Annotated in this window: 54 protein-coding genes, 1 pseudogene and 1 riboswitch; of the genes and pseudogenes, 34 read left to right on the top strand and 21 right to left on the bottom strand. The window is 73.3% G+C overall.

Annotated elements, in window-relative coordinates; translation table 11 throughout:
* Positions 1–50 precede the first annotated feature (50 nt).
* Together NOCJ54_RS0105030 and NOCJ54_RS0105025 are read right to left on the bottom strand one after the other, a co-directional pair.
* The gene (locus tag NOCJ54_RS0105030) at positions 51–1,223 is read right to left on the bottom strand and encodes an ATP-binding protein (protein ID WP_028654624.1); all 1,173 of its coding nucleotides are present in this window, start codon (positions 1,221–1,223) and stop codon (positions 51–53) included.
* Between the two features lie 184 nt (positions 1,224–1,407).
* Positions 1,408–2,043 carry a maleylpyruvate isomerase family mycothiol-dependent enzyme gene (locus tag NOCJ54_RS0105025; protein WP_028654623.1) on the bottom strand — a complete coding sequence of 212 codons (636 nt, stop codon included), beginning with the start codon at positions 2,041–2,043 and terminating at the stop codon, positions 1,408–1,410.
* An 89-nt stretch (positions 2,044–2,132) separates the two neighbouring features.
* On the opposite strand from NOCJ54_RS0105025, the gene NOCJ54_RS0105020 reads away from it, so the two are divergent.
* The 6 genes from NOCJ54_RS0105020 to NOCJ54_RS0104995 all read left to right on the top strand — a co-directional run bounded on the left by NOCJ54_RS0105020 (position 2,133) and on the right by NOCJ54_RS0104995 (position 6,730).
* Positions 2,133–2,564 carry a MarR family winged helix-turn-helix transcriptional regulator gene (locus tag NOCJ54_RS0105020; RefSeq protein WP_028654622.1) on the top strand — a complete coding sequence of 144 codons (432 nt, stop codon included), beginning with the start codon at positions 2,133–2,135 and terminating at the stop codon, positions 2,562–2,564.
* Positions 2,565–2,786: 222 nt separating this feature from the next.
* Positions 2,787–3,416, top strand: coding sequence for a 50S ribosomal protein L25/general stress protein Ctc (locus NOCJ54_RS0105015; RefSeq protein WP_028654621.1), 630 nt, complete (start codon positions 2,787–2,789; stop codon positions 3,414–3,416).
* Positions 3,417–3,517: 101 nt separating this feature from the next.
* Complete coding sequence (gene pth / locus NOCJ54_RS0105010) at positions 3,518–4,111, top strand: aminoacyl-tRNA hydrolase (RefSeq protein WP_028654620.1); 594 nt, start codon at positions 3,518–3,520, stop codon at positions 4,109–4,111.
* A gap of 587 nt (positions 4,112–4,698) precedes the next feature.
* The gene (locus NOCJ54_RS0105005; RefSeq protein WP_051485485.1) at positions 4,699–5,490 is read left to right on the top strand and encodes a 3'(2'),5'-bisphosphate nucleotidase CysQ; all 792 of its coding nucleotides are present in this window, start codon (positions 4,699–4,701) and stop codon (positions 5,488–5,490) included.
* 10 nt (positions 5,491–5,500) lie between these two features.
* Complete coding sequence (locus NOCJ54_RS29320; RefSeq protein WP_028654618.1) at positions 5,501–6,286, top strand: hypothetical protein; 786 nt, start codon at positions 5,501–5,503, stop codon at positions 6,284–6,286.
* A gap of 42 nt (positions 6,287–6,328) precedes the next feature.
* Positions 6,329–6,730, top strand: coding sequence for a VOC family protein (locus tag NOCJ54_RS0104995; protein ID WP_028654617.1), 402 nt, complete (start codon positions 6,329–6,331; stop codon positions 6,728–6,730).
* 26 nt (positions 6,731–6,756) lie between these two features.
* Here the strand turns inward: NOCJ54_RS0104995 and NOCJ54_RS0104990 are convergent, their stop codons facing one another.
* Entirely contained in the window at positions 6,757–7,380 is a 624-nt protein-coding gene (locus tag NOCJ54_RS0104990) for an alpha-ketoglutarate-dependent dioxygenase AlkB (RefSeq protein WP_028654616.1), read from the bottom strand.
* 140 nt (positions 7,381–7,520) lie between these two features.
* Between NOCJ54_RS0104990 and NOCJ54_RS0104985 the strand changes: the two genes are divergently transcribed.
* On the top strand, positions 7,521–8,231 hold the full coding sequence (locus NOCJ54_RS0104985) for a GntR family transcriptional regulator (RefSeq protein WP_028654615.1): 711 nt from the start codon (positions 7,521–7,523) through the stop codon (positions 8,229–8,231).
* 38 nt (positions 8,232–8,269) lie between these two features.
* On the opposite strand, the gene NOCJ54_RS0104980 is transcribed toward NOCJ54_RS0104985, so the two are convergent.
* The 5 genes from NOCJ54_RS0104980 to NOCJ54_RS0104960 all read right to left on the bottom strand — a co-directional run bounded on the left by NOCJ54_RS0104980 (position 8,270) and on the right by NOCJ54_RS0104960 (position 12,521).
* Positions 8,270–8,647 carry a hypothetical protein gene (locus NOCJ54_RS0104980; RefSeq protein ID WP_036516918.1) on the bottom strand — a complete coding sequence of 126 codons (378 nt, stop codon included), beginning with the start codon at positions 8,645–8,647 and terminating at the stop codon, positions 8,270–8,272.
* A gap of 64 nt (positions 8,648–8,711) precedes the next feature.
* Entirely contained in the window at positions 8,712–9,332 is a 621-nt protein-coding gene (locus NOCJ54_RS23900; RefSeq protein WP_036516916.1) for an HD domain-containing protein, read from the bottom strand.
* A 56-nt stretch (positions 9,333–9,388) separates the two neighbouring features.
* Positions 9,389–10,570, bottom strand: a complete 1,182-nt coding sequence (locus NOCJ54_RS0104970) for an RtcB family protein (protein ID WP_028654613.1) — start codon at positions 10,568–10,570, stop codon at positions 9,389–9,391.
* A gap of 108 nt (positions 10,571–10,678) precedes the next feature.
* Positions 10,679–11,161 (bottom strand): GNAT family N-acetyltransferase, encoded by a 483-nt coding sequence (locus NOCJ54_RS23895; RefSeq protein WP_051485484.1) that lies wholly within the window; start codon positions 11,159–11,161, stop codon positions 10,679–10,681.
* 7 nt (positions 11,162–11,168) lie between these two features.
* Complete coding sequence (locus tag NOCJ54_RS0104960) at positions 11,169–12,521, bottom strand: TrpB-like pyridoxal phosphate-dependent enzyme (RefSeq protein ID WP_028654612.1); 1,353 nt, start codon at positions 12,519–12,521, stop codon at positions 11,169–11,171.
* A 57-nt stretch (positions 12,522–12,578) separates the two neighbouring features.
* Here NOCJ54_RS0104960 and NOCJ54_RS0104955 point away from each other — a divergent pair, with 57 nt between their 5' ends.
* Positions 12,579–12,893, top strand: coding sequence for a chorismate mutase (locus NOCJ54_RS0104955; protein WP_036516914.1), 315 nt, complete (start codon positions 12,579–12,581; stop codon positions 12,891–12,893).
* Positions 12,894–12,899: 6 nt separating this feature from the next.
* Here NOCJ54_RS0104955 and NOCJ54_RS0104950 read toward each other — a convergent pair whose 3' ends face one another.
* From NOCJ54_RS0104950 to NOCJ54_RS0104940, 3 genes are all read right to left on the bottom strand, one after another.
* A complete protein-coding gene (locus tag NOCJ54_RS0104950; protein WP_028654610.1) occupies positions 12,900–15,179 on the bottom strand; it encodes a SpoIIE family protein phosphatase in 2,280 nt (759 codons plus the stop codon).
* 130 nt (positions 15,180–15,309) lie between these two features.
* Positions 15,310–16,965 carry a DNA repair helicase XPB gene (locus NOCJ54_RS0104945; RefSeq protein ID WP_028654609.1) on the bottom strand — a complete coding sequence of 552 codons (1,656 nt, stop codon included), beginning with the start codon at positions 16,963–16,965 and terminating at the stop codon, positions 15,310–15,312.
* A gap of 24 nt (positions 16,966–16,989) precedes the next feature.
* The gene (locus NOCJ54_RS0104940; protein ID WP_028654608.1) at positions 16,990–19,281 is read right to left on the bottom strand and encodes a helicase-associated domain-containing protein; all 2,292 of its coding nucleotides are present in this window, start codon (positions 19,279–19,281) and stop codon (positions 16,990–16,992) included.
* Positions 19,282–19,329: 48 nt separating this feature from the next.
* On the opposite strand from NOCJ54_RS0104940, the gene NOCJ54_RS0104935 reads away from it, so the two are divergent.
* The 3 genes from NOCJ54_RS0104935 to NOCJ54_RS0104925 are packed head-to-tail and all read left to right on the top strand — an operon-like array spanning position 19,330 to position 23,019.
* Complete coding sequence (locus tag NOCJ54_RS0104935; RefSeq protein WP_036516912.1) at positions 19,330–20,193, top strand: PP2C family protein-serine/threonine phosphatase; 864 nt, start codon at positions 19,330–19,332, stop codon at positions 20,191–20,193.
* Positions 20,190–21,761, top strand: a complete 1,572-nt coding sequence (locus NOCJ54_RS0104930) for a hypothetical protein (protein WP_028654606.1) — start codon at positions 20,190–20,192, stop codon at positions 21,759–21,761. The genes NOCJ54_RS0104935 and NOCJ54_RS0104930 overlap by 4 nt, the downstream gene beginning before the upstream one ends.
* A gap of 31 nt (positions 21,762–21,792) precedes the next feature.
* Positions 21,793–23,019, top strand: a complete 1,227-nt coding sequence (locus tag NOCJ54_RS0104925; RefSeq protein ID WP_084254923.1) for an RDD family protein — start codon at positions 21,793–21,795, stop codon at positions 23,017–23,019.
* 24 nt (positions 23,020–23,043) lie between these two features.
* Here the strand turns inward: NOCJ54_RS0104925 and NOCJ54_RS0104920 are convergent, their stop codons facing one another.
* Positions 23,044–23,637: a GNAT family N-acetyltransferase gene (locus NOCJ54_RS0104920; RefSeq protein ID WP_028654604.1), complete on the bottom strand. Its 594-nt coding sequence runs from the start codon at positions 23,635–23,637 to the stop codon at positions 23,044–23,046.
* A gap of 133 nt (positions 23,638–23,770) precedes the next feature.
* Here NOCJ54_RS0104920 and NOCJ54_RS0104915 point away from each other — a divergent pair, with 133 nt between their 5' ends.
* Positions 23,771–24,166, top strand: a complete 396-nt coding sequence (locus NOCJ54_RS0104915; RefSeq protein WP_028654603.1) for a cold-shock protein — start codon at positions 23,771–23,773, stop codon at positions 24,164–24,166.
* Between the two features lie 6 nt (positions 24,167–24,172).
* Here the strand turns inward: NOCJ54_RS0104915 and NOCJ54_RS23890 are convergent, their stop codons facing one another.
* Positions 24,173–25,690: an MFS transporter gene (locus tag NOCJ54_RS23890; protein ID WP_232221678.1), complete on the bottom strand. Its 1,518-nt coding sequence runs from the start codon at positions 25,688–25,690 to the stop codon at positions 24,173–24,175.
* A gap of 45 nt (positions 25,691–25,735) precedes the next feature.
* Between NOCJ54_RS23890 and NOCJ54_RS0104905 the strand changes: the two genes are divergently transcribed.
* On the top strand, positions 25,736–26,530 hold the full coding sequence (locus NOCJ54_RS0104905) for a DUF3027 domain-containing protein (RefSeq protein ID WP_051485509.1): 795 nt from the start codon (positions 25,736–25,738) through the stop codon (positions 26,528–26,530).
* A 192-nt stretch (positions 26,531–26,722) separates the two neighbouring features.
* Here NOCJ54_RS0104905 and NOCJ54_RS0104900 read toward each other — a convergent pair whose 3' ends face one another.
* Both NOCJ54_RS0104900 and NOCJ54_RS23885 read right to left on the bottom strand, forming a co-directional pair.
* A complete protein-coding gene (locus NOCJ54_RS0104900; RefSeq protein ID WP_028654601.1) occupies positions 26,723–27,349 on the bottom strand; it encodes a class I SAM-dependent methyltransferase in 627 nt (208 codons plus the stop codon).
* Positions 27,346–27,633: a DUF2530 domain-containing protein gene (locus NOCJ54_RS23885; RefSeq protein WP_232221677.1), complete on the bottom strand. Its 288-nt coding sequence runs from the start codon at positions 27,631–27,633 to the stop codon at positions 27,346–27,348. Before NOCJ54_RS23885 ends, NOCJ54_RS0104900 begins: the two co-directional genes overlap by 4 nt.
* An 82-nt stretch (positions 27,634–27,715) precedes the next feature.
* Here NOCJ54_RS23885 and NOCJ54_RS0104890 point away from each other — a divergent pair, with 82 nt between their 5' ends.
* From NOCJ54_RS0104890 to NOCJ54_RS0104850, 9 genes and pseudogenes are all read left to right on the top strand, one after another.
* Positions 27,716–28,180, top strand: a complete 465-nt coding sequence (locus tag NOCJ54_RS0104890; protein ID WP_036516910.1) for a MarR family transcriptional regulator — start codon at positions 27,716–27,718, stop codon at positions 28,178–28,180.
* A gap of 81 nt (positions 28,181–28,261) precedes the next feature.
* Positions 28,262–29,494 (top strand): annotated as a pseudogene (locus NOCJ54_RS23880) (MFS transporter); the annotation flags it as partial.
* A complete protein-coding gene (locus NOCJ54_RS0104880; protein ID WP_028654598.1) occupies positions 29,491–30,948 on the top strand; it encodes an NCS2 family permease in 1,458 nt (485 codons plus the stop codon). The pseudogene NOCJ54_RS23880 and the gene NOCJ54_RS0104880, both read left to right, overlap by 4 nt.
* A gap of 274 nt (positions 30,949–31,222) precedes the next feature.
* Positions 31,223–31,597, top strand: coding sequence for a 30S ribosomal protein S12 (gene rpsL / locus NOCJ54_RS0104875; protein WP_028654597.1), 375 nt, complete (start codon positions 31,223–31,225; stop codon positions 31,595–31,597).
* A gap of 1 nt (position 31,598) precedes the next feature.
* Positions 31,599–32,069, top strand: a complete 471-nt coding sequence (gene rpsG / locus NOCJ54_RS0104870) for a 30S ribosomal protein S7 (protein WP_028654596.1) — start codon at positions 31,599–31,601, stop codon at positions 32,067–32,069.
* 82 nt (positions 32,070–32,151) lie between these two features.
* Entirely contained in the window at positions 32,152–34,275 is a 2,124-nt protein-coding gene (gene fusA, locus NOCJ54_RS0104865; RefSeq protein WP_028654595.1) for an elongation factor G, read from the top strand.
* A 104-nt stretch (positions 34,276–34,379) separates the two neighbouring features.
* Complete coding sequence (tuf, locus tag NOCJ54_RS0104860) at positions 34,380–35,573, top strand: elongation factor Tu (RefSeq protein WP_028654594.1); 1,194 nt, start codon at positions 34,380–34,382, stop codon at positions 35,571–35,573.
* Between the two features lie 93 nt (positions 35,574–35,666).
* The gene (gene trmB, locus NOCJ54_RS0104855) at positions 35,667–36,410 is read left to right on the top strand and encodes a tRNA (guanosine(46)-N7)-methyltransferase TrmB (protein WP_028654593.1); all 744 of its coding nucleotides are present in this window, start codon (positions 35,667–35,669) and stop codon (positions 36,408–36,410) included.
* Between the two features lie 191 nt (positions 36,411–36,601).
* Positions 36,602–37,927 (top strand): PhoH family protein, encoded by a 1,326-nt coding sequence (locus tag NOCJ54_RS0104850; protein WP_028654592.1) that lies wholly within the window; start codon positions 36,602–36,604, stop codon positions 37,925–37,927.
* Positions 37,928–37,956: 29 nt separating this feature from the next.
* Here NOCJ54_RS0104850 and NOCJ54_RS0104845 read toward each other — a convergent pair whose 3' ends face one another.
* Positions 37,957–38,307, bottom strand: coding sequence for a DUF2200 domain-containing protein (locus tag NOCJ54_RS0104845; RefSeq protein WP_028654591.1), 351 nt, complete (start codon positions 38,305–38,307; stop codon positions 37,957–37,959).
* A gap of 330 nt (positions 38,308–38,637) precedes the next feature.
* Here NOCJ54_RS0104845 and NOCJ54_RS0104840 point away from each other — a divergent pair, with 330 nt between their 5' ends.
* Positions 38,638–39,198, top strand: coding sequence for a lytic transglycosylase domain-containing protein (locus NOCJ54_RS0104840; protein ID WP_232221676.1), 561 nt, complete (start codon positions 38,638–38,640; stop codon positions 39,196–39,198).
* 736 nt (positions 39,199–39,934) lie between these two features.
* Here the strand turns inward: NOCJ54_RS0104840 and NOCJ54_RS0104835 are convergent.
* On the bottom strand, positions 39,935–41,350 hold the full coding sequence (locus NOCJ54_RS0104835) for an acyl-CoA synthetase (RefSeq protein ID WP_232221675.1): 1,416 nt from the start codon (positions 41,348–41,350) through the stop codon (positions 39,935–39,937).
* A gap of 109 nt (positions 41,351–41,459) precedes the next feature.
* On the opposite strand from NOCJ54_RS0104835, the gene NOCJ54_RS0104830 reads away from it, so the two are divergent.
* Positions 41,460–41,777, top strand: coding sequence for a hypothetical protein (locus NOCJ54_RS0104830; RefSeq protein ID WP_028654588.1), 318 nt, complete (start codon positions 41,460–41,462; stop codon positions 41,775–41,777).
* Between the two features lie 12 nt (positions 41,778–41,789).
* Here the strand turns inward: NOCJ54_RS0104830 and NOCJ54_RS0104825 are convergent, their stop codons facing one another.
* Complete coding sequence (locus NOCJ54_RS0104825; protein WP_028654587.1) at positions 41,790–43,172, bottom strand: class II fumarate hydratase; 1,383 nt, start codon at positions 43,170–43,172, stop codon at positions 41,790–41,792.
* Positions 43,173–43,234: 62 nt separating this feature from the next.
* On the opposite strand from NOCJ54_RS0104825, the gene NOCJ54_RS0104820 reads away from it, so the two are divergent.
* Positions 43,235–43,597 carry a GntR family transcriptional regulator gene (locus tag NOCJ54_RS0104820; protein WP_028654586.1) on the top strand — a complete coding sequence of 121 codons (363 nt, stop codon included), beginning with the start codon at positions 43,235–43,237 and terminating at the stop codon, positions 43,595–43,597.
* On the top strand, positions 43,594–44,526 hold the full coding sequence (locus tag NOCJ54_RS23875; RefSeq protein WP_036516908.1) for a DUF1648 domain-containing protein: 933 nt from the start codon (positions 43,594–43,596) through the stop codon (positions 44,524–44,526). The genes NOCJ54_RS0104820 and NOCJ54_RS23875 overlap by 4 nt, the downstream gene beginning before the upstream one ends.
* A gap of 3 nt (positions 44,527–44,529) precedes the next feature.
* Here the strand turns inward: NOCJ54_RS23875 and NOCJ54_RS23870 are convergent, their stop codons facing one another.
* The 3 genes from NOCJ54_RS23870 to NOCJ54_RS0104800 all read right to left on the bottom strand — a co-directional run bounded on the left by NOCJ54_RS23870 (position 44,530) and on the right by NOCJ54_RS0104800 (position 48,595).
* Entirely contained in the window at positions 44,530–45,492 is a 963-nt protein-coding gene (locus tag NOCJ54_RS23870; RefSeq protein WP_084254921.1) for a serine hydrolase domain-containing protein, read from the bottom strand.
* Between the two features lie 43 nt (positions 45,493–45,535).
* Entirely contained in the window at positions 45,536–47,224 is a 1,689-nt protein-coding gene (locus tag NOCJ54_RS0104805; RefSeq protein ID WP_028654585.1) for a fumarate hydratase, read from the bottom strand.
* Between the two features lie 93 nt (positions 47,225–47,317).
* Positions 47,318–48,595: a choice-of-anchor P family protein gene (locus tag NOCJ54_RS0104800; protein WP_028654584.1), complete on the bottom strand. Its 1,278-nt coding sequence runs from the start codon at positions 48,593–48,595 to the stop codon at positions 47,318–47,320.
* A gap of 255 nt (positions 48,596–48,850) precedes the next feature.
* Here NOCJ54_RS0104800 and NOCJ54_RS0104795 point away from each other — a divergent pair, with 255 nt between their 5' ends.
* The 8 genes from NOCJ54_RS0104795 (at position 48,851) to thiC (ending at position 55,525) form a co-directional block, all read left to right on the top strand.
* Entirely contained in the window at positions 48,851–49,933 is a 1,083-nt protein-coding gene (locus tag NOCJ54_RS0104795) for an NAD(P)-binding domain-containing protein (RefSeq protein ID WP_442937293.1), read from the top strand.
* 3 nt (positions 49,934–49,936) lie between these two features.
* Positions 49,937–50,047, top strand: a riboswitch (TPP riboswitch).
* Complete coding sequence (thiE, locus tag NOCJ54_RS0104790) at positions 50,039–50,644, top strand: thiamine phosphate synthase (RefSeq protein ID WP_028654582.1); 606 nt, start codon at positions 50,039–50,041, stop codon at positions 50,642–50,644. Its footprint overlaps the riboswitch before it by 9 nt.
* Positions 50,644–51,633 carry an FAD-dependent oxidoreductase gene (locus NOCJ54_RS0104785; RefSeq protein WP_028654581.1) on the top strand — a complete coding sequence of 330 codons (990 nt, stop codon included), beginning with the start codon at positions 50,644–50,646 and terminating at the stop codon, positions 51,631–51,633. The genes thiE and NOCJ54_RS0104785 overlap by 1 nt, the downstream gene beginning before the upstream one ends.
* Positions 51,630–51,827 carry a sulfur carrier protein ThiS gene (thiS, locus tag NOCJ54_RS0104780; RefSeq protein ID WP_028654580.1) on the top strand — a complete coding sequence of 66 codons (198 nt, stop codon included), beginning with the start codon at positions 51,630–51,632 and terminating at the stop codon, positions 51,825–51,827. The genes NOCJ54_RS0104785 and thiS overlap by 4 nt, the downstream gene beginning before the upstream one ends.
* Positions 51,824–52,600, top strand: a complete 777-nt coding sequence (locus NOCJ54_RS0104775) for a thiazole synthase (RefSeq protein WP_028654579.1) — start codon at positions 51,824–51,826, stop codon at positions 52,598–52,600. Before thiS ends, NOCJ54_RS0104775 begins: the two co-directional genes overlap by 4 nt.
* Complete coding sequence (locus NOCJ54_RS0104770) at positions 52,600–53,166, top strand: thiamine phosphate synthase (protein ID WP_036516903.1); 567 nt, start codon at positions 52,600–52,602, stop codon at positions 53,164–53,166. The genes NOCJ54_RS0104775 and NOCJ54_RS0104770 overlap by 1 nt, the downstream gene beginning before the upstream one ends.
* The gene (gene thiD / locus NOCJ54_RS0104765; protein WP_028654577.1) at positions 53,163–53,858 is read left to right on the top strand and encodes a bifunctional hydroxymethylpyrimidine kinase/phosphomethylpyrimidine kinase; all 696 of its coding nucleotides are present in this window, start codon (positions 53,163–53,165) and stop codon (positions 53,856–53,858) included. Before NOCJ54_RS0104770 ends, thiD begins: the two co-directional genes overlap by 4 nt.
* Positions 53,855–55,525, top strand: a complete 1,671-nt coding sequence (thiC, locus tag NOCJ54_RS0104760; protein ID WP_028654576.1) for a phosphomethylpyrimidine synthase ThiC — start codon at positions 53,855–53,857, stop codon at positions 55,523–55,525. Before thiD ends, thiC begins: the two co-directional genes overlap by 4 nt.
* The last annotated feature ends 360 nt before the right edge of the window (positions 55,526–55,885 follow it).

Genomic DNA, 55,885 nt, shown 5'->3' with positions numbered 1-55,885 from the left:
GGCCCCGCGGGCTGCAGTTCCTGCCCAATCGACGCGGCTCGGACCAGCCGTCACGCCTGGTCGAGCGAGCGTACGAACGCCCCGAACCCGGGCAGGGTGAAGCGCACCAGGCCGTGACCGACCGGCTCGATCACGCCCTTCTCGATGAGCCGTTCCCGCGGCACGCTGATTGCCCGTGAGTCGACGCCCATCCCGGCGGCGATCGCGGCGCGGGTGACGTTGCCGTCGCCGGCCGCGGCCATCGCGGCGAGGAAGCGCTGCTCGAGCCGGGTCGCAGCACCCCAGCGGGCGCGGTGCATCGCGGCGAGCTGGTCGCGCGCGACCGGGAGTCCGCGCCGGACGTCGTTGAGGGTGAGCCGGTCGCCGCGGTCGGGCTCCGCGGCGTCCCAGGTGGTGCTGCCGAGCAGCTGGATGAGGTACGGGTAGCCGTGCGACTCGGCCACGATCGCGGCGAGCGCGGCGTCGGTCCAGCCCACGCCCTCGACCTCGGCCGGCTGCACCAGCGCCGCCCGGGCGTCGTCCTCGGAGAGGACGTCGAGGGAGATGAACGTGCTCCGCTCACCGAAGGTGGCGGCCCGGGTCAGGGCCTCGGGCGTCACGGGCAGGCCGGCGGACACCGCCGCGAGCGGGTTGTCGGCGCGCTCGCCGTCGAGGTTCTGCAGCGTGTTGAGCAGCACCGACATGTCGTCGGCCGACGCGGTGTGCAGCTCGTCGAGCAGGAGCAGCAGGCCGGCCCCGCCGTGCTGGCGGACCGCGGTGGCAGCGTCGTGCAGCAGCGACTCGAGGATCCCGATCACCGCCTGCGGGGGAGCGGTCGCCTCCTTGCGCGCGAGCTCGGCCTGCACCTTCGCCCCGGGCAGGCCGACCTCGACGGTGAGCCGCTCCAGCTGACCACGCCAGCGGTTGCCGGCCGCGCCGGACGGTACGGCGTCCGCGCGCTCCAGCGCCCGGCCGATGCTGTGCGCGACCTCCGGCAGCACCGGCCGCTGCCGAGAGCACGCGACCCACGCGGTGACGAACCCGGACTCGGTCGCGCGGCGCTGGCCCGCGCGCAGCAGGGAGGTCTTGCCGATGCCGCGCGGCGCGTGGAACACCAGCAGCGGACCACCCAGCTCGCCGTACGTCGCGACGCGCGCCAGCAGCCCCTCGATCCGCCGCATCTCGACCGCGCGCCCGGCGAGGATCCGGGGCACCTGGCCGGGGGTGTAGGGGTTGCTGGGCATGCCGCCTCCGCGTGATACGTCTTTATACTTCGGCCGAGTATAAATCGGTATCCCGACACAACCCCGGCGTCCGGGACGAACCTGACCGTCAAAGCTCACGCTTGACCGACGAAGCTTCGTCGGTCAAGCGTGAGTTTCGCCGGTCGACCGGCGAATTTCTCCCCCGCCGCCGCGCCGACCAGCGTCAGGACAGCGCCGGCACGAGCGCCACGCCCTCGCCCGAGACCAGGGCGGGGTCGGGGCGGCGGCCGGAGGCGATCATCAGCAGCTCCTGCATCGGGCCGGTGATGGTCGGGCCGGAGCCACGGGCCCAGTCGACGTCGGTGGCGACGAGGCGCACGCTGCGCAGCAGGCGGCGGGTGCCCATGAGGAAGGCGAGGCGGCGCACCCGGTCGGCGGCGACCGCCGCCGCCTCCGGTGGCATCTCGCGGGTCCGGCCGAGCGGGCGGACGACGTCCTGGTGGTGGATCAGCGAGTCGATGAGCGGCTCGACGCTGGTGGTCGTCGGCACGTGGTGCGTGCTGGTGGCGAACCGGTCGAAGTCGGCGAGGATGCTCTCCCTCGTCTCTCGGGCGCCGAGTCGCTTCACCTCGCGGAAGATCATCGTGTTGTGGCCACGCCCGAGGTTGCGTGCCACCAGCCCGCCCATCTGCGGCCAGCCGATCTGCGGGGTCGAGATCACGTGCGCCGCGACGTCGTGCACGCTCCACCCCGGGCACAGCGACTCGTGCGCCCACTCCTCGGGGGAGAGGTCGGCGAGGGTGGTGGCCAGAGCCGTGCGCTCGGCGTGGACCCAGGCCCACAGGGTGCTCTTGTCCATCGCCGCCCTCGTGATCTCGACTGGTCAGTTTCCCTGACTGATATGGTCAGTCGCGCTGACCAGTTCGTCAAGGTCTCGAGGAGGAAGAGTTGTCCGGTCCGCATCCCGGCCTGCTGATGTTCATCGGCGCGCGGTACGTCGAGCAGCGGATCAACGACGCGGTCGTGGCCGCTGGCTTCGAGGACCTGACGCCCGCGATGGCGCGGGCCGCCGCCCGACTCCGCGAGGACGGCATCCGGGTCACCGACATCGCCGAGCAGGCGCGGATCACCAAGCAGAGCGCCAGTGCGCTCGTCGACCAGCTCGAGCGGTGCGGGTACGTCGAGCGGGTGCCTGACCCCGCGGACGCCCGGGCGCGCCTCGTCGTGCTCGCCCCCCGCGGCCGCGCCGCGCAGGCGGTCGCCCGGCGCGAGGAGCGGGCCGTGGAGCGGGAGTGGCGCCGCCACCTCGGCGCCGAGCGGATGGCCGCACTGCAGGACGCGCTGGTCGCGCTCCGCGAGGTCACGGACCCGTACCTCTAGCGGTCCGGTCGGGGCCCTGACGTGGATTTCGCGGCGACGGCCGTCCCTCGGTAGTCTCTTCCGGTTGCCTCGGCGAGGGAGCACCCGCTTCTGTGACTCCGTGATCGACTGGGCCGGTTCGTCTTCTGACGCCGCGCGCCCTGCCGGTCATCGGGCCAGGGAAGCGTGGCGTTCCTCTTTCCCGGGCAACGCCACCCGACAAGGACGAGCCAGGAGTTCCCCATGAGCACCGAGAAGATCAAGGCCGAGCTGCGCACCGAGTTCGGCAAGGGCGCCGCCCGCCGCATCCGCCGCGAGGACAAGATCCCCGCCGTCGTCTACGGCCACGGCAACGACCCGATCCACCTGACCCTCCCGGGCCACGAGACCATGATGGCGATCCGCCACGGCGGCGCGAACGCCCTGCTCGAGCTCGACATCGACGGCGACGTCCAGCTCGCCCTGACCAAGCAGGTCCAGGTCGACCCGGTCCGCCGCCTCCTCGAGCACGTCGACTTCGTCGCCGTGAAGCGTGGCGAGAAGGTCACCGTCGACGTCCCCGTCCACCTGGTCGGCGACGCCGCCCCGGGCACCCTCGTCGTCACCGAGAACGCGACCCTCCAGGTCGAGGCCGAGGCGACCCACATCCCCGAGCAGTTCGAGATCAGCATCGAGGGCGCCGAGGCCGGCACCCAGATCCACGCCAGCGACGTCGAGCTGCCCAACGGCACCACGCTGCTGACCGACGCCGAGACCCTCGTCGTCAACGTCACCGAGGCCCCCGTGGCCGAGGAGCCCGCCGACGAGGCCGCTGAGGGCGACACCGAGGCCGCCGAGGAGGCTGCGCCCGCCGAGGGCGGCGACAGCGAGTGACCTTCGCACGGCTCAGGTGGTTCCTGGGCCGGTTGATCTCCCCGGCGCGGTCCTCCGCGCCGGGGAGCTCTGCTTCCACCCCTGACCCGAGGAGCGATGACGTGACCGGCACCGACGTGTGGCTCGTCGTCGGCCTCGGCAACCCCGGGCCGTCGTACGCCGGGCACCGGCACAACATCGGCTACATGGTGGTCGACGAGCTCGCCCGCCGGATGGGCAGCGGCTTCCGCGCTCACAAGTCCGGCCGTGCCGACGTCGTCGAGGGCCGGCTCGGCGCCCCCGGCGCCGACGCGCCGCGAGTCGTGCTCGCGAAGGCCCGCTCCTACATGAACGAGTCCGGCGGCCCGGTCAAGGCGCTCGCCACGTTCTACAAGGTCCCCGCCGAGCGCATCGTCGCCATCCACGACGAGCTCGACATCGACTTCGGGACCCTCCGTGTCAAGAAGGGCGGCGGCGACAACGGCCACAACGGCCTCAAGTCCATGCGGTCCTCCCTCGGCACCGGCGACTTCTTCCGGGTCCGCGCCGGCATCGGCCGCCCGCCCGGCCGCCAGGACGTCGCCGACTTCGTGCTGTCGAACTACTCGACCACGCAGCGCAAGGAGCTCCCCTTCCAGGTCGACTCCGCCGCCGACGCCGTCGAGTGCCTGATCACCGAGGGCCTCGAGAAGACCCAGCAGCGGTACAACTCCTGATGGCGCGAGCGTGTCGCCTGTCGAGGGCTGCGCGCAGGCCTGATCGATGGCGCGAGCGTGTCGCCTGTCGAGGGCTCCGGGATGTGGCACAGTCCGTCTGGCGGCCAGACGGGCGTAGGTGGACCGAGCGTTCCGCCCGGTGGTTGAGGTGCGACGAGCGCCAGCGAGGAGCCTCGAAACCTCCGGGCCTTGATGGCGGGCTGGGGCGATCATGGCTCGGTGCACCGGGGCCACTGGTTTCGAGGCTCGGCGCTAGCGCGCCTCGCACCTCAACCAGCGGCGGGAGGTCGGCGCTGGGGCGCCTCGCACTTCAACCAGCGGCGGAAGGTCGGCGCTGGGGCGCCTCGCACNGAGCGCCTCGCACTTCAACCAGCGGCGGAAGGTCGGCGCTGGGGCGCCTCGCACCTCAACCAGCGGCGGAAGGTCGGCGCTGGAGCGCCTCGCACCTCAACCAGCGGCGGGAGGCACGTCGCTGGCGCTCCTCGCACCTCGACCAGCGGCGGCGGGCGGGCCGGGCTCCCGGGGCCGGAGCCGGTGACCCCCGGTCGGCCTCGGGGGTGTGGTTGCGACCTCGCTACGCTGGGCGGGTGACTTTCGAGCCCGGTACCCCTGCTCCCGAGGTCGTTGCTGACGACCACCTCTTCGCCGCCTGGCTGGCCGAGGCCGCCGGCCGGCGCCTGCTCGAGGTGCGGGGTGAGGGACTGGAGGGCAAGGAGCTCAAGGACGCCGGCGACCGTGCCGCGCACGAGCTGCTGATGGAGCTGCTCGCGGCGCACCGCCCCGACGACGCGGTGCTGTCGGAGGAGGCGCTGGAGAGCGCCGAGGACAAGGACGCGCGGCTGACTGCGTCGAAGGTGTGGATCGTCGACCCGCTCGACGGCACCCGCGAGTTCTCCGAGCCGCCGCGCGACGACTGGGCCGTGCACGTCGCCCTCTGGCAGGACGGCCAGCTGGTCGCCGGCGCCGTCGCGCAGCCCGCGCTCGGCGAGACCTTCAACACCGGGCAGCCGCCCGTCGTGCCGCCGCGCACCTCCACGCGGCCGCGCATCGCCGTGTCGCGCACCCGGCCGCCGGCCTTCGTCGAGGCGCTCGCTGCCGAGCTGGACGCCGAGCTGGTGCCCATGGGCTCGGCCGGCGTGAAGATGATGTCCGTCGTGCGCGACGTCGCCGACGCCTACGTCCACGCGGGCGGGCAGTACGAGTGGGACTCCGCCGCCCCGGTCGCGGTCGCCCGGGCCGCCGGCCTGTTCACCTCGCGGGTCGACGGCAGCGAGCTGGTCTACAACCAGGCCGACGTCTACCTGCCCGACGTGATCGTGTGCCGTCCGGAGCTGTCGGAGAAGATCCTCGCCTTCATCGAGGCCAACGGCACCGACTGACGGAGCGGACGTGGCCGAGGAGAGGGAGGAACGGCGTACGCCCGTCGTCGACTGGCAGGCCACCGCGGCCGGTGCCGGCGCGGCGGTCACCGTCGCCGTGCTGCTCTCCACCCTGGGCGCGGCCGGCACGCTGATCGGAGCTGCGCTCGGCAGCGTCATCGCCACCGTCAGCAGCGCGGTCTACAAGCAGGGCATCGAGCGCAGCCGCCGCCGCGTCGCCGAGCTGCAGGCTGCCGCCCTCGCCCGGGACGCCGCGCGAGCGCGCCGGCACGCCGAGAGCGACGAGGTCGACGGGCACCACGACACGAGGCATCTCGACGAGGCCGCGGAGGAGTCGGTGATGGACGACGCGGGTGGGGAGCACTCGCGCTGGTCCGGGCTGCCGTGGCGCCGCATCGCCGTGGCAGCGGTCGTCGTCTTCCTGGTCGCGGTGGTCGTCATCAGCGTCGTCGAGCTGATCGCGGGGCGGAGCGTCTCCAGCATCACCGGGGGCACCGACGGCACGGACCGCACCTCGATCACCGGCGTCGTCGACCGCGAGAAGCGGAAGGACGACAAGCCGAGCAAGCCGCGGCCCGACCGGCCCGCTGACGACGGGACGACCCCGGCACCCGGCGACACCCCGACCCCGACCGGCGCGCCGACGGACTCGACGTCGGGCCCCACGCCGGGCCCCTCGGGCTCGACGGGCACGCCGTCGCCGACCGCGACCGTCACCGAGACCGTCACGCAGACGGTCGACCCGGGTCCCGCCCCGAGCACGCCGCCGCCGGCGACCCCGCCGCCGACACCCTGATAACCGGTTGTGGCCCGCGGGCCCGCTCGGGAGGGTGGGTCCGTGACGTCCTACATCTCGCACACCGCGATCGACTGCGCGAACGCCTACGAGCTCTCCGAGTGGTGGAAGCCGGTGCTCGGGTACGTCGACATCGACGGGGACCCCAACCTCCCCGGCCACGAGGAGTGCATGGTCCGCGACCCGCAGACCGGCCACCAGCTGCTCTTCATCGAGGTCCCCGACGCGAAGTCGGTCAAGAACCGCGTGCACCTCGACCTCCGCCCGCGCGAGCGCACCCGCGACGAGGAGGTCGAGTGGCTGCTCGGGTACGGCGCCACGCAGGTCGCCGACCATCGCGGCATCCACGGGCCCGGCTCCGGCTGGGTGGTCCTGGCCGATCCGGAGGGCAACGAGTTCTGCATCCTGCGCTCCGACGCGGAGGTCGCGGCGGCCGACCACTGAACCCCGGTCTCCGGCCCGGGTGGCGGTCAGAAGACGTTGAGCGGGCGGAACTGCACCGAGATCCGCGGGCCGGCCGAGGCGACCTTCGGCACGGCGTGCTCCCAGGTCCGCTGGCAGGAGCCGCCCATGACGACGAGGTCGCCGTGGCCCATCTCGACGGCGAAGGACTCCTCGCGGCGCTCGGGGTCACGCGGGCGCAGGTGCAGCCGGCGCGGGTCGCCGAGGGAGACGATCGCGACCATCGTGTCGTGGGTCGAGCCGCGACCGATGGTGTCGCCGTGCCAGGCCACACTGTCGCGGCCGTCGCGGTAGTAGCAGCAGCCGGCGGTGCGGAAGGGCTCGCCGAGCTCGCCGGCGTAGTGGGCGCTGAGGTCCTCCCGGGCGGCGGTGAGCCGTGGGTGGGGCAGCTCCTCGCCGATCATGTAGGTGTAGACGAGCCGCGGCACGTCGACGACGCGGTCGTACATCGCCCGTCGCTCCGCCCGCCAGGGCACGTCGCGCACCAGCGTGGCGAAGACGTCGTCGGCGTCCGGCAGCCAGTTGCGGGCCACGTCGACCCAGGCGCCGCCACTCAGGACGCGCCGCTCCGGGACGGCCGGCGGGTGGCTGGCCGGGCTGTCGAAGAGGGTGCTCTGGAAGTCCACCGACATGCCACCCAGCGTACGCCGTCGTTCGAACAGGTGTTCGCACGACGCGCGGTGCGCGTCCTCCCTCGGAAATGAGGTAGCGAACCGGGCAAAGGATTCCGGGTTCGGCGGACGGTACGGGTGCGCCTACCTAGCCTGATGAGGTGGCTCCCGAGGGACGTACGGCACGGCGGTCGCTCAAGCACGTGGCGATCCGCGAGTACGTGCGCGGCCTCGTCGCCGACCGCCCGCCGGGCACGCCGGCGCCCTCCGAGCGCGAGCTCGTCGACCAGTTCGGCGTCGCCCGGATGACCGTGCGGCAGGCACTCGACGCGCTGGTGGGGGAGGGCGTGCTCGAGCGCCACCCGGGTCGCGGGACGTTCGTCGCCGTGCCGCGCCGCACCCCCACGGGGGTGCGCGGGCTGACCGAGGACCTCGCCCGGCGCGGCACGGTGCTCGAGACCCGGACCCTGGCCGCCGGCGCAGAGCCGGCCGAGCCCGAGATGGCCGCGGCGTTCCGGGTGCAGCCCGGCGACGCGATGGTGCACTGGGTGCGCCTGCGGGTCGCCGAGGGCCGCCCGTTCGGGTGGTCGGAGACGTGGCTGCCGGCTGTGGTCGCCGGCGACCTGCTGGACCACCTCCCCACCAGCCTGTACGACGCCCTGGAGGCTCGCGGTTCCCGCCCGACCTGGTGCGACGACTCGGTCGCGGCCGGCGTCGCCACGGGTCGTGAGGCCGCGCTGCTCGAGGTCCCACCGGGCAGCGCGGTGCTCCGCTTCACCCGCCGGGCGATGCGCGAGGAGACGGTGGTCGAGATGACCCGCTCGGTGCTGCGCGGGGACGCCTACACGCTGCACCTGCAGCTGCGAGCCTGACCGGGATCCAGCCGCCCGGGTGCCACTCGGAGGCGGGCTCAGGTGCCGGCGAGCCCGCCCAGCGGCGCGACCGCCTCGCCGGTCTCCTCGCACACCCAGCGCGGGTCCGGCCCGCCGAGGTCGGGGTCGACGTGCAGCGCGTGCACCGGCCCCTCGGCGCAGCGCGAGCACACCGGCCACAGCCCGTCGCGCTGGTCGCGGCCGAACTCGTCGGCGAGCGCGTCCTGCAGGTCCTGGGCGATCAGCCCGGCGATGTAGGGCGCACCCTCGGCCCACTGCTCGAGCCACCAGCGCCGCTCCGAGCAGGCCTCGTCGAGCAGGCTCACGGACGCCGGTGTGTCGAGCCCCCGGGCGGCCAGGTCGGCCAGCACCTGGGCCCGCGCCACGAAGATCACGCTGTCGTCCACACGCCCCATTGTGCGCACCCGGCCAACCCCGCCGGTGCCCGGTCGGAGCATGCCGCGACGGTCGTCGTCCGGGTCAGTCCGCCTCCGCGGGCGGCAGCTTCTCCAGCTCCCGCGCGAGGTTCGCCCGGGCGGGCTCCTCCCAGGTGGCCAGGCCGTGCGCGGTGTGGAAGAGCCGTGGCTTGGCGGCGAGCTGGCGCAGGACGTCGCCGCGGCCGGCGGCGAACACCTCGTCGGGCAGGTGCGCGTACTCCTTGCGGACCGCTGCGACGTACTGGTCGTAGCGCTGCGCGCCCGAGGCCAGGATCGCGAGGTCGGCGTCGGACAGTGCGCACCCGTTCCCGTCCTCCGGCTCGGGCCGGTGGTGCTCGGTGAGCCGCACCAGCCGGGTCACCTCGGCGACGGTCGCCTCGTCCACGAGCGGCGCGAGCGCGTGCTCGGCCCACACGGCCGAGCGCTCCTCGGCGTCCCGCTCGCCGTCGTAGACGGCGTCGTGGAACCACGCAGCCAGCTGCACCGGCACCCGGTCGTAGCGGGCCCCGGCCTCCTCCAGCTCGTCGAGGCGACGCAGCACCTCGCGCAGGTGGTCGACGCCGTGGTGCCCGCGGGCAGGGTCGGCGTAGGCCGCGAGGACCTCGTCGCGCAGGGAGTCCGCGCCGGTCAGCGGCCAGGGCAGGTCGGGATGGTCGTCCTCCATCCGGACATTCAAACCGACCGCCCCAGCCGCTGTCACCGAGGGGTCCCGACCACCGATCAGTCGCCCTTGACGTTCACGATCTGGCGCAGCGTGTGCCGGACCTCGACCAGGTCGGCGGCGTCGGCCATGACCTGGTCGATGTCCTTGTACGCCGCCGGGATCTCGTCGATGAACGCGTCGGTGTCGCGGTACTCGATGCCGGTCATCGCCTCCCGCAGCTGCTCCCGGGTGAAGGTGCGCCGTGCCCTCGACCGGGAGTACTCCCGCCCGGCGCCGTGCGGTGCCGAGTTGAGCGCCACCGGGTTGCCCAGCCCGCTGACGACGTACGACGCCGTCCCCATCGAGCCCGGGATGAGTCCCATCCGGCCGCGCTCGGCGTTGATCGCGCCCTTGCGGGAGAGCCACACGTCCTTGCCGAAGTGGTGCTCCTGCTCGGTGTAGTTGTGGTGGCAGTTGACCTCCTCGGTCCGCTCCACCTCGTCGGCCGAGCCGAGGCCGACCCACTCCGCGAACTGGCGGACCACCCGGTCCATCATCTCCTCGCGGTTGAGCAGGGCGTAGCGCTGCGCCCACCGCATCTCGCGGATGTAGGCCCAGAACTCGTCGGTGCCCTCCGAGAGGTAGGCGAGGTCCTTGTCGGGCAGGTCGATCCACCACTTCTCGCACAGGTCGCGGGCGACCTTGATGTGCTTCTGCGCGATCTTGTTGCCCACGCCCCGCGAGCCGGAGTGCAGGAACAGCCACACCCGCTGCTCCTCGTCGACGGTGACCTCGATGAAGTGGTTGCCCGACCCGAGCGTCCCCAGCTGCAGCTCCCACGTCTTCGCGTAGCGGCCGGGCTCGAAGCCGGCCTGCTCCGCGGCCGCCGTGAGCTCCTCGAGCCGGTGCTCGGTGTGCTCGCGGGAGACCTTCCGGTTCGCGGCGCCGGCGGAGAGCGGGACGGCCCGCTCGATGGCCTCGCGCAGCGGCCGCCGGTCGGCCGGCAGCTCGGGCAGGGTGAGCTGGGTGCGCACCGCGATCATGCCGCAGCCGATGTCGACGCCGACCGCGGCCGGGATGATCGCGCCGAGGGTCGGGATGACCGACCCCACCGTCGCGCCCAGGCCCAGGTGGGCGTCGGGCATCAGCGCGAGGTGCGGGTGGATGAACGGCATGCTGGCCGTCGTCACCGCCTGGTCGCGGGTGCCCTGCTCGAGGATCGAAGCCCAGCTGAGGAGCTTCGGGGTGATCTTCTCCATCGATGGTTCCTGTGTCGTTGCCCTTCTGGTGCCGAGGACCCGCCGGGTGCGGGCCGACGGACGAGGCTAGGGACCGGGAAATGCGTTGCACACGCCATTTCCCGGGCGCTACCCACGCAACGCCAGGCGCATCCACACGTCGTCCGGACCGCCCCGCTCGTCGGGGCTGCGGTGGGTCTCGACGAACCCGTGGCCCCCGTAGAACCGCCGGGCCTGCTCGTGCCCGGCCATGTAGGCCAGGCGCACCTCGCGGGCCCGTGCGCCGGGGCCCGCGAGGACGGCGGCGAGCAGCGCGGACCCGGTGCCGCGCCGCTGCCGGGTGGGTACGACGTACAGCTTCCAGATCGTGAGCACGCCGTCGGCGACGGAGCACATCACCATGCCGGTGACCTCGCCGCCCGACTCCGCGACCAGCACCATCCCGGCCTCGACGGCGCGGGCGACGTCGTCGGGTGCCCACAGCTCCGCCAGCCCGCGCTCGACGTACTCCTCCCCGGCGAGGGCGGTGTAGGCGGCCGGCCACGTCGCGTGGCCGACCGCCACGACCGCGTCCACGTCGGCGACGGAGGCCGGGCGGACGACGACGGTCATCGGGTCCTCACACCACCGGGACGTTGGCCAGAGCCTCGGCGAGGGCCGCGTCGGAGAGCGGGTCGTCCTCGAGGTTCCCGGACAGGTAGGTCGCGTAGGCGCCCAGCTCGAGCAGCCCGTGCCCGGAGAGGCCGACGACGATGACCGGCTCGGCGCCGGTCTCCGCGGCGGCGAGCGCCTCGCGACGCACCTGTGCGAGTGCGTGCGACGACTCCGGCGCCGGGACGACGCCCTGGGTGCGGGCGAACTCGACGGCGGCGTCGAAGCACTCGTTCTGGTGCAGCGCGACGGCGTCGATGTAGCCCTGCTCGACTGCGTGCGAGACCAGCGGCGCCATGCCGTGGTAGCGCAGGCCGCCGGCGTGGATCGGCGACGGGACGAAGTCGTGGCCCAGCGTGTGCATCTTCATCAGGGGTGTCAGGCCGGCGGTGTCGCCGAAGTCGTAGCGGTACTCGCCGCGCGTCAGCGTCGGGCACGAGCTCGGCTCCACCGCGAGGATCCGCGGGTCCTGGTTGCCCGCCAGCTTCTCGCGCAGGAACGGGAACGACAGGCCCGCGAAGTTGGAGCCGCCGCCCGCGCAGCCGACCACGAGGTCGGCGCCGGGCTCGCCGGCCTTGGCCAGCTGGCGCAGTGCCTCCTCGCCGATCACGGTCTGGTGCAGCAGCACGTGGTTGAGCACCGAGCCGAGCGCGTACTTCGCGCCCGGGTCCTGCGCGGCGACCTCGACGGCCTCGGAGATCGCGATGCCGAGCGAGCCGGGGTGGTCCTCGGCGAACGCCTTGCCGGCCTCGGTGAGCCGGCTGGGGGAGCGGTGCACCGTGCCCCCGAAGACCTCGATCAGCGTGCGCCGCTGCGGCTTGGTGTCGTACGACGCCCCGACCTGCCACACCTCGCACTCGACGCCGAACAGCGCGGCGGCGTACGACAGGGCGGTGCCCCACTGGCCGGCGCCGGTCTCGGTCGTGAGCCGGGTGATGCCGTTGAGCTGGTTGTAGTAGACCTGCGGGACCGCGGTGTTGACCTTGTGCGAGCCGGCGGGGGAGACGCCCTCGTACTTGTAGTAGATCCGCGCGGACGTGCCGAGGTGCTGCTCCCAGCGCCGGGCGCGGTAGAGCGGGCTCGGGCGGTACTGCCGGTAGACGTCGAGGACCGGCTCGGGGATCTCGACGTAGCGCTCGGCGCTCACCTCCTGGGCGATGAGCTCCGGCGGGAAGAGCGGCGCGAGGTCGTCGGGGCCGACCGGCGCGCGGGTGCCGGGGTGCAGCGGCGGGGGCGGGGGGACGGGCAGGTCCGCGACGACGTTGTACCAGTGCGTCGGCTGCTCGTCCGGCTCGAGGGTGTACATCACCTGGTCGCTCATGGGGCGCCCTCTCGGTCTTCGGTTGGCGGCGGGGGGTGGTCCGGATCGTAGGGCAGGATGGAGCCCGTGAGTGCTGACGACGCCCGGGCCGAGCTCCACCGACTCCGGTCGAGCATCGACAACCTCGACGCCGCCCTCGTGCACCTGCTGGCCGAGCGGTTCAAGTGCACCGAGCAGGTCGGCCGGCTGAAGGCCCGCGCCGGCATGCCGCCCGCCGACCCGGCCCGCGAGGCGGTCCAGATCGCGCGGCTGCGGTCGATGGCGGAGAGCTCCGGCCTCGACCCGCACTTCGCGGAGAAGATCCTCAACGTGATCATCGCCGAGGTCATCCGCAACCACGAGCAGTTCGCCGAGGACGAGTCCGGGGCCTGAGCGCCTTCAGCCGGAGGTACGGCGGATCGCGACGACGGTCGTGTCGTCGTCGCGGTTGCCCGGCACGGAGTCGACCAGGGCGGACGACCAGGGGGCGGTGCCGCCGGCACGCGGACCGGGCTCTCCCGAGCGGCGGAGGTCCTCGACGCTCTCGACCAGGTCGCGCCCGCGGCGCTCGATCAGGCCGTCGGTGAACAGCAGCAGGGTCGCCCCGGGCGCCAGGGTCGCGGTGGTCGCGACGGCGCCGCCCATGCCCACGCCGAGCAGGGCTCGGTGGTCCCCCTCCAGCACGCGGGCCGGCCCGTCGCCGTACAGCAGGGGCGCGGGGTGGCCGGCGTTGACGATCTCCAGCTCCCCGGTCGCGGGATCGACCACGACGACGATCGCCGAGGCGACCTGGTCGCCCATCAGCGTCGCCATCATGCGGTCGAGCAGGTCGAGGCTCGCGGTGGCCGGGGTGCCGGCGAAGAGGTGCGCACGCAGCGCCGTGCGGATCTGCGTCATCGCAGCGACCGCGGCCACGCCGTGCCCCGCGACGTCACCGACGGCGAACGCGACCCGGCCGTCGTCGAGGTCGAGGGTGTCCCACCAGTCACCGCCCAGCTGGTACTCGCTGGCAGGCAGGTAGGTGGCGGCCACCTCGAGTCCCCGGTGCTCGGCGACGAGGTCGGTGACGACGCTGCGCTGCAACGACTCCGCGACGGCGATCTGCTCCCGTGACCGGTGCAGCAGCAGGGTCGACGCCTGCAGGCGCAGGGAGTTGGCCAGCTCGAGGTCGGAGGGGGACCACGGCAGGCTGTGCCCGCGGACGACCTCGCGCCACTTGTCGAAGGACTTGCGCGGGGAGAGCCGGACCTCCGACCCCTCGGTGGCGTAGAGCTTGGCGTTGCTGGGGTCGCCACCCCAGTTGACCTCCTGCTCCTGCTCGGGGCGGAACCAGGCGAGCCAGCGGTCGTCGGCGGTGCCGACCACCAGGGCCCCGGCCGCCAGCCGGGCGTGCCCGGCCAGGTCCGGGTCGAGGTCGGCCAGGTGGTCGTGCGCCGCCGCCTCGCCGTCGGGGCGGCGGACCAGCTCCGCGATCCGGCGGCAGGTCTCCGGTGGCGGCACGTTCCCGGCGCTGGTGATCTGGTCGTCGAAGCACAGCGCGACGCCGTGCGCACCCACGAGCTGGCGCACGGCCGGCTCGCTCACGAGGACCTCGAGCAGCCGGTCACCCGCGCCGAGCAGCGCTGCGTTGGCCTTGCTGAGCACCTCCTGGCCGGCCAGGGCGCGCTCCCGCTCGTCGCTGCGCTCGCGCTCGGCCATCATCCTGGAGGAGATCTGGCCGAGGTACTCGGCCGCGGCGCGGGCCTCGTGGTCCGGGCGGTGCGGCCCCGAGTAGTGGTGGCACGCGATGAGGCCCCACAGCTGGCCGTCGACGACCAGCGAGACCGACATGGAGGCGGTCACGCCCATGTTGGTGAGGTACTCGACGTGGATCGGGGACACGCTGCGCAGGGTGGAGCCGGACAGGTCCAGCGGCTGCCCGGTCCCCGGGTCCAGCACGGGGTGCAGCGGCACCGGCCGGTAGCCCAGGTCGGCGATCAGCCGCAGCCAGTTGGTCGTGTAGAGGCGGCGCGCCTGCGCGGGGATGTCGGTGGCGGGGTAGTGCAGCCCGAGGAACGGGTTCAGGTCCTCGCGCCGGTCCTCCGCGATGACCTCCCCGTTCCAGTCGGCGTCGAACCGGTAGACCATCACCCGGTCGAAGCCGGTGACGGCACAGACCTCCTCGGCCAGGCGTGCGGCCAGCTCGGAGACGGTGCCGGCGGCGACCAGGCGGGCCATCGCGGCGCGCGCCGAGGAGTAGGTGAGCCCCCGACGGTCGGCGAGCGGCTCGAGCTCGACGACGACCCGGTCGGCGGACAGGTGCACCGCGACGTCGACCTCGCGGCCGCGCAGGCTGCCCAGCCCGTCCGGGTCCGCCGGGGCCGGGCGCACCTGCGCGACGAGCGGCTCGTGCCCCTCCTGCTCAGCGCGGGCCATGGCCTCGACGGTGAGCTCGGACCCGAGCAGCGCGCGCAGGTCCTGCCCGAGGGCGTCGGCCGCGCTCACGCCCAGCAGGTCTGCCACGTTCTCCGAGGCGGTGACGACCAGGCCGGTGGCGTGGTCGACGGCGAGCAGGCAGCCGTGCGGCTGGATGGCCCCCGGGATGTGGATCGGCTCGGTGTCGCAGGTCGTGAGGTCGGCGGTCTGGTACGCCGGGGTGTGGGCGGACGGCGGCACGCCGCTGGAATCCACCTGGCTCACTGCGTCCCCGATCCGCGTCGTGTGGCGGGCCTCGTCCCGCCGGCCCCTCGCAGGAGGCTAGTGGACGTCACCGCCCCCGGCCCCCACCCGGGGGACCGCGCCGGGGCGCCGGTCGCGGCGCGGCCCGCGCTCAGGAGGTGATGTCCTCGGCGTCGACGATCCGGTAGGCGTAGCCCTGCTCGGCGAGGAAGCGCTGGCGGTTCTGGGCGAACTCCGCGTCGACGGTGTCGCGGGAGACGATCGTGTAGAAGTGCGCGACCTTGCGCTCGCCGTCCGGGCCGGGGTCGCCGGGGCGGAGCAGGCGGCCGAGGCGCTGGGCCTCCTCCTGCCGCGAGCCGAACGACCCGGACACCTGGATCGCGACCTCGGCCGAGGGCAGGTCGATGGAGAAGTTCGCGACCTTGGAGACGACCAGCAGGCCTATCTCGCCGGAGCGGAAGCCGTCGAAGAGCCGCTGCCGCTCCTTGACGGGCGTCTGGCCGGTGATGACCGGGGCGCCGAGCGCCGTGGCGAGCTCGTCGAGCTGCTCGAGGTACTGCCCGATCACCAGCGTCGGCTGCCCGGCGTGCCGGTCGACGAGGTCGCGCACGACCCGCACCTTCTCCGGTGTGCAGGCCGCGAGCCGGTAGCGCTCCTCGGGGTCGGAGGTCGCGTAGACCATCCGCGAGGCGTCGGGCAGCGAGACCCGCACCTCGATGCAGTCGGCCGGCGCGATCCAGCCCTGCGCCTCGATGTCCTTCCACGGGGCGTCGTACCGCTTCGGGCCGATGAGCGAGAAGACGTCGCCCTCGCGTCCGTCCTCGCGCACCAGCGTCGCGGTCAGGCCGAGCCGGCGGCGCGCCTGCAGGTCGGCGGTCATCCGGAAGATCGGCGCGGGCAGCAGGTGCACCTCGTCGTAGACGATGAGGCCCCAGTCGCGGGCGTCGAAGAGCTCGAGGTGCGGGTAGACGCCCTTCCGCTTCGTCGTCACGACCTGGTAGGTCGCGATGGTGACCGGGCGGACCTCCTTGACGGTGCCGGAGTACTCGCCGATCTCCTCCTCCGTCAGGGAGGTACGACGGACCAGCTCGTCCTTCCACTGGCGGGCGCTGACGGTGTTGGTCACCAGGATCAGCGTCGTCGCCTGCGCCTCGGCCATCGCGGCCGCCCCGACGATCGTCTTGCCCGCCCCGCAGGGCAGGACCACGACCCCGGAGCCGCCGTGCCAGAAGGACTCGGCCGCCTCGGCCTGGTAGGCACGCAGGGACCAGCCGTCCTCGGCCAGCGCGATCGGGTGGGCCTCGCCGTCGACGTACCCGGCGTAGTCCTCGGCCGGCCAGCCGATCTTCAGCAGGGCCTGCTTGAGGTTGCCGCGCTCGGAGGGGTGCACGGCGACCGTGTCGTCGTCGATGCGGGCACCGAGCATGCCGGCGACCTTCTTCGCGCGCAGCACCTCCTCCAGCACCGGTCGGTCGGTGGTCGAGAGGACCAGGCCGTGGGTGGGGTGCTTCTCCAGGCGCAGCCGCCCGTAGCGCGACATCGTCTCCGCGACGTCGACCAGCAGCGCGTGCGGCACGGGGTAGCGCGACCAGGTGAGCAGGGTGTCGACGACCTGCTCGGCGTCGTGGCCGGCGGCGCGGGCGTTCCACAGCCCCAGCGGGGTGAGCCGGTAGGTGTGGATGTGCTCGGGGGACCGCTCGAGCTCGGCGAAGGGGGCGATCGCCTTGCGGCACTCGGCGGCCTGCTCGTGGTCGACCTCCAGCAGGAGGGACTTGTCGGACTGCACGATGAGGGGTCCGTCGGTCACCGAACGAGTCTACGTTCCGCCCGGTCAGCCCCCGACGGGCAGGACGCGGTTGATCCGGTGGACCGCGTAGCGCCGCTCGGCGTCCGGGTCGTCCGGGTCGGCGTCGCTGTCGCGGGCGACCAGCTGGCCGCCGTCGACGGAGAGGGGCAGCACCGACCGCTCGGCGATGACGCCCTGGTTGTCGGTGAACCCGATGACCACGACGCCGCGGCGCTCGATCGCGTCGCGCAGCGCGGAGAGCACCCCGCCGCCGGGGGCGGACGCGGACGCCGGGCGGGAGCGTGCGTCCGCGTCGCCGTCGCGGACGCTGCGGACCGCGGACGCGACCTGCGCGGCCTGCCGGGCGGCGACGCGACCGGGCTCCGCGGAGTCGCGGGTGCGGGGCGTGCGGGCGCGCAGGCCCTCGCTGGCGCCGACCCGCACCGTGCCGTCCGGCCCCTCCACCACCGGCGCGGACCCGAGCTCCCGCAGGCGAGGGAGGAGGACGTCCAGCGGCAGCGACGAGATGAGGACGGTCGGCGCGAGGCGCTGCAGGCCGAGCCCGGCCGCCCGCGGGTGGTTGACCAGCTCGGCGAGGGCGACCTCGTCGTCGGAGCGGATGAACGACGTCGCGGCGCCGACGCGCAGCCGGCCGAAGCTGCGGGCCACGTCCTCGACCAGGTAGGTCAGCGGCTGGGGGACCGGGGTGCGCGAGGCCGCGAGCACGAACGCGTGCACCTCGGCCGTGGTCCACCCGGAGTCGAGCGCCCGGCGCACGGAGTCGGCCGAGAAGCGGTAGACGGTGGCGCCGCCGTGGGACTCGACGTCGGCGACCTGCTGCAGCCGGCGCGCGAGGTCCGGCTCGAGCGGCCCGGGCGCGACGGCGGTCAGGTCGGCCTGGAGCAGCACGTGGTCGACGGGCGGCGGCAGCAGCGCGGCCAGCACCGGTGTCGGGTCGTCGCCGGCGACCAGCGCCCGGGCGTACGGCGCGAGCACGTCCGCGCCGGTCAGGCCGAGCACCGCCGCCTCGGCGACGGCCCACGCGACCAGGTCGGGCCGGGTGCGCGGGCGCCGCGGCCGGTCCCAGGCGACCCGGTCGACCAGGGACGGCAGCCCGGTGCCGGACGCCAGGCCCTCGCCCTCGGGGAGGCCGGCGAGGGTGGCGAGCACCATCTGCTTGGCCTCCGGCATGCCGTGGGCGGCCAGCTCGGGGGTGAGCGCGTTCCACGGCTTCTGGTCCGGTCCGCGCTCGCCGACCAGCGACGGCAGTCGCGGGCTGGCCAGCCACGCCTGCGCCAGCACGGTCCACTGCTCGGCGGGCGGCAGGTCGCGCCAGCGGTCGAACTCGTCGGTCGGCACCCACACCTGGTTGCCGTCGGCGTCGGCGCGGCTGCCGAGCAGGCCGGCCTCGGCCGCGACCTCGACGACCAGCGCCGCCTCCGGCTCGGCGACCTGCAGGTGCGCGGCCGCGGCGCGCAGCTCGCGCACGCCGAGCCCGGTGGTGCGCAGGGCGGCCGCGGGGCGGTGACCCCACCACTCGAGCAGGGTCGTGGTGCGCCGCACGACGTCGGTCGCGGCGCCGACCGCCGCGCTGGCCGACAGGCGCGGGGAGCGCGGCTCGGACGCGACCGGCGGGGGCACGTCGACCGGCGTGGTCGTGGTCCGGCCGCCGCGCAGGGCCAGCCCGACCTCTCCCGGCACCGCGAGCAGGCCGGGCTGCAGCGAGCCGGCCGGCACGAGCAGCCGGTGCGCGATGAGCAGCTCGGCGGGTGTCTCGGCGTCCTCCGGGCGCAGCCCGATCCGCGCCGAGCCGGCCTTCGCGGTGCTGCCGTTGTCGACGACGTGGTCGAGCAGCGCGCGGGCCGGCCCCGGCAGCGACTCGACGACGGCGAGCAGCTCCTCGGTCGGGCGTGGGTCGGCCGAGCGGGGGCGCAAACCGCTCACGCCGGCGTCCGGACCGCCGACCAGCGCGTCCGCCACGACGCTCAGCGGGCGCAGTCCCTCCGGCGACTCCCAGGCCAGGGCGAGGTCCACCAGTCGTCGTACCGTCGCGACGGTGAAGCCGGGGTCGGCGTGGACGATCTCCACCAGCTCGATCTCGGTGGTTTGGCCCGCGACGACGAGGGCATCAAGCACGAAGAGCTCGCCTCGGGTGAGGTTGTCGAGTGCGCGTGCGATCGAGTTCCTGACCGCGGCGCGCGACGCGAGCTGGCTGAAGTCGTGAGGGGCAGGGGTGGCGAGGTCGGGACGATCCGTGAGCAGCCGGACCAGGCGCTCGTCGGGCCACGACCGCAGCTGGTCGGCCAGCGACCTGTGCCCGCTCCGCTCCTCTCCCACGGGGGCCAAACTACCGAGCGCCCCGGCAGCGACGGCGGCTGTCCCCGCATGAGCGCGCCACGACGCTCCGAGGTGCAGCACGTCGAGCTGCAGCACGGCGCCGCCACCGACGTCGGCCGGGTCCGCAAGGCCAACGAGGACGCCTGGCTCGCCGACCCGCCCGTCTTCGTCGTGGCCGACGGCATGGGCGGGCACGACCGCGGCGACGTCGCCAGCGCGATCGTGGTCGAGGAGTTCGCCCGCCTGGCCAGCGACGGCTACGACGCCGAGCGCGGTGCCGAGGCCGTCGCGGCGACGCTCGAGGCCGTCCAGGAGCGGATCCTCGCCTTCGACGCCGAGCAGCGCGCCGGCGGCGCCGCCGCCGACTTCTCCGCCGGCACCACCGCCGTCGTCGCCCTCCTCGTCGACTCCGCCTCCGGCCCGGTGTGGTTGCTGGCCAACGTCGGCGACTCCCGCGCCTACCGGTTCACCGACGGCGAGCTCGAGCAGGTCTCGGTCGACCACAGCCTCGTGCAGGAGCTCGTCGACACCGGCCAGATCACCCGTGACGACGCGGCCGTGCACCCGAGCCGCAACGTCATCACCCGCGCCCTCGGCGGCGCCGGCCTGCCCGGCGGCGTGAGCGGCGAGGCCGACTACTTCCTGCTGCCCCTCGTCGCCGCCGAGCGGTTGCTGCTGTGCTCGGACGGCGTGAGCGGGATGATCGACGACGACCGGATCGCCGCCATCCTCGCCTCCTGCGACGACCCGCGTGACGCGGCAGAGCAGGTCGTCGCGGCAGCGGTCGCCGCCGGTGGTCACGACAACGCAACGGCCGTCGTGGTCGATGTGGTGGGATTGGTCCGCACGGAGCCGTACGACGCGGACGCGCAGCGGCTGAGCCTGGAGCAGAAGTTGGGAGCCCTCCCATGAGCGAGACCGCCACCGGCGCGAGCGGCGCCTGGTCCTACCGTCCCGGCGACTGGTTCGCCGTGTTCGGTGCGAACGCGACCGTCCTCCTGCCCACGTCGCAGAAGGACCAGGTCGTCTCGTTGTGGGCCCTCGTCGACGGTGGAGCCGGGTTCGACGAGGTGCTCGACGGCCTGCTGGCCTCCGGCCTGAGCCGGATCCCGGGCTTCGTCCTGATCAGCTCCGACGACGGCCCGACCCGGGTCCTGCTGCGCGGCCAGGGCGTCACCGCCACCCTCGCCACCGACGGCGAGACGGTCGAGCTCGACGGAGCCGCCAGCCACACCTGGGTCGAGCGCTCGGTCGACCACGTCACCGCCCTGTCGGTGACCCTGCCCGTCGAGGGTGAGGACGTCGCCGAGAACGACCTCCCGATCGTGACCGGCCTGGTCCGGGTCAGCCGCGTCGACCGCCCGGCCGTCGCCGCCCCGACGTCGGCCGCGCCGGCCCCGGCGGTCGAGCCTGCCGAGCCCGCCGCCGAGGAGCCGTCCGGACAGCTGGACGCGCCGGTCGTCGTACCCGTGGCGGAGGAGCCGGCCGCCGAGCCGATGGCGGGCGACCCGCTCGCCGGCGACCCGCTCGCCGCCGACCCGCTGGTCAAGGCCGCGGACGAACCCGCCCGGGACCCGCTGGGCGAGCCGGACCTCGAGGAGCCGGTGCCGGCCACCGACGACGACGGCACGGCCACCGAGGTGCTCGAGGCCGTCCAGGACCCCGCGCCGATGGGTGACCCGCTGAGCGACCCGATCCCGCCCGCGCCGCCGGGCCCGGCGCCCGACGGCTGGGTCACCCCGTGGGACTCCTCGCCCGCCGCCGACGATGACGCCGGCGCCGCCGCCGGGTCCGATGCGGGCACGGACGCGGGCAGCGACGCGGGCCCGTCCGTCCCGCCGCCGCCGCTGCCGCCGATGGGCGGCGAGACCGAGGTCGCCCCGGCCGGCTGGGTGCCGCCCCCGCCGCCGTCGGTCCCGGCACCGACCCCCGAGGCCCCCGAGACCCCCGAGCCGCCGCTGGGCATCGGTTCCTGGGAGCCCGTCGGCGGCACGCCGCCGGCTCCGCAGCGCGAGGCGTCCCCCTTCGACCCCGACCACGACGGCAACACGCTCTCCGGGATCAGCCGCGAGGCCGAGGCCCCGGCGTCCGGCATCCCCGGCCAGCCGCAGGCGCCGGCGGTGACCCCGCCGGTCGCGAAGCTGCTGATCTCCGACGGCCAGACCGTCGTCGTCGACCGCGCCGTGCTCATCGGCCGGGCCCCCGAGGCGCGACGGTTCACCTCGACCGAGCAGCCGATGCTGGTCGCGGTGCCGAGCCGCCTGCACGAGATCTCCTCGACGCACATCGAGGTGCGTCCCGGCACCGGCGCCGACCACGGCAGCGCCGTGGTCACCGACATGGGCTCGACCAACGGCACCGTCCTGGTCCAGCCGGGCCTCCAGCCCGAGGACCTCAAGCCCGGCATCGCCGTGCAGCTCATCCCGGGCGCCACCATCAACCTCGGTGACGGGATCACCATCCAGGTCACCCGGCCCTGACGGCCGGCGGCCGCTACTCGGAGCGCTGCCCATGTCCCACCTCCCCCCGCCCGCCACGTCCCCGTTGACCTGTCCGCCGGCCGTGCTCGACCGCCGCTTCTCGGCGTTCGTGCTCGACCGGGTGGTCACCTGGAGCCTGGCGGGGGCAGGCGGATACGCCGTGTGGGCGCTCCTCGACACCACCGTCACGACCGCCCTGCTCGCCGTGGTCGCGTGCGACGTGCTGCTCGGCGTCGTGCTCGCGGTGCTCGTCGGCACGACCGGCCTGACACCCGGCAAGGCCGCCGTCGGGCTGCGGGTCGTCCGCCGCTCCACGGGCCGCCCGATCGGCGTCCCGGCCGCGCTCGGGAGGTACGCCGTGCTCGGGCTCGCCACGCTGCCCACGCTCGGCATCGGCCTGGCCACCCTGGCGTGGACGGCCGCCGCCGACCCCGGCCACCGACGCCGGGGCCTGCACGACCGGATCGGCGATGCCGTCGTCGTCGACGTCCGGCCCGTCCCCGACGTGGTCGAGGAGGACGACCCCGGGCCGGCCCAGCAGATCGTCAACCTCACCGCGCTGCGGTTGATGCCGGACCCGCCGTCGCAGCACCCGGCCCCGGCGCCGCCCGTGGTGGCGACCCGCTCGGGCACGGTGCCGACACCTCCGCCGGCCTGGCCGCCCTCGGTGCCGTCCGCCGCGCCCGCTCCGGCGCCCCCGGCACCACCCGCACCGCCGGTGCGCTCGCCGCAGCCGGAGGAGCCGCCGACCCGGGAGGTCCCGGTGCTGGTGCCCGCGATGGCCGCCACGGCCACCGTGCCGCCGCGGGTGGCCCCGCCGCCCGCCCCGGCGCCCGCCCCCGTACCCCTCGCGCCCATCGAGCCCGCGGGGGAGCAGACCCGGGTCCGGCCGGACCCGGCCGACACCACGACGCAGCCGGCGACCGCCCGCTGGCGGGTCGCGTTCGACACCGGGGAGTCCTTCGTCGTCGAGGGGCTCGCGCTGGTGGGGCGCCGGCCCGAGCCGCGCTCCGGTGAGCAGGTGCGGCACGTGGTGCCGCTGCGCTCGGCCGACATGTCCCTGTCCAAGACCCACGCCCAGTTCCAGGTCGCTCCCGACGGGGCGCTGGTCGTCATGGACCGCGGGTCCACCAACGGCTCCTACGTCGTGCGGCGCGGCCTGTCCAAGGCGCTCAGCGCCGGCCGGCCGAGCACGCTGCTCGCCGGCGACGAGGTGCGCTTCGGCGACCGCACGATGACGGTCGAGCGCGAGGACTGACCGAACCGCCGGCCCCCGCCCTGCTCATCCGCCGGGGCGTGCGGCCTCCCACTCACGGCGCAGCAGGCCGTAGACCGAGGTGTCGCTCCACGAGCCGTCGTGGTCGGGGTAGTCCTCCCGCGTGTGCGCCTCGTGGGTCATGCCGAGCCGCTCGCACAGCCGCGCCGACGCGGTGTTGCGCGGGTCCAGCCGCGCCATCAGCCGGTGCAGCGGATAGGTGGTGAACGCCAGGTCCACCAGCGCCCGGGCGGCCTCGGTCGCGAGCCCGCGGCCGCCGTACGACGGGGCGAAGACCCAGCCGAGCTCGGCGATCGACGGCGCGGCGCCCTCGCCGTGCGCTGCCTCGAAGCGGAGCATCAGGTCGCCGACGAGGACGCCCTCGTGCTCGACGGCCAGGGCCAGCACGTCACCGACCTGGGCGGGAGCGGTGCCGGCGACCAGCCGCTCCATCCGCCGGGCCAGGCCGGCTTCGTCGAGCGGGGGGAACGGCAGGTAGCGGGTGACCTCCGGGTCGGCGCAGTAGGCGCCGATCGCAGCGGCGTCCGACGGCACGACCGGCCGCAGCACCAGCCGCTCGGTGCGCACCGGCAGGGGAGGGGTGATCCGGTCGAGTCCCACGCCCCGACCCTAGGGGGCTCCACGGACAGCGGCGAAAGTCCTTTCCGGGCGTTCGAACCCATGTCCTAACATGTGCCGTCGCGGCGCCGGAGCGGCGTCGCAGATCGCAGGACCGACGAGGAAGGCCGAGGCCGTGCCGACTGGCAAGGTGAAGTGGTACGACGCGGAGAAGGGCTTCGGCTTCCTCTCCCAGACCGACGGGCCGGACGTCTACGTCCGCTCCGACGCGCTGCCCGAGGGCGTCACCACGCTGAAGGCCGGCGCCCGCGTCGAGTTCGGCATCGCGCAGGGTCGCCGCGGCGACCAGGCCCTCCAGGTCCGGCTGCTCGACGCCCCGGCGTCGGTGTCGCGCAACCAGAAGGAGGCGCGCCGCAAGAAGCCCGAGGAGATGGTCCCGATCGTCGAGGACCTGATCCGGCTGCTCGACGGCGTCGGCGAGGCCTACCGCCACGGCCGCCACCCGGAGCGTCGCACCTCCCAGCCGGTCGCCAAGCTGCTCCGCGCGCTGGCCGACGAGCTCGACGCCTGAGCCTGCTCAGGTAGCCGGGGGCGGCGGCGGGACCACGGACTCCGCGGCCCCGGCGGTCGTCGTGGCCGCCGCCTTCTTCTGCCGTGCCGGGGCGCTGCGCAGCACGAAGACCGCCCACGCCGTCAGCAGCACGGCCGCGAAGGCGAGGCCGACGCCGTTGACCGCCGGGTAGGACAGCACCACCCCGAGGAAGCCGCCGATCACCCACGCCAGCTGCAGCGTGGTGTCGCCCTTCGCGAACGCGCTCGCGTGCGCCCGCACCGGCACCCCGCTCTGGATCGTGGAGTCGAGCGACACCTTGGCGAGGTACTGCATCAGCCCCACGGTGAGGCCGAGCGCGACGAGCGGCACCAACCCGTAGAAGAGGGTCGCCACGACCAGCACGACGATGTCGGCGAGCAGCGCGACGACCACCATCACCGACGGGTTGATCTTCCGGACCAGTGACGCCAGCACGATCCCGACCGTGTTGCCCAGGCCGGCCGCGCCCACGACGAGGCCGATCAGCAGCGTGGAGCGGGTCGTGCTCTCCCAGCCGTCGAGCGGCTCGGTGGCGAGCACGAAGGTCATGAACATGGTGAGGAAGCCGGACAACAGGCGCGGGCCGCAGTTGGCGCGCAGCGCGAAGGCGACCTTCGGCGGCAGGCCGCCGCGCCGCCCGCCCGTCGCGGCCCCGCGGGGCGCGTCGATCGACTCCTCGCCGGTGGAGGAGTCCACCTTCGCCGGCAGCAGGATCGCGGCGACGGTGCCGACCGTGAACACCAGGAAGGCGTAGCGACACGCCCACTCCGGGCCGATCCAGTAGGCCAGGCCGGCCAGCGGCGCGGACGCGCAGGCGCCGACCACGCCGGACAGCGCGACCCGACCGTTGGCCTTCACGAGCGTGATCTCGTGCGGCAGCAACCGGGGGACGGCGGCGGCCTTCGCGACGCCGTACGCCTTCGACGAGACGAGGACGCCGAGCGCCGCCACGTAGAACCACGGCGAGCCGTCGCCCAGGGTGCCGGCGAGCACCCAGCACAGGAACGCCCGCAGCGCGAAGGTCGCGCCGATCGCCCACCGCCGGCCGTGGCTGAACCGGTCGAGGAACGGGCCGATCAGCGGCGCGACGATCGCGAACGGCACCATCGTCAGTCCGAGGAAGAGCAGCACCGGCCCGCGCTCGCCGCTCGTGGCGCCCGCGAAGAAGACGGTGCCGGCCAGCGCGATCGCGAAGGCCGAGTCGCCCGCGGCGTTCGCCGCGTGCAGCTCGATCAGCCGGTTGAGGCCCGAGCGCTCGGCGCCCTGCGCACCGGCAGCACGGCGGGCCGTGCGGACCGTCGCCTTGCTCGCGCGGCCGGTCACCCGGGCGAAGCCCGCGACGCCGCGCGCCGTCGCCTTCGCGGCCCGCACCGAGCCCGGCTCGGCGGCCGGGCCGTCGCCGGGGACCTCGGCACCCGGGGGCGGGGGAGGCGGCGGGTACGACGCACCGTCGGGGCGCGGGCGGTCACCGGGAGGGCGGGGCTGGGCTCCGTCGGTGCTCACCCTCCTATCTTGCCTGCCACCCCCGAGGTGACGGACGTCGCCACGATGCGCGATGCTGTGCCGGTGTCCACCCTCGAGCGCAAGCTGACCGACGCCGCCACCGCTGACGCGGTCGACGCCGCCCGCGCGGCCCTGCTCGACGAGGTCGACGCCGCGGACGTCGGCGACCACCTCGGCCACCAGGTCGACGGGCTGCGCGTCGTCACCCACCTCTTCGCCTGCACCCGCAAGGGCTACCGCGGCTGGCAGTGGGCGGTCACCCTCACCCGTGCCTCGCGGCAGCGGAAGGTCACCGTCGTCGAGGTCGTGCTGCTGCCCGGCTCCGACGCGATCGTCGCCCCGCCGTGGGTGCCCTACCGCGAGCGCCTCCAGCCCGGCGACATGTCGCCCGGCGACCTGCTGCCCGTCTCCGACGACGACCCCCGCCTCGTGCCGACGTACTCCTTCGGCGACGACCCGCTCGACACCGACGAGAAGGCGCAGGTGCGCCAGGTCGCCAAGGACCTCGGACTCGGTCGCGTGCGCGTCCTCTCGCCCGAGGGCCGCGACGCCGCCGCCGAGCGCTGGTACGACGGCGACGCCGGCCCCGACGCGCCGATCGCCCGCTCCGCCCCGCACCAGTGCTACTCCTGCGGCTTCCTCGTCCGCCTCTCCGGCCCGCTCTCGCAGATGTTCGGCGTCTGCGCCAACGGCGACGCCAACGACGACGGCCGCGTGGTCGCCTTCCAGCACGGCTGCGGCGGCCACTCCGAGGTCCGGCTCAGCAAGCGCCAGCAGCCCCAGCCCCCCGCCCCGCCCGTCCTCGACACCATCTCCTCCGAGGGCCTCGAGACCTTCTGAGCTGTCTGCGCGAGCGCGCCGCGGTTGTCTTCCGTAGGTCCCGCCTCCGCCCGGCGGCACGCCTCGCGCCGCGGTTGCCGGTCGAGGCGTCACTTGTGGCGGGTCGAGTGGTCAGCTGTGGCGGGTTGAGACGTCACTTGTGGCGGGTCGAGGCGTCACGACGCGCGCGCCGAGTGGTCGAGAGCCGAGCGCTCAGGCGCGGCGGAGGATCCAGACGGCGTACTGGTCGTCGACCGGGCGGAGGTCGTAGCCGCCGAAGCGGTGGTCGACCCGGAGCCCGGCGGCCGTGGCGTCGCGCACGAATTCCTCCGGCGAGTACGACCGGGCGCTCGCCGGACCACCGGCCAGGTGGAAGCCGACGAGGATGCGCCCGCCGGGGGCGAGCAGGCTGCCGAGGCGCTCGAGCACGGCGACCTCGGTGTCCTCGGCGACGAAGGTGAGCACGTTGCCGACGCAGACGACGAGGTCGAACTCCTCGGGGGCCCCGGACTCCGCGAGCGCCTCCGGCGTGATCGCGAGGATCTCCAGCGGAAGCACCTGCAGGTCGGGGTACGAGCGCCGGGCCTGCTCGACCAGGGTCGGGTCGGGCTCCGCGGCGACGACCCGGTGGCCCTGCGCCTGCAGGTGGGCGCCGATCCGGCCCATGCCGGCGCCGGCGTCGAGCACGCGGGCTCCGCGCGGCAGCATCGCGTCGGCCAGCCGCGCCTCGCCGACGACGTCCTCGCCGCGCTCGACCAGCTCGGCGAAGCGCTGGCCGTAGCCGGAGTTCCTCGCGCCGCCGAGCGCCCAGCGGGTCGGCGGCAGCGGCTGGTCGGTCACGACGCGGCGTCGCGCTCGGCGCGGACCTGGCGGCGACGCTTGCAGTACTCCACGCCCAGCAGGCCCAGGCCGACGCCGGTGAGGCACATCCACAGCAGCCAGGTCCGGCCGTCCTCCTCGAGGCGACCGTAGAAGGGGAGCAGGGCCAGGAAGGCGAGCGCGAACAGCGCCGTCCCGACCTGGACCGTCCGCACGCCGTCGACGTCGAGCGGTTCGACGGGCGCGATCAGGTAGGTCCGCTTGCCGAACTCGTGCTGGGTCGGCTGGTCGTCACGGAGCTCCACGCCGTCGATCGTAGACCGCCGCGTGACGGAGATCGCCCCGCGATCGGAATAGTTAGCCAAGGTAATGACTTAGACTAACGACATGCCCATCCAGGACCAGCACGTGCGGACGACGTCCGGACTCGCCACCGAGCTCCGGTTCGCCGTCATGCGGCTGCGCCGCCGCCTCGTCCGCGAGCGGCACCCGGACAACGACCTGAGCCTGTCGGCGATGGCCGTGCTCTGGGCGCTGCACCGGCTGGGTGACCTCAGCGTCGGCGCGCTCGCGGCGCGCGAGCAGGTGCAGCCGCCGAGCATGACCCGCACGGTGACCTGCCTGGCCGACGAGGGCCTCGTCGAGCGCCTGCCGCACCCGACCGACGGCCGCCAGGTCGTCGTACGGATCACCGACGAGGGCCGCGCGGTCGTCCAGGCCGACGCCGCGCGCCGCGACCGCTGGCTGTCGCTGCGCCTGGCCGAGTTCACCCCCGAGGAGCGCGACGTCCTGCGTCGCGCCGCACCCCTGCTGCAGCGCCTGGCCGAGGCCGACCCGGCCGACCGCGCCTGACCAGGCCGACCGCTCGACCGCCCGACCGCCCGCCACCGAACCGAGGAGCCGACCACGAGTCCCCGATTCCGTTCCCTCGCCCACCGCAACTACCGCCTCTACTTCGCCGGCAGTCTGGTCTCCAACGTCGGCACGTGGATGCAGCGCGTCGCCCAGGACTGGCTCGTCCTCACCATCCCCGGCAACGGAGGCACCGCCCTCGGCATCACGACCGGGCTGCAGTTCCTGCCGGTCCTGCTCCTCTCGCCGTACGCCGGCGTCGTGGCCGACCGCATCCCCAAGCGGGTGCTGCTGCAGGTCACCCAGGCGGTCATGGCGCTCTCGGCGCTCGCGCTCGGCGTGATCGCCGCCCTCGGTGCGGCGCAGACCTGGCACGTCTACCTGATCGCCTTCGTCTTCGGCGTCGGCGCCGCGTTCGACGCCCCTGCGCGCCAGGCGTTCGTCTCCGAGATGGTCGGCACCGACGACGTCGCCAACGCGGTCAGCCTGAACTCGGCGGCGTTCAACACCGCCCGCCTGATCGGCCCCGGCATCGCCGGCCTGCTCATCGGCCTCGGCGGCGGCGGGATGAAGGCCACCGGCTGGGTCATCCTGGCCAACGCGCTGTCCTACCTCGCGGTCATCGTCCAGCTCCGTCGCATGGACGAGGCCGGACTGCACTCGCCGAAGCCGGCGGCCCGCACCCGCGGCATGCTGCGCGAGGGTGTCGGCTACCTGCGCACCCAGCCCAAGATGCTGATGATCCTGGTGCTGGTGTTCTTCGTGGGCACCTTCGGCATGAACTTCCAGATCACCTCCGCCCTGATGGCGACCGAGGTGTTCGACAAGGGCGCGGGGGAGTACGGCGTCCTCGGCTCGGTCCTCGCGATCGGCTCGGTCACGGGCGCGCTCCTCGCGGCGGGCCGCGTCCGGGTCCGGGTCCGGCTGCTCATGGGGGCTGCGGTCGCCTTCGGGCTGCTCGAGATCGCGGCGGGCTTCGCGCCGTCGTACCTCCTCTTCGTGCTGCTGTGCCCGGCGCTCGGGCTGACGGTGATCACCGTGCTCAACTCGTGCAACGCCCTGCTGCAGACCGAGTCGGCCCCCGCCTTCCGCGGCCGGGTGATGGCGATCTACATGACGATCGTCATGGGTGGCACCCCGGCGGGGGCGCCGCTGATCGGCTGGATCGGCGAGCAGTACGGCGCCCGGTGGACCCTCGTCGTCGGCGGAGTCCTGGTGCTCCTCGGTGTCGCGCTGGCGGTCGCCGTCCGCAATGTGGCATCCCGCGAGCCTTCGCCACATCGGGTGCCGGCTCCTGCCATGCTGCCCTCGTGAGCTCCGCCCAGATCGCCCCCGGCAACAGCCCGCTCGACCGCTTCTTCAGGATCACCGAGCGCGGATCCACCGTCGGCCGCGAGGTCCGCGGTGGCGTGGTCACCTTCTTCACGATGGCCTACATCGTGGTGCTGAACCCGCTGATCCTCGGCTACGCGACCGACATCGACGGCAAGTTCCTCGGCGGCGGCGACGAGCCCAACCTCGCTGCCATCGCCGCAGGCACCGCGCTCGTCGCCGGCGTGCTGACGATCCTCATGGGGGTCGTGGCCAACTACCCGCTCGCCCTGGCGACCGGGCTCGGCCTCAACGCGTTCCTCGCGTTCGCGGTGGCCAGCCAGATGACGTGGGCCGACGCGATGGGCCTGATCGTGATCGAGGGTGTGCTGATCCTCGTGCTGGTGCTGACCGGCTTCCGGACCGCGGTGTTCCGCGCCGTCCCCGGCCAGCTCAAGGTGGCGATCTCGGTCGGCATCGGCCTGTTCATCACCCTGATCGGCTTCGTCGACGCCGGCATCGTGACCCGCATCCCCGACGTGGCCAACACGACCGTCCCCGTCCAGCTCGGCGGCGACGGCAACCTCAGCGGCTGGCCGGTGCTGGTCTTCATCGTCGGCCTGCTGCTCATGGTCGCGCTGTGGGTGCGCCGGGTCCGCGGCGCGATCCTGATCTCGATCGTCGCCATGACCCTGGTCGCGGTCGTCGTCGAGGCCGTCGGCGACCTCGGGCGGGCCGCTGACAAGGCCGGCGGCTGGGCGCTCACCGTGCCGGCCTGGCCCGACGAGTTCCCCGGCCCCGACTTCGGCACCTTGGGCGAGTTCAACCTCCTCGGCTCGTGGGAGAAGGCCGGCGCCGTCACCGTGCTGCTCCTGGTCTTCTCGCTCCTGCTGGCCGACTTCTTCGACACCATGGGGACGATGACCGCGATCGGTGCCGAGGCCGGCCTGCTCGACGAGGACGGCGTGCCGCCGAACTCGGAGCGGATCCTGGCCGTCGACTCGATCGCCGCGATCGCTGGTGGTGCCGCGGGCGTGTCGTCGAACACGTCCTACATCGAGTCCGCGTCCGGCGTCGGCGAGGGCGCGCGCACCGGCCTGGCGTCGGTGGTGACCGGCGTGCTGTTCCTGCTCACCATCTTCCTGTCGCCCGTCGTGGCGATGATCCCGTCCGAGGCCGCCGTCCCGGCGCTGGTCCTGGTCGGCTTCCTGATGATGCAGCAGATCACCGGCATCTCCTGGAACGACCCCGAGATCGCGATCCCGGCGTTCCTCACCATCGTGCTGATGCCGTTCGCGTACTCGATCACGGTCGGCATCGGCGCCGGCTTCGTCGCCTACACCTTCCTCAAGGTCGTGCGCGGCAAGGCCGCCGAGGTGCACGTGCTGATGTGGCTGGTCGCGGCCCTGTTCGTGGTCTACTTCGCCATCGACCCGCTCACCCGCCTGCTCACCTGAGCCGGCGGCCGGGCGCCGCCCGGGACAGGCGGGGGAGCGGCCCCGGAATCCGGGCGGCCCCGGGGCGTGACCGGCATTTTGACCCGCCTCTGGGCGGCCGGTAATCTCGATTCTCGTGTCTGGGGCGACCCGGCACGTCCCGCATGCCCTCAGAGCAGCCCCCGATCAGCGGTGGTTGCCGCAGGGGATCCAGCATCCGGCACACAGCAGTGAGCAGTACCCCGAGCCCGGCACCGTGCCGGGCCGTGACAAGACCGAGAGGGAAAGCACAAGAGTGCCTACCATTCAGCAGCTGGTCCGCAAGGGCCGCCAGGACAAGGTGTCGAAGAACAAGACGCCTGCCCTGAAGGGATCGCCTCAGCGGCGCGGTGTGTGCACCCGCGTCTACACCACCACCCCGAAGAAGCCGAACTCCGCCCTCCGCAAGGTCGCCCGTGTGCGCCTGAGCAGCGGCGTCGAGGTCACCGCCTACATCCCGGGTGAGGGTCACAACCTCCAGGAGCACTCGATCGTGCTCGTCCGCGGCGGTCGTGTGAAGGACCTGCCCGGTGTTCGCTACAAGGTCATCCGCGGTGCGCTCGACACCCAGGCCGTGAAGAACCGCAAGCAGGCTCGCAGCCGCTACGGCGCCAAGAAGGAGAAGAGCTGACATGCCGCGCAAGGGCCCCGCTCCGAAGCGCCCCATCGACGTCGACCCGGTCTACGGGTCCCAGCTGGTGAGCCAGCTGGTCTCGAAGGTGCTCCAGGATGGCAAGAAGCAGGTCGCTCAGCGGATCGTGTACGCCGCTCTCGAGGGCACCCGCGAGAAGACCGGCACCGACCCGGTCATCACCCTCAAGCGCGCGCTGGACAACGTCCGCCCCGCGCTCGAGGTGAAGTCCCGCCGCGTCGGCGGTGCGACCTACCAGGTCCCCGTCGAGGTCAAGGGCAACCGCGGCACCACGCTGTCGCTGCGCTGGCTGGTCGGCTACGCCCAGGAGCGTCGCGAGAAGACCATGGCCGAGCGCCTGCAGAACGAGATCCTCGACGCCGCGAACGGCCTCGGTGCCGCCGTGAAGAAGCGCGAGGACACGCACAAGATGGCCGAGTCCAACAAGGCCTTCGCCCACTACCGCTGGTGACGTCGTCGGAGCGGGTCCGCCTCGGCGGCGCCCGCTCCGGCCCCACCGCTCCATCCCCCTTACCTAAGGAACGCTGACTCACGTGGCAGTCGACATCACGACGGACCTGAACGTCGTCCGGAACATCGGCATCATGGCGCACATCGATGCCGGAAAGACCACCACCACCGAGCGCATCCTGTTCTACACCGGTATCAACTACAAGATCGGCGACACCCACGAGGGTTCGGCGACCATGGACTGGATGGAGCAGGAGCAGGAGCGCGGCATCACGATCACGTCGGCCGCGACCACCTGCTGGTGGAAGAAGCACCAGATCAACATCATCGACACCCCCGGGCACGTCGACTTCACCGTCGAGGTCGAGCGCTCGCTGCGCGTCCTCGACGGCGCTGTCGCGGTGTTCGACGGCGTCGCCGGCGTGGAGCCGCAGTCGCAGACGGTGTGGCGCCAGGCCAACAAGTACGCCGTCCCGCGGATGTGCTTCGTCAACAAGCTCGACCGCACCGGCGCGGACTTCTACCGCGTCGTCGACTCGATCGTGCAGAAGCTCAACTCCACCCCGCTGGTCCTGCAGATCCCGATCGGCGCCGAGGGCGACTTCATCGGCGTCGTGGACCTCGTCGAGATGAACGCCAAGGTCTGGCGGGGCGAGACCGCCCAGGGCGAGGACTACGTCGTCGAGGAGATCCCCGCCGACCTGGCCGACAAGGCCGCGGAGTACCGCGAGAAGCTCGTCGAGACCCTCGCCGAGGCCGATGACGACGTCATGGAGGTCTACCTCGAGGACGGCGATACGTTCGACGTGCCGACCCTCAAGGCCGCCATCCGTCGCGCGACCCTCGCTGACAAGGTCAACCCGATCCTCACCGGCACCGCGTTCAAGAACAAGGGCGTCCAGCCCCTCCTCGACGCGATCGTCGACTACCTCCCCTCCCCGCTCGACGTCGACGCCATCGTGGGCCACAAGCCCGGTGCGGAGGAGACCGAGGAGAACGAGATCGTCCGCAAGCCGTCCGCCGACGAGCCCCTGTCGGCCCTGGCCTTCAAGATCGCGGCCGACCCGCACCTGGGCAAGCTGACCTTCGTCCGCGTCTACTCGGGCAAGCTCGAGGCCGGCGGCACCGTGCTCAACTCGAGCAACGGCCGCAAGGAGCGGATCGGCAAGGTCTACCAGATGCACGCCAACAAGCGTGAGGAGATCGCCTCGGTCGGCGCCGGCCAGATCGTCGCGGTGATGGGCCTCAAGGACACCCGGACCGGTCACACCCTCTCCGACCCGACCAAGCCGGTCGTGCTGGAGTCGATGACCTTCCCGGCCCCCGTGATCTCCGTCGCGATCGAGCCGAAGACCAAGAGCGACCAGGAGAAGCTCGGCGTCGCCATCCAGCGCCTCGCCGAGGAGGACCCGACCTTCGTCGTGAAGACCGACGAGGAGACCGGCCAGACCATCATCTCCGGCATGGGCGAGCTCCACCTGGAGATCCTCGTCGACCGGATGAAGCGCGAGTTCAAGGTCGAGGCCACCGTCGGCAAGCCGCAGGTCGCCTACCGCGAGACCATCCGCGGCACCGTGTCGAACCACAGCTACACGCACAAGAAGCAGACCGGTGGTTCGGGCCAGTTCGCGAAGGTCGTCATCTCGATCGAGCCGAACATCGACCCCGAGACCGGCACCGGTGCGGGCTACGAGTTCGCCAACAACGTCACGGGTGGCCGCGTGCCGCGCGAGTACATCCCGTCGGTCGACAACGGTGCCCAGGAGGCCATGGAGTTCGGCGTCCTCGCCGGCTACCCGATGGTCGACGTGAAGGTCTCGCTCGAGGACGGCGCCTACCACGACGTCGACTCCTCCGAGCTCGCCTTCAAGATCGCCGGCATCCAGGCGTTCAAGGAGGCCGCTCGCATGGCGAAGCCGGTCCTCCTCGAGCCCATGTTCGCCGTCGAGGTGACCACCCCCGAGGACTTCCTCGGCACGGTCATCGGTGACATCAACAGCCGTCGCGGCCAGATCCGCGCCCAGGAGGAGCGTCACGGCGACATCGTCGTGTCGGCCCTCGTGCCGCTGTCCGAGATGTTCGGGTACGTTGGCGACCTGAGGTCCAAGACCTCTGGTCAGGCGTCGTACTCGATGGAGTTCGACTCGTACGCCGAGGTTCCTACGAACATCGCCGACGAGATCATCAAGAAGGCGCGCGGCGAGTGATTCCCCCGGGTCCACCCGGACCCGTGGGGGTTCTCGACGCGAACCCTCGGCGCACCACCCCTTTAGTACGAGTCAAGTAACAACCACACCAGGAGGAGCCCCCAGTGGCTAAGGCGAAGTTCGAGCGGACCAAGCCGCACGTGAACATCGGCACGATCGGTCACATCGACCACGGCAAGACGACGCTGACCGCAGCGATCTCGAAGGTGCTTCACGACAAGTACCCGGACCTCAACGAGGCGTCGCCGTTCGACACGATCGACAAGGCTCCCGAGGAGCGCCAGCGCGGTATCACGATCTCGATCGCGCACATCGAGTACCAGACCGAGGCGCGCCACTACGCGCACGTCGACTGCCCCGGTCACGCTGACTACATCAAGAACATGATCACCGGTGCCGCGCAGATGGACGGCGCGATCCTGGTGGTTGCCGCGACCGACGGCCCGATGCCGCAGACCCGCGAGCACGTGCTGCTCGCCCGCCAGGTCGGCGTCCCCGCCCTGGTCGTCGCGCTCAACAAGTGCGACATGGTCGACGACGAGGAGCTCATCGAGCTCGTCGAGATGGAGGTGCGCGAGCTCCTCAACGAGTACGAGTTCCCAGGCGACGACGTCCCGGTCGTGCGCGTTGCTGCCTTCCCGGCGCTGAACGGCGACGAGAAGTGGGCCAACTCGGTTGCCGAGCTCATGTCGGCCGTCGACGAGTACATCCCGCAGCCCGAGCGTGAGGTCGACAAGCCGTTCCTCATGCCCGTCGAGGACGTCTTCACGATCACCGGTCGTGGCACCGTCATCACCGGTCGTATCGAGCGCGGCATCATCAAGGTGAACGAGGAGGTCGAGATCCTCGGTATCCGCGAGGAGGGCATCAAGACCACCGTCACCGGTGTCGAGATGTTCCGCAAGCTCCTCGACGAGGGCCAGGCCGGTGAGAACGTCGGTCTGCTCCTCCGCGGCACCAAGCGCGAGGACGTCGAGCGCGGCATGGTCGTCGTGAAGCCGGGCAGCGCGACCCCGCACACCAACTTCGAGGCGAGCGTCTACATTCTCTCGAAGGAGGAGGGCGGCCGCCACACGCCGTTCTTCAACAACTACCGTCCGCAGTTCTACTTCCGGACCACCGACGTGACCGGCGTCGTGACCCTCCCCGAGGGCACCGAGATGGTCATGCCGGGCGACAACACCGACATGTCGGTCGAGCTCATCCAGCCGATCGTCATGGACGAGGGTCTGAAGTTCGCGATCCGCGAGGGTGGCCGCACCGTCGGCGCCGGCCGGGTCACGAAGATCACCAAGTGATCTGACCTGCTCAGGGGGAAGCCCCCGCTGCCTCACGGCGGCGGGGGCTTCCCGCATTTTCGGCCGGGCCCGCCCTGCCGGGAGAATGGGCACGTGAACGACGAGCAGCACGCCACGGGCGGCGTCCGCCCCGCCCGGCCCCACCACAAGCTGACCCAGGACGGCCGGCGGGTGCGGGAGGTGCTGACGTACACCCGGCGTGGCAGCCGGTTCACCCCGAAGCAGCAGGCCGCCTGGGACGCGCACGCCGACGCCTGGGTCATCCCCGAGGACGCCGTCGACCAGCCGGGCTTCGACTGGGCCGAGTGGTTCGGCCGCGAGGCGCCGCTGGTCGTCGAGATCGGCGGGGGAGTCGGCGAGGCCACCGCCGCCCTCGCGGCCTCCCGTCCGGAGTGCAACGTGCTGGCGCTGGAGGTCTGGCGTCCCGGCGTCGCCGAGGGCCTGGGCCGCGTCGCCGACGCCGGCGCCGACAACGTCCGCTTCTGCAGCGTCGACGCGCTCTGGACCGTCGAGAACCTCCTGCCCGAGGCCAGCATCACCGAGCTGTGGACCTTCTTCCCCGACCCGTGGCACAAGAAGCGGCACCACAAGCGCCGGTTGGTCACCCCGCCGAACGCCCGCCTGCTCGCCTCCCGGCTGGTGCCGGGCGCGACCTGGCGCCTGGCCACCGACTGGGCGGAGTACGCCGAGCAGATGGTCGAGGTGCTCGACGCAGAGCCGCTCATGGAGGGCGGCGTCGTGGAACGCTGGGACGAGCGACCGGTCACGAAGTTCGAGCGCAAGGGGCTCGCCAAGGGCCGCACCATCACCGACCTGGCCTACCGGCGCGTCACCTGACATTAACTTTTCCGGTTCGGCGTGGCGCGCCAACCAGAAACCCACCGGGCGTAGTTTCCGAAGCAGTGGCAGGTGGGGAAGCCGGCCACATCGGGAGGCCCGACGTGAACCATCACGACTGTGCAACCCGGTCCGCCAACAAGGGATAGGGCCGGGGGCCCTGCGGGGCGTGCGGTCCGGTGAGGTTCAACGTGTCGAACACGAAGGCCCAGGCCAGCGCGCAGCGCCGTACGTACGTCCTCGACACCAGCGTCCTGCTGGCCGACCCTGCCGCCCTCCGGCGGTTCGAGGAGCACGAGGTCGTGCTCCCGGTGGTCGTCATCACCGAGCTCGAGGCCAAGCGCCACCACCCCGAGCTGGGCTACTTCGCCCGCGGCGCGCTGCGGATGCTCGACGAGATGCGGGTGACCCACGGCCGCCTCGACACGCCCGTCCCCGTGGGCGACCACGGCGGGAGCCTGCGCGTCGAGCTCAACCACACCGACGCCACGTCGCTGCCGTCCGGCTTCCGCCTCGGCGACAACGACACCCGGATCCTCGCTGTCGCGCGCAACCTCGCCGACGAGGGCCACCAGGTCACCCTGGTCTCCAAGGACCTCCCCATGCGGATCAAGGCCTCCGCCGTCGGCCTCGACGCGCAGGAGTACCGCGGGGAGACGATCGGTGACTCCGACACCGGCTACTCCGGGATGGCGGAGGTGGAGGTCGCGGCCGAGGAGCTCGACGAGCTGTACGACGACGGCACGCTCGACCTCGCCGAGGCCCGTGAGCTGCCGTGCCACACCGGCCTGGTGATGCTGTCCGAGCGCGGCACCGCGCTCGGCCGGGTCGGGCCGGACAAGCAGGTGCACCTGGTCCGCGGCGACCGCGAGGCGTTCGGCATCCACGGTCGCAGCGCGGAGCAGCGGGTCGCGCTCGACCTGCTGCTCGACCCCGAGGTCGGCATCGTCTCCCTCGGTGGCCGCGCCGGCACCGGCAAGTCCGCGCTGGCGCTGTGCGCCGGCCTGGAGGCCGTCATGGAGCGCCAGCAGCACAAGAAGGTCGTCGTGTTCCGCCCGCTCTACGCCGTGGGCGGCCAGGAGCTCGGCTACCTGCCCGGCTCGGAGTCGGAGAAGATGTCGCCCTGGGCCCAGGCGGTCTTCGACACCCTCGGTGCCCTGACGTCCAGCGACGTCGTCGACGAGATCCTCGACCGCGGGATGCTCGAGGTGCTGCCGCTGACCCACATCCGCGGCCGCTCGCTGCACGACTCGTTCGTGATCGTGGACGAGGCCCAGTCCCTGGAGCGCAACGTGCTGCTCACGGTCCTGTCCCGCATCGGCGCCAACTCCAAGGTGGTGCTGACCCACGACGTCGCGCAGCGCGACAACCTGCGGGTCGGGCGACACGACGGCGTCGTCGCCGTGGTCGAGAAGCTCAAGGGCCACCCGCTGTTCGCGCACGTCACGCTCACCCGCTCCGAGCGTTCGCCGATCGCGGCGCTGGTCACCGAGATGCTGGAGAACGTCGTCGTCTGACGCGTCCCCGGGCCCAGCCCGCCGGTGCTTCAGCCGGCGGGCTGGCGCAGGACCTTCTCCATCGCCTTGCCCTTCGCCAGCTCGTCGACGAGCTTGTCGAGGTAGCGGATCTTCTGCATCAGCGGGTCCTCGACCTCCTGCACCTTCACCCCGCACACCGAGCCGGTGATCAGCGACGCGTTCGGGTTCAGCGTCGCGGCGCCGAAGAAGTCGAGGAAGGTCGTCTCCTCCGCGAGGTGCTGGTCGAGCTCGGCCTGGCTGAAGCCGGTGAGCCACCGGATGACCTCGTCGACCTCCTGCTTCGACCGGCCCTTGCGCTCCGCCTTCGTCACGTAGTGCGGGTAGACGGACGCGACGCTGGTGGTGAAGATCCGGTGCATCCCACCACAGTAGGCCGCGTCGTACGTGAGCAGGTTCACCGGTGCCCGAGGGGGCGGCGGGCCCGCTGTGACTGGTGTGGCAGGAGTGATCAGATTCCGCCGCGACACCTGTGCGGTTCGGTTTGCACCTGCCCTGCCCGTCAGGCAGTGTGGTCGCTGGTCACCGGCGGCCAGGACGACGAGGTCCGGCCCGATCGGGCGGTGACCGGCCCGTGAAGTCGAGCCCGAAGTCGAGAACACTTGTCGAAGCACGCACCCGCGAAGCACCGCGGAACGCCGAAACATGCCCATCTCGCCCAAGCCCCTCGCAAGGCCGCACGCAACGTCCTCGTGCTGTCCTCGGTCGCTGCCGCCGTCACGGGGGTGTCGGTCGCTGCCGGCGTCCTCGGCAACGACGTCGCCGCCCCGGCCGCCAGCGCCGACCTCGACGCCCTGAGGACCGCCGGCGACAGCACCGCCCCGGTCGACACCCAGCGCCGCGAGGCCGTGCTGTCCCGCTCGGACCGCCGCCCCGAGGCCGACCCCGCCAAGGCCGCCGGCCTCGAGGAGTCCGCCACCGCCGCGCTGACCGACGAGCGCCGCCTCTCCGACTCCGACCCCAAGGACATCGCCCGCGCGCTGCTCCCGGAGTTCGGCTTCTCCTCCGACCAGTTCGGCTGCCTCGACTCGCTGTGGACCCGCGAGTCCAACTGGCGCTGGAACGCCGACAACCCCACGTCGAGCGCCTACGGCATCCCGCAGGCCCTCCCCGGCTCCAAGATGTCCTCCGCCGGCGCCGACTGGGCCACCAACCCCGCCACCCAGATCCGCTGGGGCCTGGGCTACATCCAGGGCCGGTACGGCAGCCCCTGCAGCGCCTGGGGACATTCGGAGAGCCACGGCTGGTATTAGGAGGCGCGAGCGTGTCGCCTGTCGAGGGCGGCGCGCAGGCCTCGCAAGCTCGGCCCGCACTTGCCCTCGACGCGCCTTCGCGCGGGCGCCACGCTGCCGCGCACGCAGTTGCCTCCGGCAAGGGGCACAGTGGGCATGGCGGCCAGACAGGCGTAGGTGGACCGAGCGTTCCTCCCGGTGGTTGAGGTGCGAGGCCGCCCGCGGCCGAGCCTCGAAACCTCCGGGCTTTCCTGGCGGGCTGTGTCGACCACAGTTCGGTGGACCGGGGCCGCTGGTTCGAGGCTCGTCGCTGGCGCTGCTCCGCACCTCAACCAGCGGTGTTGCGCCTGGGCGCGTTGCGGGAGCGCACGCGGCGTGTCGTGCGAGGTCCTGCTTCCGCCGGGCGGCAAGCCGTGGGTTCGCTTTGCCGGACTCCCGGTGGTTGAGGTGCGAGGCCGCCCGCGGCCGAGCCTCGAAACCTCCGGGCCTTCCTGGCGGACTGTCGACCACAGTTCGGTGGACCGGGGCCGCTGGTTTCGAGGCTCGGCGCTGGGGCGCCTCGCACCTCAATCAGCGGCGCTGCATCTAGGCGCATTGCGGGAACGCGCGGCGTGCTGTGCGAGGCCGGGCTTCCGGGCGGGCTGTGGTGGGGCACAGTGGGCGTAGACCGGGGCCGCTGGCTTCGAGGCTCGGCGCTGGGGCGCCTCGCACCTCAACCAGCGGTGCTGCGACCACCGGCGCTGCCGCCGGCGTCGGCTCAGTCGAGCAGGCGCTGCTTCTGGACCTTGCCCATCTCGTTGCGGGGGAGGGAGGCGACGAAGCGGACCTCGCGGGGGCGCTTGTGGGCGGAGAGCTCGGTGCTGACCAGGTCGGTGAGCTCGGTGGCCAGGGCGGCCTCGCCGGGGACGGGGGAGCGGAGGACGACCCAGGCGACGATGCGCTGGCCGAGGTCGTCGTCGGGGACGCCGACCACGGCGCACTCGGCGACGGCGGGGTGGCCGAGCAGCGTCGACTCGACCTCGCCGGCGCCGATCCGGTAGCCGCCGGACTTGATCAGGTCGACCGACGCCCGGCCGACGATGCGGTGACGGCCGTCGGGGCCGATGCAGGCGACGTCACCGGTGCGGAACCAGCCGTCGTGGGTCCACACCTCGGCGGTCGCGTCGGGGCGGTTGAGGTAGCCGGAGAACAGCGTGGGGCCGCGCACCTCGAGCTGCCCGACCGTCTCCCCGTCGAGCGGCACCGCGGCCCCGTCCTCGTCGCGCAGACGGGTCTCCACGCCGGCGATCGGCAGGCCGACCCAGCCGGCCTGGCGGCGACCGTCGGCGCGGGTGGCCACGGTGATCAGGGTCTCGCTCATCCCGTAGCGCTCGGCGACCTCGTGGCCGGTGAGCTCGCGCAGCCGCTCGAAGACCGGCACCGGCAGGGCAGCGCTGCCCGAGACCAGGAGGCGGGCAGGCCGGAGGGCGGCGGCGTGCTCGGGTGCGTCGGCGACCCTGCTCCACACGGTCGGCACGCCGAAGAGCAGGGTGGCACCCGCGCGGACCGCGTCGGCGTACCGCTCCGGCGTCGGCCGGCCGGTGTGCACCAGCCCGCCGCCGACGCGCAGCGGGCCGAGCACGCCGAGCACGAGGCCGTGCACGTGGAAGAGCGGCAGGCCGTGGGCGAGGACGTCGTCCGCCGTCCAGCCCCAGGCGTCGGCCAGGCCGTCGAGGCCCGCCGTGAGCGCGCGGTAGGGGATCAGCACGCCCTTGGGCAGGCCCGTCGTGCCGGAGGTGTAGAGCACGAACGCGACGTCGTCGGGACCCACCCCCGCCGGCGTGTACGACGCCCGCGCGGTGAGGTCGACAGCCACGTGGTCGATCCCGCGCGGGTCGGGCGGGGTCGGTCCCACCCAGCAGTCGGGCGCACTGTCAAAGAGCAGATGCCGCAGCTCGGCCGCACCCGAGTCGGGCGGCACGGGCACGACGCTCACGCCGGCCAGCAGCGCACCCACCACGGCGACCACGGTCTCCATCGTCGGTGTGGCGTGCACGGCGACCCGCGAGCGGCCGGAGAGCGGCTCGCGCAGCGCCGCGGCGGCGCCGAGCAGGTCCGGGGCGGCCAGCGTCGTGCCGTCGACGCTCACGGACCGTCCGGTGCCGGAGACGAGGGCGGTCAGCAGGTCGGACACGCCGACATCCTCCCGGATCCGGGCCCGGGGTGCGGGTATCGGGGGTCGCGCAAGTGCATGATGCAAGGAAGGCGGGGCACGGGTGCCCCGCACGACGGAAGGAAACCAGATGCTCTGGACCATCATCGTCACGCTGGTCGGCGGCACGATCATCGGCCTGCTCGGCAAGGCCGTCGCGCCGGGCGACCGCGACAAGATCCCGTTCTGGCTCACCGTCGTCTGCGGCATCGTCGGGATGCTCGTCGGCAGCCTGCTCTACTGGGTGCTCTTCGGGCACAACAACGGCCGCTTCGACGGCCACGCGGCCACGTGGGACAACGCCACCGACGGCCCGGACTGGCTGCGCCACCTGTGGCAGGTCGCCGTCGCCGCGGTGGCGGTCGTCGCTGCTGCGACGCTCACCGGCCGCAGCAAGACCCGCCTCTGACGGGCACCTGGGTCAGGGCCGCGTCATCGCGGCCAGGTCGAGCGCGGCGTCCAGCTCCTCGAGGCTGAGCTCGCCGCGCTCGACGAAGCCCATCTCGATCACGGTCTCGCGGATCGTGCGGCCGCTCGCGAGCGCCTGCTTGGCGACCTTCGCGGCCGCCTCGTAGCCGATGTGCCGGTTCAGCGGCGTCACCACCGAGGGCGAGGACGCGGCGTAGCGCTGCATCCGCTCCGCGTCGGCGGTGATCCCGTCGACGCAGCGCCGCGCCAGGGTCGTCATGGACGTCGACAGCAGGCGCACGGACTCCAGCACGCTGCGGGCCATCACCGGCATCGCGACGTTCAGCTCGAAGGAGCCGCTCGCACCGGCCGCGGTCACCGTCGCGTCGTTGCCCACGACCTGCATGCAGACCATCAGCGTCGCCTCGGGCAGCACCGGGTTCACCTTGCCGGGCATGATCGAGGAGCCCGGCTGCAGGTCGGGCAGGTGGATCTCGGCGAGCCCGGTCGTGGGGCCGGAGCCCATCCAGCGCAGGTCGTTGCAGATCTTGGTGAGCCCGACCGCGATGGTGCGCAGCACGCCGCTGAGCTCGACGAGGGAGTCGCGCGTGCCTTGCGCCTCGAAGTGGTTGCGCGCCTCGGTGAACGGCTCGCCGGTCGCCTCGGCGAGCGCGGCGATGGCGGCCGCGGCGAAGCCCGGCGGGGTGTTGATGCCGGTGCCGACGGCGGTGCCGCCCAGCGGCAGCTCGCGGACCCGGGGGAGGACCGAGGTGAGCCGCTCGACGCCGTAGCGGACGGTCGCGGCGTACCCGCCGAGCTCCTGGCCCAGCATCACCGGGGTCGCGTCCATCAGGTGGGTGCGCCCGGACTTCACGACGTCGGCGAACTCTGCCGCCTTGCCCTCCAGCGAGCTCGCGAGCACCTCGAGCGCCGGCAGCAGGTCGCGTACGACGGCGAGCGTCGCCGCGACGTGGATGGCCGTGGGGAAGGTGTCGTTGCTCGACTGACTGGCGTTGACGTGGTCGTTGGGGTGCACCTGCTGGCCCGAGCGCGCGGCGAGGGTCGCGATCACCTCGTTGGCGTTCATGTTGGAGCTGGTGCCCGAGCCGGTCTGGAAGACGTCGATGGGGAACTGGTCGTCGTGCCGGCCGTCGGCCACCTCCCGCGCCGCCGCGCGGATGGCGTCGGCCAGCTCGGCAGGCAGCACCCCCAGCTCGGCGTTCGCGCGTGCCGCGGCGGCCTTCACCTCGCCCAGCGCGTGCACCAGCGCGGGCTCGATCGGCGTGCCGCTGATCGGGAAGTTCTCGACCGCGCGCTGGGTCTGGGCCTGCCAGAGGGCGTCGGCCGGGACCCGGACCTCGCCCATGGAGTCGTGCTCGATCCGGTAGTTCGTCACGTCCCCGACGGTAGCGCGCCGCGGAAGTGACGCAATCGGGATTGTTCTAGTACGATGCGAACATGTTGATCCGCGTGGACCCGGCGAGCCCGATGGGGCTGGCCGACCAGATCGCCGCCCAGGTGCGGGCGGCGGTCATCGACGGCTCCGTGCGCCCCGGCGAGAAGCTGCCGCCTGCCCGGGAGCTGGCCGCCGGCCTCGACGTCAACATGCACACCGTGCTGCGGGCCTACTCGGTGCTCCGCGACGAGGGCCTGGTCGAGCTCCGGCGCGGCCGCGGCGCCCACGTCCGTGCCGACCTCGACCAGCTCGACCGCGACCGGACGGCGCTGCGCCGCCTGGTCCAGGAGCTCGTGGAGGAAGCCGCCCGCCTGGGCATCACCCCCGACCAGCTGGTCGACGAGATCCGAGAGGCAACCCGATGACGAACCGCTCCGGGCAGCTCGCTGCTGCCGTCGTGGCCTTGCTGGCGCCCGCCCTGGTGGCCGGCGTCGCGCTCCTGCTGGGTGGGGACGTCCCCGACCCGGTGCCGACGCACTGGAACCTCTCCGGGGAGGTCGATGGCACTGCGTCGTTCGCGACCCTCACCGCCGTCGTCGCCACGGTCACCGGGCTCGCCACCGCCGCGGCGCTCGTGCTCGTCGCGGGCGTGCGCAGGGGCGTCGACCGGGCTGCCGGTGCCGCTGCACTGACCTGGCTCGCGTGGCTGTCCGCCGTCCTGTACGCCGCCACGCTCGGTGCCGCGGAGGGCGCGGCCACCGCGACGGAGGTCGACCTGCCCGTCGGGATCGTCCTGCTCGCGATGGTCGTCCCGGTCGCCGCCGCGGCGCTGGTGCACAAGCAGCTGCCCCGCCACGTCGCGACCGCCGTCGCTGCGCCCACGTCCTCGATGGAGCTCGCCGACGGCGAGCGGGCCGTGTGGGTCGGCAGCGCATCGTCCCGGCCGATGCTGGTCGCGGGCGTCGTCCTCGCCGTGGCCGCGCTCCCGCTGTGGTTCGCCGCGTGGCCGGCCGCGATCGTGGCGACCGTCGCCGCCGTGGCCATGAGCTGGCTGCACGCCGTGAGCGTCCGCGTGGACGACGCGGCGGTGAGCGTCTCGTGGGGCCCGCTGCTCTGGCCGCGGGTCGGTGTCGCCCTCGAGCGGGTGGCCTCCGCCACCGCCGAGGACGTCGACCCGCTGCGCTGGGGCGGCTGGGGCTACCGTCGCACGCTGGGCGGCCGGGCCGCCGTCGTCCGCCGCGGGCCGGGCCTCGTCCTCGCCCTCACCGACGGTCAGCGGTTCGCCGTCACCGTCGACGCCCCCGAGCCCGCCGCCGACCTCGTCAACGCCGTGCTGGCACGATCCGCGCGCTGATCCTCAGCGCAGCAGGCTGCTGCCGACCCCGTCGACCGACCGGGAGGTGCCGCGGACGACCGCCACGGCCCGGCCGGCGGCCCGGTCGAGACCGACGTACGAGCGCCAGCCGCCGGTGCCGCCGTTGTGCCAGGTGATCGCCTGCCCCCGGGACTCGGTGGTCAACCATGCGGCGCCGACCTGCACGGCCCGGCCCGTGAAGCGTGCGGTCGGGTCGAGGGCGGAGATGCCCACGACGTCGCCGTCGAGCAACGCGGCGGCGAAGCGGGTGAGGTCGTCGACGGTCGAGCGGATGCCGCCGGCCGGGCCCAGCCCCTCGCCGGTCCACGCCTCCGCCGGTCGACCCCCGCGGCCCGTCCCGGTCACCGCGTGCGGGGACAGGTCGGCGGGCGTGGCGGGGACGTACCAGCTCTCGAGGCCGAGCGGCCCCGCCACGCGGTCGCGGACCAGGTCCGCGTAGGTCGTGTCCTGCGCGGCAGCGACGGCGTGGCCGAGGAGCTGGAAGCCCAGGTTCGAGTACGACGCCCGCGGTCGGCGCACCTTCGTCGCGCGCGCCTGCTCCAGCAGCTCGGCCAGCGTGTCGTCGTACGGGTTGGCCAGGTCGCGCCACATCCGCCACGACCGGCGCCAGATGTCGGGCAGGACGGGGAGCCGAGGCAGGCCCGAGCGGTGCTGCGCGAGCGACTCGAGGGTCACCGCGGCGGCGGGGCAGTCGCCGAGGGGGAGGTGGCGGCCGAGCTCGTCGTCCGGGTTGACGACGCCGCGCTCGGCCGCGTCGCGGTAGAGCAGGCCGGTCACCCCCTTGGTGACCGAGCCGATCTCGACGTCACCGTCGGCCGGCAGCCGGTGCCGGGTCGTCGAGACGACCCCGTCCTCCACCAGGCCGACGCCCCAGGGGACGTCTCCGAGGTCGGTGAGCAGGCTCTGCTCGGTCAGGGGCGTGGTCCTTCGAGACTGACGACGCATGCCCCCACGAACGGGTGGGTGGCGGGGAGAGTTCCCCGACGGGTCACTCGGCGGAGCGGACCCGGATGCCGGAGATCGGGACGGTCACCGAGCCGCCGGGGTCGGTGAAGAAGTCGTTGCCCTTGTCGTCGACGACGATGAACGCGGGGAAGTCCTCGACCTCGATCTTCCAGACCGCCTCCATGCCGAGCTCGGGGTACTCGATGACCTCCTGGCTCTTGATGCAGTCCTGCGCCAGCCGTGCGGCCGGGCCGCCGATGGAGCCGAGGTAGAAGCCGCCGTGCTCGTGGCAGGCCTCGGTGACCTGCTTCGAGCGGTTGCCCTTGGCGAGCATGACCATCGAGCCGCCGGCGGCCTGGAAGGACTTCACGTAGGAGTCCATCCGGCCGGCCGTCGTCGGGCCGAACGAGCCCGACGCCATGCCCTCGGGCGTCTTGGCGGGGCCGGCGTAGTAGACCGGGTGGTTCTTGAGGTAGTCGGGCATCGGCTCGCCGGCGTCCAGGCGCTCCTGGATCTTGGCGTGCGCGATGTCGCGGGCCACGACGAGCGGTCCGGTGAGGGACAGCCGCGTCTTGACGGGGTACTGCGACAGCTGGGCGAGGATCTCGCTCATCGGGCGGTTGAGGTCCACCTTGACGACCTCACCGCCGGAGATGTCCTCGGCGACACCCGCGTCGGGCATGTACTGCGCCGGGTCGGTCTCGAGCTGCTCGAGGAAGACACCCTCGCTGGTGATCTTGCCGAGCGCCTGGCGGTCGGCCGAGCACGACACGGCGATCGCGACCGGGCACGACGCGCCGTGGCGGGGGAGGCGCACGACGCGCACGTCGTGGCAGAAGTACTTCCCGCCGAACTGGGCGCCGATGCCGAAGGACTGGGTCAGCTTGAAGACCTCCTCCTCCAGCTCGAGGTCGCGGAAGCCGTGCGCGCTCATCGAGCCCTCGGTGGGGAGGTTGTCGAGGTAGTGCGCGGAGGCGTACTTCGCCGTCTTCAGGGCGAACTCCGCGCTGGTGCCACCGATGACCACGGCGAGGTGGTACGGCGGGCACGCGGCCGTGCCGAGGGAGCGGATCTTCTCGTCCAGGAACTCCAGCATCCGCTTGGGGTTGAGGATCGCCTTCGTCTCCTGGAACAGGAACGACTTGTTGGCCGAGCCGCCGCCCTTGGCCATGAAGAGGAACTTGTACTCCGGGCCCTTCGGGCCCTGGGCGGTCGAGTAGATCTCGACCTGCGCCGGCAGGTTGGTGCCGGTGTTCTTCTCCTCGTAGGTGGTCAGCGGCGCGAGCTGGCTGTAGCGCAGGTTCAGCTTCGTGTAGGCGTCGTACACGCCCTTGCTGACCCACTCGGCGTCGTCGGCGCCGGTGAGCACGCCCTCGGACTTCTTGCCCATCACGATCGCGGTGCCGGTGTCCTGGCACATCGGCAGCACGCCGCCGGCGGAGATGTTGACGTTCTTGAGCAGGTCGAGCGCCACGAAGCGGTCGTTGCCGGACGCCTCGGGGTCGTCGATGATCTTGCGCAGCTGGCGCAGGTGCGCCGGGCGCAGGTAGTGGCTGATGTCGTGCATCGCCTCGGCGGTCAGCCGCTGGATGGCGGCGGGGTCGACCTTGAGGAAGGTCTGGCCGTCGGGGCCCTCGACCGTCTCCACGCCCTCCGTGGTGATCAGGCGGTAGGGCGTGTCGTCGTGCGACGCCGGGAGGAGGTCGGAGTACCGGAACTCAGCTTCAGCCACGAGCACCAAGGGTATCGCGCCCGAAATCGGACGAGGGCCGGGGCGCCATCGGCGTCCCGGCCCTCGCTCCTGTTGGCCCGTGCGGCTACCTGGTCAGGCAGTCGTCATCTGCGTCGCAGCGATCGCGAGCTCGATGACCGCGCCGACCGGCAGGCCCGCCTGGGCCGTGTCGAGCGTGATCTTCAGGCCGTCGATCCTGTTGATCTTCTGCGCCGGCAGGGTGCCCTGCTTGTTGATCTCGACCTTGCCGAGCCCGGCGATGTCGATGGCCGTGTTGGGCGCGACGTCGATCGGGATCTTCTGGCCGGCGATGACGAGGTTGACCGTCGACATCTTCATCGACTGCGTCCACACGCCGTCCACGAGCTTGGCGCTCGCCGTCACCTCGATCGCGTCGGCCTTGATCAGGCCGCCGAGCAGGTTGAGGCCCACCGTCTTGTTGGTGTTGGTGATCTCGGCGTTGCCGTTGCTGGAGTCACGCTTCGACGTGCTGGTCGAGGTCAGCGTGCCGAGCGTCGCGATGCCCGGGAGGCTCACGGTGGCGGTCGAGTTGCGCAGCGTGTTGCCGTTGCTGCCGTCGAACGGGGTGCCGGTGTAGGCGGTCGGGTCGGAGACGACGCTGATCTGCGTGCCGACCTTGGCCTGGATGCGGCTGCTGTAGGCGAAGCCGCCGAGGCGCGGGGCGTTGGCGGCCGGGGTGGCCTCCTGCAGGTAGTGGTTGACCGGGCTCAGGATGATGACCGTGCCGGCGTCGTAGCCGTCGCGGGACTTGAGCAGCTGCACCGCGACCGCCCAGCTGCGCGTGGCGGAGAGCTCGGAGGTGCCGGCGTGGTAGGTCGTGTTGAGGCTGATCGCCGCCACGCCCGGGATGTTCACGCCGTAGTTCTGCGGGATGTTGACCGGCAGGTTGACGCCCAGGATCTTGATGCCGAGCAGCTTGTGGTTGCCGACCGCGGAGCTGGTGCCGTCCGGCTTGCCGGTGGTGACGACCGTGCTCTCGACCGCGTCGAGCTTGATCAGGCCGTTGAGCAGGCTCACACCAGCGGTGCGCGACCACGACTCGATCTTGATGTTGGCGCCGTCCTTGGTGGCGGTGGTGCGGGTCTCGGCCGCACCGACGCTCGCCAGGTTGAGGACGTTGGCCGCCGCGGTGCTGTTGCTGTGCGTGCGGGCCGGTCCACCGTTGATCGCGGTCTGCGCGGTCAGGTCGGAGGAGACGATGTTGCCGAGCGCCTTGATGTAGGTGGCGCCGGTGTTGGCGGAGTAGTTCCAGTCGTCGACCGGAGCGGCCTGCGCCGGTGCCGGAACGGCGACCAGGGCAGTGGCCGTCGCCAGGAAGGCGATCAGGCTCAGGAGCTTGCGGATGTTCACGGGTCCCCATTTCCCACGTGTTGATTGCGTTGTCGTGTCCCTCACTGGAACGACGGAACGCCACGTGAGGGGAAAATTGCCGAGCTGTACCCGGTGGGTCAACGGAGCAGCCCCGGTCCAGGTCACGCTCGGCCAGGGCAAGGCTATCGGTTCCGCGCCGTGAGGTTGAGAGGGGTGACCAATGTCGCAGGGGGTACCGGGGCAGGGTCTGCGGTTCCGGGGCGTTGGGCTGACGTGCACGTGTACGACGCCGTGGTGGTCGGAGCCGGTCAGGCCGGTCTCTCCGCGTCCTTCCACCTGCGCCGGCTCGGGCTCGACCACGTGGTCCTCGACGCCGACGAACGACCCGGCGGAGCCTGGCAGCACCGCTGGGACTCGCTGACGATGGCCGACGTGCACGGCGTCGCCGACCTGCCCGACGCGCCGGCCCCCGGCGGGTCGGCCGAGCGGGCCAACGAGGTCGTGCCGGCGTGGTTCGCCCGCTACGAGGCCGAGCACGCACTGCCGGTCGAGCGGCCGGTGCGCGTCGACCGGGTGACCTCCGAGGGCGACCTGCTCGTGGTCCACGCCGGCGAGCGGCGGTGGACGACCCGGACCCTGGTGAACGCGACCGGCACCTGGTCGCGGCCGTTCGTGCCGTCGTACCCGGGGGCGGGGGAGTTCCGCGGGGAGCAGCTGCACACCCACGACTACCCCGGTCCGGAGCACCTCGCCGGCAAGCGGGTGCTGGTCGTCGGCGGCGGCGCGTCGGCGGTGCAGTTCATCGGCGAGCTCGCCCCGCGCACCGACGTGCTGTGGGTGACGCGACGGCCGCCGGTGTGGCGCGACCACTTCGACGAGGGCCTCGGCCGGCACGCCATCGAGCTGGTGCAGGAGCGGGTCCGCGCCGGTCTGCCGCCGGCGAGCGTCGTCAGTGTCACCGGCCTCGCCCTCCGACCCCAGGAGCAGGAGGCGGCCCGGCTCGGCGCCTACGACCGCCGGCTCCCGATGTTCGACCGGATCGAGCCCGACGGCGTGCGCTGGGACCACCCCGCGCCCGGCCAGCCGGCGTTCGAGCCGGTCGACGTCATCCTCTGGGCCACCGGCTTCCGGCCCGCCGTGGCGCACCTGGCGCCGCTGCACCTGCGCAGCCCCCGCGGCGGGATCGCGTTGCTGCAGACGGGCGCCGACGTGCAGACCGCCACCGTCGCCGAGCGCGACCCGCGCGTGCAGCTCGTCGGCTACGGCCCCTCGGCCAGCACCATCGGGGCGAACCGGGCCGGGCGTGCGGCCGCGCTGGCCGTGCGCCGCTACGTGGACAGCGAGTTGCGGGGGGCCGGTGACCGTGCGCTAGCGTGACGCACGACACCCCACGGGAGTCCGCGGCAGCGGGCTGAGAGGGAGCTGGAGCCGCTCCGACCGTCACACCTGATCCGGGTCATGCCGGCGAAGGAACGGACTGAGATGACTGCTTTTCGCGCTACCCCGCGCCTGCACTGCCTGGTCTCCGACCGGGACGACCACGCCCTGCTGCCGGTGCTCGCCGAGGCCGGCGTCGACGGCTTCCAGGTCCGCGCCAAGGAGCTGGGCACCCGCGACCTCGTCGCGCTGACGCGTGCCGTCGTGGCCGCCGTGCGACCGCACGGCGCGCTGGTCGTCGTCGACGACCGCGTCGACGTCGCCCTCGCGGCAGGCGCGGACGGGGTCCACCTCGGCGCCGACGACCTCGCCGTCGCCGACGCCCGCGGGCTCGCGCCCCGGTTGCTGGTCGGGGCGACCTGCCGCACCCGGACCGACGTCGAGGCCGCCCGGGCCGACGGCGCCGACTACGCCGGCCTCGGCCCGGTCTTCGCGACCACGTCGAAGCCCGGCCTGCCCGCGCCCCTCGGCGCCGGCGCGGTCGCCGACGCCACCGGCGTCCTGCCGATCATCGCCATCGGAGGCATCGACGCCGACGGCGCCAGCGCCGTGCGGGCCTCCGGCGCCCACGGCGTCGCGGTCATCGGCGCGATCTGGCGACATCGCGATCCCGTGGCAGCAGCGAAGGAGCTCGTCGCGGCGGTGGCCTGATGCGGGTCGAGGTCCTCGGGGCCGGGATCGTCGGGCTGGCCGTCGCCGAGGAGCTGCAGCGCCGCGGCCACGCCGTGGCCCTCGTCGACCCGCGCCCGGCCAGCGGGGCGTCGTACGCCGCGGCGGGGATGCTCAGCCCCGCCGCCGAGGTCTGGCACGGCGAGGAGGACGTGCTGCGGCTCGGGACCGCATCGCTGCGGCTGTGGCCGGGGCTGGCCGCCCGGCTCGGCGTCCCGGTGCGTCGCGAGGGCACCCTCCTCGTCGGGCACGACGCCGCCGACCTCCAGCAGGTCGACCGGCAGGTCGAGCTGCTCGCCCGGCACGGCCACGACGCGGTGCCCCTCGACCGGGCCGGCGTCCGCGAGCACGAGCCGGCCCTGGCCCGGGTCGCGGGCGGTGCCCTGCTGCCCGGCGAGGGGAGCGTCGACCCGCGGGCGGTGTGCGCCGCCCTGCTGGCGCGGGTCCCGGTGCACACGGCGCCCGTCGGCGCCGACGTCACCGTGGTCGCCACCGGCGCCCGGCTCCCGGAGCCGTGGACGCGGCTGGTGACAGGCGTGCGGGGCGAGGTCCTGCGGCTGCGCTCGGACGACCCGCCGCGCCGTACCGTCCGCGGCTGGGTCGCCGGTGAACCGGTCTACCTCGTCCCGCGCGGGGACGGCCGGGTCGTCGTCGGCGCGACGTCGGAGCACCACGACGACGGGCCGGTCGTGACGGCCGGCGGCGCGCTGCGCCTGCTCGCCGCCGCTCGCGAGCTGTGGCCGGCGCTCGAGCGCGCCGAGCTCGTCGAGGCCACCGCCCGCGACCGCCCGTCCACCGCCGACGGGCTGCCCCTGGTCGGACCGAGCGGCGTCGACGGCGTCGTCCTCGCCGCCGGCCACCACCGCCACGGCGTGCTGCTCGCCCCGCTGACCGCGCAGCTCGTCGCCGACCACCTGGAGACCGGGGCCGTCGACCCAGCCGTCGACCCCCGGAGGGAAGGAGCACGATGATCACCCTCAACGGAGAACCCGTCGCCGCGATCGGGAGCGTCGCCGACCTGCTCGGCCGCCGCCTCGGGGACCCGGCCCCGTCAGGGGTCGCGGTCGCGCTGAACGGCGAGGTCCTGCCTCGCGCCCAGTGGCCGGCCACCCCGCTGGCCGACGGCGACGTGGTCGAGGTCGTGACGGCGGTGCAGGGCGGATGAGCGCGACCACCGACCCGTTCGTCGTCGCCGGTACCGTGCTGTCGTCCCGGTTGCTCCTCGGCACCGGCGGCCTGCCGCACGTGTCGCTGCTGGGACCCGTCCTCGACGCGGCCCGGCCCGGCCTGGTCACCGTGTCCGTACGCCGCGCCTCCTCGCTGTCGGACGGCAGCCTGCTCGGCGCGCTGCGCGCGGCCGGGGTCCGGCTGCTGCCGAACACCGCCGGCTGCCTGTCCGCCCGCGAGGCCGTGCTGACCGCCGAGCTCGCTCGCGAGGCGCTCGGCACCGACTGGGTGAAGCTGGAGGTGATCGGCGACGAGCGCTCGCTGCTGCCCGACGTCGTCGAGCTCCTCGAGGCCGCCGAGCAGCTGGTGCGCCGCGGGTTCACCGTGCTGCCCTACACGACCGACGACCCGGTGGTCGCGCGTCGCCTCGCCGACGCCGGCTGCGCCGCCGTGATGCCGCTCGGGTCGCCGATCGGCTCCGGCCTCGGCGTGCTCAACCCGCACGCGATCGAGGCGGTGCGCGCGGCCGTCGACGTGCCCGTCGTGCTCGATGCCGGCGTGGGCACGGCGAGCGACGCCGCCCTCGCGATGGAGCTCGGCTGCGAAGCGGTCCTCGCCGCCACCGCGGTGACCCGCGCCGACGACCCCGTCGCGATGGCCCGGGCGCTGCGACTCGCCGTCGAGGCCGGCCGGTCCGCCCGCGGGGCCGGCCGGATCCCGCGCCGAGCCGTCGCCCGCGCGTCGAGCCCGATGTCGGGACGGATCGCGTGATGCCGCGGCTGCTCGTGCTCACCGACCGCACCCAGGTGCCGACGGGCCGGACCCTGCGCGACGTGCTCGACGACGTCGCGGCCGCTGGCCTCGGCGACGGGGGAGCGCTCGTGCTCCGCGAGGTCGACCTGCCCGACCACGACCGCAGCGACCTCGCCGCCCACGCCCGCTCCCTGGGCCTGCCGGTCCTCGCCGCCCACCGGGCGCTGCCGGGTTGCCTCGGGGTCCACCTGCCCGCCGGCGCGGCGGCGCTGCCGGACGTGGCGTGGGGCCGCTCCTGCCACACCCGTGCCGAGGTGGCTGCGGCCGCGGCGACCGGCGCCCGGTGGGCCACCCTGTCGCCGTACGCCGCCAGCGCGAGCAAGCCCGGCTACGGCCCGCCGCTGCCGCCCGAGGTCTGGGCCGACCTGCCGATGCCCGTCCACGCGCTCGGCGGCATCGACACCCGTCGCGCGGTCGAGGCCCGGGCTGCCGGGGCGTACGGCGTCGCCGTGATGGGCGCCGTCATGCGGGCCGAGGCCCCCGGCGCGGTCGTCGTCGGCCTGCTCGCGGCGGTGGCGGCATGACCCCGCCCGTCGTCGTGACGATCGCCGGCTCCGACTCCGGCGGCGCCGCCGGCATCGCCGCCGACCTCACCACCTTCGCCGCCCTCGGCGTGCACGGCGCGTGCGTGGTCACGGCCGTGACCGCGCAGGACACGACCGGCGTCCGCGCCGTGCACCCCGTCCCGCTCGACGTCGTCGCCGCGCAGCTCGACGCCGTGCTCGAGGACCTCGACCCGGCCGCGGTGAAGACCGGGATGCTCGCCACCCCCGAGGTGGTGCGCCTGGTCGCCGAGCGCTGCGCCGACCGGCTCCTCGTCGTCGACCCCGTCGTCGTCGCCACCTCCGGCGCGGTGCTCGCCTCCGAGGAGGTGGTGCGCGCCTACCGCGAGCACCTGCTGCCCGTCGCCACCGTCAGCACCCCGAACGCCGAGGAGCACGACGCCCTCGGCCGGCCCGACCTGCCGACCGTGCTCGTCACCCGCGGCGGCGACATCCCGACGACCAACGACCACGGCACCGGCTGCACGCACAGCGCCGCCCTGGCGTCGTACCTCGCCCTCGGGGACGACGTCCCCACCGCCGCCGCCCGGGCCGACGCCTTCGTCGCCCGCCAGCTGCTCGTCAGCCAGCACTGGCGCCTCGGCCGCGGCCGGGGCCCGGTCGCCCACGTCCACCCCTCCACCACCCCCACCCACCGAGGAGCTCCCGCATGACCGTCCACCCCGCCCATACCCGCATCGAGGTCGGTGACCTGAAGGTGCCGTTCACCCGCGTCGCGCTGACCAACGGCGAGACCTTCGAGCGCTACTGCACCGAGGGCCCCGGCTCCGACCCCGAGGTCGGGCTGCCCGCGCTGCGCGCCGCCTGGATCGACGGCCGCGGCGACACCGAGGAGTACGACGGCCGCGAGGTCCAGCTCGTCGACAACGGCCGCTCCGCCATCCGCCGTGGCGCCGCCCAGGGCGAGTGGCGCGGCGTACGACGCGCACCCCGCCGCGCGTCCGGCGGTCGCACCGTCACCCAGATGGCCTACGCCCGCGCCGGCGTCGTCACCGAGGAGATGCGCTACGTCGCCGAGCGCGAGCAGTGCGACGTCGAGCTCGTGCGCAGCGAGGTCGCCGCGGGCCGCGCGATCATCCCCGCCAACGTCAACCACCCCGAGACCGAGCCGATGATCATCGGCCGCCGGTTCCTGGTGAAGATCAACGCCAACATCGGCAACTCCGCCGTCACCTCCTCGATCGCCGAGGAGGTCGACAAGCTCACCCACGCCATCACGTGGGGCGCCGACACCGTGATGGACCTGTCGACCGGCGACGACATCCACACCACGCGCGAGTGGATCATCCGCAACAGCCCCGTCCCGATCGGCACCGTGCCGATCTACCAGGCGCTCGAGAAGGTCAACGGCGAGGCGGACAAGCTCAGCTGGGAGGTCTTCCGCGACACCGTCATCGAGCAGTGCGAGCAGGGCGTCGACTACATGACGATCCACGCCGGCGTGCTGCTGCGCTACGTCCCGCTCACCGCCAACCGGATCACCGGCATCGTCAGCCGCGGCGGCTCGATCATGGCGGGCTGGTGCCTGGCGCACCACCAGGAGAACTTCCTCTACACGCACTTCGACGAGCTCTGCGAGATCTTCCGCCAGTACGACGTCAGCTTCTCCCTCGGCGACGGCCTCCGCCCCGGCTGCACCGCCGACGCCAACGACGAGGCCCAGCTATCCGAGCTGCGCACCCTCGCCGAGCTCACCGCCCGCGCCTGGGAGCACGACGTGCAGGTGATGGTCGAGGGACCCGGCCATGTCCCGCTCGACCTCGTCGAGGAGAACGTCCGCCTCCAGCAGGACTGGTGCCACGGCGCGCCCTTCTACACGCTCGGCCCGCTCGCCACCGACGTCGCGCCCGGCTACGACCACATCACCTCCGCCATCGGCGCCGCCACCATTGCCATGCACGGCACCGCGATGCTCTGCTACGTCACCCCCAAGGAGCACCTCGGCCTGCCCGACCGCGACGACGTGAAGACCGGCGTCATCACCTACAAGCTCGCCGCCCACGCCGCCGACGTCGCCAAGGGCCACCCCGGCGCCCGCCACTGGGACGACGCCCTGTCGAAGGCGCGCTTCGAGTTCCGCTGGCGCGACCAGTTCGCCCTCTCCCTCGACCCCGTCACCGCCGAGGCCTTCCACGACGAGACCCTCCCCGCCGAGAACGCCAAGACCGCCCACTTCTGCTCCATGTGCGGCCCGAAGTTCTGCTCCATGCGGATCAGCCAGGACGTCCGCAAGCGCTTCGCCGACGACGGCATGGCCCAGAAGTCCGCGGAGTTCCTCGAGCTCGGCGGGACGGTGTACGTCGAGCCGGAGGCGTCGTAGGGCTGGCGCCTCGCGCCTCAACCAGCGGCAGCTGGTCGCTGTCGTGGCTGGTGTCGGCGGCCGCGCACCGTAGCCGACCGGCCCCCCGCCGTGTTGTCTGGCGCGAGCGCGTTGCCTGTCGAGGGCGGCGCGCAGGCGCTCGCTGCGCTCGGCCTGCACTTGCCCTCGACGCGCCTTCGGCGCGGGCGCCGCGCTGCCGCGCGCGCAGTTGGCTCCGATGGGTGGTTGCGTTGTTCTGGCGGCAAGCCTTGGGTTCGCCTCGCCGGACTCCCGGTGGTTGAGGTGCGAGGCCGCCCGCGGCCGAGCCTCGCGGTGTTGTCTGGCGCGAGCGCGTCGCCTGTCGAGGGCCGCGCGCAGGCC

Source organism: Nocardioides sp. J54 (assembly GCF_000519005.1).
In the GTDB taxonomy this organism is placed as follows: Bacteria; Actinomycetota; Actinomycetes; order Propionibacteriales; family Nocardioidaceae; genus Nocardioides.
The sequence above is the reverse complement of the archived record's forward strand: the minus strand, read 5'-3'. Positions and strand labels throughout refer to the sequence as shown.

Bases quoted from the DNA above. Each gene is read 5' to 3' on its own strand.
- NOCJ54_RS0105030 (WP_028654624.1), bottom strand. From the start codon at position 1,223: ATGCCCAGCAACCCCTACACCCCCGGCCAGGTGCCCCGGATCCTCGCC.
- NOCJ54_RS0105025 (WP_028654623.1), bottom strand. From the start codon at position 2,043: ATGGACAAGAGCACCCTGTGGGCCTGGGTCCACGCCGAGCGCACGGCT.
- NOCJ54_RS0105015 (WP_028654621.1), top strand. From the start codon at position 2,787: ATGAGCACCGAGAAGATCAAGGCCGAGCTGCGCACCGAGTTCGGCAAG.
- NOCJ54_RS0104990 (WP_028654616.1), bottom strand. From the start codon at position 7,380: ATGTCGGTGGACTTCCAGAGCACCCTCTTCGACAGCCCGGCCAGCCAC.
- NOCJ54_RS0104980 (WP_036516918.1), bottom strand. From the start codon at position 8,647: ATGGGGCGTGTGGACGACAGCGTGATCTTCGTGGCGCGGGCCCAGGTG.
- NOCJ54_RS23900 (WP_036516916.1), bottom strand. From the start codon at position 9,332: ATGGAGGACGACCATCCCGACCTGCCCTGGCCGCTGACCGGCGCGGAC.
- NOCJ54_RS0104970 (WP_028654613.1), bottom strand. From the start codon at position 10,570: ATGGAGAAGATCACCCCGAAGCTCCTCAGCTGGGCTTCGATCCTCGAG.
- NOCJ54_RS23895 (WP_051485484.1), bottom strand. From the start codon at position 11,161: ATGACCGTCGTCGTCCGCCCGGCCTCCGTCGCCGACGTGGACGCGGTC.
- NOCJ54_RS0104960 (WP_028654612.1), bottom strand. From the start codon at position 12,521: ATGAGCGACCAGGTGATGTACACCCTCGAGCCGGACGAGCAGCCGACG.
- NOCJ54_RS0104955 (WP_036516914.1), top strand. From the start codon at position 12,579: ATGGAGCCCGTGAGTGCTGACGACGCCCGGGCCGAGCTCCACCGACTC.
- NOCJ54_RS0104935 (WP_036516912.1), top strand. From the start codon at position 19,330: ATGAGCGCGCCACGACGCTCCGAGGTGCAGCACGTCGAGCTGCAGCAC.
- NOCJ54_RS0104930 (WP_028654606.1), top strand. From the start codon at position 20,190: ATGAGCGAGACCGCCACCGGCGCGAGCGGCGCCTGGTCCTACCGTCCC.
- NOCJ54_RS0104925 (WP_084254923.1), top strand. From the start codon at position 21,793: ATGTCCCACCTCCCCCCGCCCGCCACGTCCCCGTTGACCTGTCCGCCG.
- NOCJ54_RS0104905 (WP_051485509.1), top strand. From the start codon at position 25,736: ATGCGCGATGCTGTGCCGGTGTCCACCCTCGAGCGCAAGCTGACCGAC.
- NOCJ54_RS0104890 (WP_036516910.1), top strand. From the start codon at position 27,716: ATGCCCATCCAGGACCAGCACGTGCGGACGACGTCCGGACTCGCCACC.
- rpsG (WP_028654596.1), top strand. From the start codon at position 31,599: ATGCCGCGCAAGGGCCCCGCTCCGAAGCGCCCCATCGACGTCGACCCG.
- NOCJ54_RS0104845 (WP_028654591.1), bottom strand. From the start codon at position 38,307: ATGCACCGGATCTTCACCACCAGCGTCGCGTCCGTCTACCCGCACTAC.
- NOCJ54_RS0104830 (WP_028654588.1), top strand. From the start codon at position 41,460: ATGCTCTGGACCATCATCGTCACGCTGGTCGGCGGCACGATCATCGGC.
- NOCJ54_RS0104820 (WP_028654586.1), top strand. From the start codon at position 43,235: ATGTTGATCCGCGTGGACCCGGCGAGCCCGATGGGGCTGGCCGACCAG.
- NOCJ54_RS23875 (WP_036516908.1), top strand. From the start codon at position 43,594: ATGACGAACCGCTCCGGGCAGCTCGCTGCTGCCGTCGTGGCCTTGCTG.
- NOCJ54_RS23870 (WP_084254921.1), bottom strand. From the start codon at position 45,492: ATGCGTCGTCAGTCTCGAAGGACCACGCCCCTGACCGAGCAGAGCCTG.
- thiE (WP_028654582.1), top strand. From the start codon at position 50,039: ATGACTGCTTTTCGCGCTACCCCGCGCCTGCACTGCCTGGTCTCCGAC.
- NOCJ54_RS0104785 (WP_028654581.1), top strand. From the start codon at position 50,644: ATGCGGGTCGAGGTCCTCGGGGCCGGGATCGTCGGGCTGGCCGTCGCC.
- thiS (WP_028654580.1), top strand. From the start codon at position 51,630: ATGATCACCCTCAACGGAGAACCCGTCGCCGCGATCGGGAGCGTCGCC.
- NOCJ54_RS0104775 (WP_028654579.1), top strand. From the start codon at position 51,824: ATGAGCGCGACCACCGACCCGTTCGTCGTCGCCGGTACCGTGCTGTCG.
- NOCJ54_RS0104770 (WP_036516903.1), top strand. From the start codon at position 52,600: ATGCCGCGGCTGCTCGTGCTCACCGACCGCACCCAGGTGCCGACGGGC.
- thiD (WP_028654577.1), top strand. From the start codon at position 53,163: ATGACCCCGCCCGTCGTCGTGACGATCGCCGGCTCCGACTCCGGCGGC.
- thiC (WP_028654576.1), top strand. From the start codon at position 53,855: ATGACCGTCCACCCCGCCCATACCCGCATCGAGGTCGGTGACCTGAAG.